52 protein-coding genes (2 of these 52 only partly in view) are annotated in these 55,539 nt (G+C 71.5%); 12 read left to right on the top strand and 40 right to left on the bottom strand.

The annotated features are described in order from the left end of the window. The 6 genes from ACQBJO_RS16820 to ACQBJO_RS16845 form a co-directional block, all read right to left on the bottom strand. On the bottom strand, window positions 1-1,377 hold the 5' portion of the coding sequence (locus tag ACQBJO_RS16820) for a hypothetical protein (RefSeq protein WP_421007639.1). It extends 69 nt beyond the left edge of the window; only the first 1,377 of its 1,446 coding nucleotides appear in the window; it begins with the start codon at window positions 1,375-1,377; its stop codon lies off the left edge, out of view. Beyond that, entirely contained in the window at window positions 1,374-2,483 is a 1,110-nt protein-coding gene (locus ACQBJO_RS16825; protein ID WP_192911153.1) for a TniB family NTP-binding protein, read from the bottom strand. Before ACQBJO_RS16825 ends, ACQBJO_RS16820 begins: the two co-directional genes overlap by 4 nt. Beyond that, window positions 2,480-4,798 carry a hypothetical protein gene (locus ACQBJO_RS16830; RefSeq protein ID WP_421007640.1) on the bottom strand — a complete coding sequence of 773 codons (2,319 nt, stop codon included), beginning with the start codon at window positions 4,796-4,798 and terminating at the stop codon, window positions 2,480-2,482. Before ACQBJO_RS16830 ends, ACQBJO_RS16825 begins: the two co-directional genes overlap by 4 nt. A 2-nt stretch (window positions 4,799-4,800) precedes the next feature. Next, window positions 4,801-5,361 (bottom strand): hypothetical protein, encoded by a 561-nt coding sequence (locus ACQBJO_RS16835; protein WP_430407131.1) that lies wholly within the window; start codon window positions 5,359-5,361, stop codon window positions 4,801-4,803. A gap of 388 nt (window positions 5,362-5,749) precedes the next feature. After that, window positions 5,750-7,141 carry a replicative DNA helicase gene (gene dnaB, locus ACQBJO_RS16840; RefSeq protein WP_421007641.1) on the bottom strand — a complete coding sequence of 464 codons (1,392 nt, stop codon included), beginning with the start codon at window positions 7,139-7,141 and terminating at the stop codon, window positions 5,750-5,752. Window positions 7,142-7,516: 375 nt separating this feature from the next. Further along, complete coding sequence (locus tag ACQBJO_RS16845; protein WP_072625968.1) at window positions 7,517-7,792, bottom strand: DUF2277 domain-containing protein; 276 nt, start codon at window positions 7,790-7,792, stop codon at window positions 7,517-7,519. Between the two features lie 95 nt (window positions 7,793-7,887). On the opposite strand from ACQBJO_RS16845, the gene ACQBJO_RS16850 reads away from it, so the two are divergent. Then, a complete protein-coding gene (locus tag ACQBJO_RS16850; RefSeq protein WP_421007642.1) occupies window positions 7,888-9,336 on the top strand; it encodes a DHA2 family efflux MFS transporter permease subunit in 1,449 nt (482 codons plus the stop codon). A 65-nt stretch (window positions 9,337-9,401) separates the two neighbouring features. Here ACQBJO_RS16850 and ACQBJO_RS16855 read toward each other — a convergent pair whose 3' ends face one another. Together ACQBJO_RS16855 and ACQBJO_RS16860 are read right to left on the bottom strand one after the other, a co-directional pair. Continuing rightward, complete coding sequence (locus ACQBJO_RS16855; RefSeq protein ID WP_421007643.1) at window positions 9,402-10,619, bottom strand: MFS transporter; 1,218 nt, start codon at window positions 10,617-10,619, stop codon at window positions 9,402-9,404. Further along, window positions 10,616-11,278 (bottom strand): lysoplasmalogenase family protein, encoded by a 663-nt coding sequence (locus ACQBJO_RS16860; protein ID WP_421007644.1) that lies wholly within the window; start codon window positions 11,276-11,278, stop codon window positions 10,616-10,618. Before ACQBJO_RS16860 ends, ACQBJO_RS16855 begins: the two co-directional genes overlap by 4 nt. Window positions 11,279-11,334: 56 nt before the next feature. Between ACQBJO_RS16860 and ACQBJO_RS16865 the strand changes: the two genes are divergently transcribed. Both ACQBJO_RS16865 and ACQBJO_RS16870 read left to right on the top strand, forming a co-directional pair. Continuing rightward, complete coding sequence (locus tag ACQBJO_RS16865; RefSeq protein WP_421007645.1) at window positions 11,335-11,823, top strand: glutathione peroxidase; 489 nt, start codon at window positions 11,335-11,337, stop codon at window positions 11,821-11,823. Continuing rightward, window positions 11,824-12,108 carry a sulfurtransferase TusA family protein gene (locus ACQBJO_RS16870; RefSeq protein ID WP_421007646.1) on the top strand — a complete coding sequence of 95 codons (285 nt, stop codon included), beginning with the start codon at window positions 11,824-11,826 and terminating at the stop codon, window positions 12,106-12,108. A 7-nt stretch (window positions 12,109-12,115) separates the two neighbouring features. Here ACQBJO_RS16870 and ACQBJO_RS16875 read toward each other — a convergent pair whose 3' ends face one another. The 6 genes from ACQBJO_RS16875 to ACQBJO_RS16900 form a co-directional block, all read right to left on the bottom strand. Beyond that, entirely contained in the window at window positions 12,116-13,711 is a 1,596-nt protein-coding gene (locus ACQBJO_RS16875; RefSeq protein ID WP_421007647.1) for a GMC oxidoreductase, read from the bottom strand. Between the two features lie 122 nt (window positions 13,712-13,833). Further along, entirely contained in the window at window positions 13,834-15,276 is a 1,443-nt protein-coding gene (locus tag ACQBJO_RS16880) for an alkaline phosphatase PhoX (protein WP_421007648.1), read from the bottom strand. Window positions 15,277-15,387: 111 nt separating this feature from the next. Beyond that, window positions 15,388-15,897, bottom strand: a complete 510-nt coding sequence (locus tag ACQBJO_RS16885; RefSeq protein WP_255184794.1) for an SRPBCC family protein — start codon at window positions 15,895-15,897, stop codon at window positions 15,388-15,390. After that, window positions 15,894-16,238, bottom strand: coding sequence for an ArsR/SmtB family transcription factor (locus ACQBJO_RS16890; RefSeq protein ID WP_421007649.1), 345 nt, complete (start codon window positions 16,236-16,238; stop codon window positions 15,894-15,896). Before ACQBJO_RS16890 ends, ACQBJO_RS16885 begins: the two co-directional genes overlap by 4 nt. A 136-nt stretch (window positions 16,239-16,374) precedes the next feature. Next, window positions 16,375-17,625, bottom strand: coding sequence for an RNA polymerase sigma factor (locus ACQBJO_RS16895; protein ID WP_421007650.1), 1,251 nt, complete (start codon window positions 17,623-17,625; stop codon window positions 16,375-16,377). Further along, window positions 17,622-18,014, bottom strand: a complete 393-nt coding sequence (locus ACQBJO_RS16900; protein ID WP_255184797.1) for a YciI family protein — start codon at window positions 18,012-18,014, stop codon at window positions 17,622-17,624. Before ACQBJO_RS16900 ends, ACQBJO_RS16895 begins: the two co-directional genes overlap by 4 nt. A 132-nt stretch (window positions 18,015-18,146) precedes the next feature. On the opposite strand from ACQBJO_RS16900, the gene ACQBJO_RS16905 reads away from it, so the two are divergent. Further along, entirely contained in the window at window positions 18,147-18,761 is a 615-nt protein-coding gene (locus ACQBJO_RS16905) for a DUF5701 family protein (RefSeq protein WP_255184798.1), read from the top strand. Window positions 18,762-18,867: 106 nt separating this feature from the next. Here the strand turns inward: ACQBJO_RS16905 and ACQBJO_RS16910 are convergent, their stop codons facing one another. Further along, window positions 18,868-19,659: a MerR family transcriptional regulator gene (locus ACQBJO_RS16910; RefSeq protein ID WP_421007651.1), complete on the bottom strand. Its 792-nt coding sequence runs from the start codon at window positions 19,657-19,659 to the stop codon at window positions 18,868-18,870. Between the two features lie 173 nt (window positions 19,660-19,832). Here ACQBJO_RS16910 and ACQBJO_RS16915 point away from each other — a divergent pair, with 173 nt between their 5' ends. Together ACQBJO_RS16915 and ACQBJO_RS16920 are read left to right on the top strand one after the other, a co-directional pair. Further along, entirely contained in the window at window positions 19,833-20,264 is a 432-nt protein-coding gene (locus tag ACQBJO_RS16915; protein WP_421007652.1) for a hypothetical protein, read from the top strand. Further along, window positions 20,261-21,763 (top strand): multicopper oxidase family protein, encoded by a 1,503-nt coding sequence (locus tag ACQBJO_RS16920; protein ID WP_421007653.1) that lies wholly within the window; start codon window positions 20,261-20,263, stop codon window positions 21,761-21,763. Before ACQBJO_RS16915 ends, ACQBJO_RS16920 begins: the two co-directional genes overlap by 4 nt. Before the next feature lie 13 nt (window positions 21,764-21,776). On the opposite strand, the gene ACQBJO_RS16925 is transcribed toward ACQBJO_RS16920, so the two are convergent. The 3 genes from ACQBJO_RS16925 to ACQBJO_RS16935 all read right to left on the bottom strand — a co-directional run bounded on the left by ACQBJO_RS16925 (window position 21,777) and on the right by ACQBJO_RS16935 (window position 26,520). Then, entirely contained in the window at window positions 21,777-23,036 is a 1,260-nt protein-coding gene (locus ACQBJO_RS16925) for a hypothetical protein (RefSeq protein ID WP_421007654.1), read from the bottom strand. A 135-nt stretch (window positions 23,037-23,171) separates the two neighbouring features. Further along, a complete protein-coding gene (locus tag ACQBJO_RS16930; RefSeq protein ID WP_421007655.1) occupies window positions 23,172-24,398 on the bottom strand; it encodes an NAD(P)/FAD-dependent oxidoreductase in 1,227 nt (408 codons plus the stop codon). A gap of 31 nt (window positions 24,399-24,429) precedes the next feature. After that, window positions 24,430-26,520, bottom strand: a complete 2,091-nt coding sequence (locus tag ACQBJO_RS16935; protein WP_430407132.1) for a HelD family protein — start codon at window positions 26,518-26,520, stop codon at window positions 24,430-24,432. 161 nt (window positions 26,521-26,681) lie between these two features. On the opposite strand from ACQBJO_RS16935, the gene ACQBJO_RS16940 reads away from it, so the two are divergent. Beyond that, window positions 26,682-27,488: an alpha/beta hydrolase gene (locus ACQBJO_RS16940; protein WP_421007657.1), complete on the top strand. Its 807-nt coding sequence runs from the start codon at window positions 26,682-26,684 to the stop codon at window positions 27,486-27,488. Between the two features lie 52 nt (window positions 27,489-27,540). Next, window positions 27,541-28,113, top strand: a complete 573-nt coding sequence (locus tag ACQBJO_RS16945; RefSeq protein ID WP_421007658.1) for a hypothetical protein — start codon at window positions 27,541-27,543, stop codon at window positions 28,111-28,113. Window positions 28,114-28,211: 98 nt separating this feature from the next. Here the strand turns inward: ACQBJO_RS16945 and ACQBJO_RS16950 are convergent, their stop codons facing one another. The 8 genes from ACQBJO_RS16950 to ACQBJO_RS16985 form a co-directional block, all read right to left on the bottom strand. Beyond that, complete coding sequence (locus ACQBJO_RS16950) at window positions 28,212-29,720, bottom strand: CoA-acylating methylmalonate-semialdehyde dehydrogenase (RefSeq protein ID WP_421007659.1); 1,509 nt, start codon at window positions 29,718-29,720, stop codon at window positions 28,212-28,214. 92 nt (window positions 29,721-29,812) lie between these two features. Next, window positions 29,813-30,556 (bottom strand): hypothetical protein, encoded by a 744-nt coding sequence (locus ACQBJO_RS16955; protein WP_421007660.1) that lies wholly within the window; start codon window positions 30,554-30,556, stop codon window positions 29,813-29,815. Further along, the gene (locus tag ACQBJO_RS16960; RefSeq protein WP_421007661.1) at window positions 30,553-31,542 is read right to left on the bottom strand and encodes a vWA domain-containing protein; all 990 of its coding nucleotides are present in this window, start codon (window positions 31,540-31,542) and stop codon (window positions 30,553-30,555) included. The genes ACQBJO_RS16955 and ACQBJO_RS16960 overlap by 4 nt, the downstream gene beginning before the upstream one ends. Further along, a complete protein-coding gene (locus tag ACQBJO_RS16965; RefSeq protein ID WP_255184810.1) occupies window positions 31,539-32,522 on the bottom strand; it encodes a VWA domain-containing protein in 984 nt (327 codons plus the stop codon). The genes ACQBJO_RS16960 and ACQBJO_RS16965 overlap by 4 nt, the downstream gene beginning before the upstream one ends. Further along, window positions 32,522-32,995 (bottom strand): hypothetical protein, encoded by a 474-nt coding sequence (locus ACQBJO_RS16970; protein ID WP_255184811.1) that lies wholly within the window; start codon window positions 32,993-32,995, stop codon window positions 32,522-32,524. The genes ACQBJO_RS16965 and ACQBJO_RS16970 overlap by 1 nt, the downstream gene beginning before the upstream one ends. Next, the gene (locus ACQBJO_RS16975; RefSeq protein WP_255184812.1) at window positions 32,985-33,866 is read right to left on the bottom strand and encodes a DUF58 domain-containing protein; all 882 of its coding nucleotides are present in this window, start codon (window positions 33,864-33,866) and stop codon (window positions 32,985-32,987) included. Before ACQBJO_RS16975 ends, ACQBJO_RS16970 begins: the two co-directional genes overlap by 11 nt. A gap of 7 nt (window positions 33,867-33,873) precedes the next feature. Further along, entirely contained in the window at window positions 33,874-34,935 is a 1,062-nt protein-coding gene (locus ACQBJO_RS16980) for an AAA family ATPase (protein ID WP_421007662.1), read from the bottom strand. A 19-nt stretch (window positions 34,936-34,954) separates the two neighbouring features. Continuing rightward, a complete protein-coding gene (locus tag ACQBJO_RS16985; protein WP_421007663.1) occupies window positions 34,955-37,033 on the bottom strand; it encodes a discoidin domain-containing protein in 2,079 nt (692 codons plus the stop codon). An 86-nt stretch (window positions 37,034-37,119) separates the two neighbouring features. Here ACQBJO_RS16985 and ACQBJO_RS16990 point away from each other — a divergent pair, with 86 nt between their 5' ends. Next, window positions 37,120-38,463, top strand: a complete 1,344-nt coding sequence (locus ACQBJO_RS16990; RefSeq protein WP_421007664.1) for an MATE family efflux transporter — start codon at window positions 37,120-37,122, stop codon at window positions 38,461-38,463. A 60-nt stretch (window positions 38,464-38,523) separates the two neighbouring features. On the opposite strand, the gene ACQBJO_RS16995 is transcribed toward ACQBJO_RS16990, so the two are convergent. From ACQBJO_RS16995 to ACQBJO_RS17040, 10 genes are all read right to left on the bottom strand, one after another. Further along, window positions 38,524-39,141: a hypothetical protein gene (locus tag ACQBJO_RS16995; protein ID WP_421007665.1), complete on the bottom strand. Its 618-nt coding sequence runs from the start codon at window positions 39,139-39,141 to the stop codon at window positions 38,524-38,526. 67 nt (window positions 39,142-39,208) lie between these two features. Beyond that, entirely contained in the window at window positions 39,209-40,876 is a 1,668-nt protein-coding gene (locus tag ACQBJO_RS17000) for a DUF3352 domain-containing protein (RefSeq protein ID WP_421007666.1), read from the bottom strand. A gap of 86 nt (window positions 40,877-40,962) precedes the next feature. After that, window positions 40,963-41,544, bottom strand: coding sequence for an OmpA family protein (locus ACQBJO_RS17005; RefSeq protein WP_421007667.1), 582 nt, complete (start codon window positions 41,542-41,544; stop codon window positions 40,963-40,965). Further along, window positions 41,541-42,113, bottom strand: a complete 573-nt coding sequence (locus ACQBJO_RS17010; protein ID WP_421007668.1) for a hypothetical protein — start codon at window positions 42,111-42,113, stop codon at window positions 41,541-41,543. The genes ACQBJO_RS17005 and ACQBJO_RS17010 overlap by 4 nt, the downstream gene beginning before the upstream one ends. A 162-nt stretch (window positions 42,114-42,275) precedes the next feature. Next, complete coding sequence (gene rplI / locus ACQBJO_RS17015; protein ID WP_421007669.1) at window positions 42,276-42,722, bottom strand: 50S ribosomal protein L9; 447 nt, start codon at window positions 42,720-42,722, stop codon at window positions 42,276-42,278. Between the two features lie 29 nt (window positions 42,723-42,751). Next, window positions 42,752-42,988: a 30S ribosomal protein S18 gene (gene rpsR, locus ACQBJO_RS17020; protein WP_007925814.1), complete on the bottom strand. Its 237-nt coding sequence runs from the start codon at window positions 42,986-42,988 to the stop codon at window positions 42,752-42,754. A 94-nt stretch (window positions 42,989-43,082) separates the two neighbouring features. Further along, window positions 43,083-43,700: a single-stranded DNA-binding protein gene (locus ACQBJO_RS17025; RefSeq protein WP_421007670.1), complete on the bottom strand. Its 618-nt coding sequence runs from the start codon at window positions 43,698-43,700 to the stop codon at window positions 43,083-43,085. Between the two features lie 73 nt (window positions 43,701-43,773). Next, on the bottom strand, window positions 43,774-44,061 hold the full coding sequence (gene rpsF, locus ACQBJO_RS17030; protein ID WP_084451046.1) for a 30S ribosomal protein S6: 288 nt from the start codon (window positions 44,059-44,061) through the stop codon (window positions 43,774-43,776). Window positions 44,062-44,233: 172 nt separating this feature from the next. Next, window positions 44,234-45,556: a hypothetical protein gene (locus ACQBJO_RS17035; RefSeq protein ID WP_421007671.1), complete on the bottom strand. Its 1,323-nt coding sequence runs from the start codon at window positions 45,554-45,556 to the stop codon at window positions 44,234-44,236. Beyond that, window positions 45,556-47,952 carry a transglycosylase domain-containing protein gene (locus ACQBJO_RS17040; RefSeq protein ID WP_421007672.1) on the bottom strand — a complete coding sequence of 799 codons (2,397 nt, stop codon included), beginning with the start codon at window positions 47,950-47,952 and terminating at the stop codon, window positions 45,556-45,558. Before ACQBJO_RS17040 ends, ACQBJO_RS17035 begins: the two co-directional genes overlap by 1 nt. 187 nt (window positions 47,953-48,139) lie before the next feature. Between ACQBJO_RS17040 and ACQBJO_RS17045 the strand changes: the two genes are divergently transcribed. Together ACQBJO_RS17045 and ACQBJO_RS17050 are read left to right on the top strand one after the other, a co-directional pair. Beyond that, window positions 48,140-48,748 (top strand): PadR family transcriptional regulator, encoded by a 609-nt coding sequence (locus ACQBJO_RS17045; RefSeq protein ID WP_255184824.1) that lies wholly within the window; start codon window positions 48,140-48,142, stop codon window positions 48,746-48,748. After that, window positions 48,745-49,836, top strand: a complete 1,092-nt coding sequence (locus tag ACQBJO_RS17050; RefSeq protein ID WP_255184825.1) for an inositol-3-phosphate synthase — start codon at window positions 48,745-48,747, stop codon at window positions 49,834-49,836. The genes ACQBJO_RS17045 and ACQBJO_RS17050 overlap by 4 nt, the downstream gene beginning before the upstream one ends. Before the next feature lie 99 nt (window positions 49,837-49,935). Here ACQBJO_RS17050 and ACQBJO_RS17055 read toward each other — a convergent pair whose 3' ends face one another. After that, window positions 49,936-51,138, bottom strand: a complete 1,203-nt coding sequence (locus ACQBJO_RS17055; RefSeq protein WP_421007673.1) for a cytochrome P450 — start codon at window positions 51,136-51,138, stop codon at window positions 49,936-49,938. Between the two features lie 66 nt (window positions 51,139-51,204). Between ACQBJO_RS17055 and ACQBJO_RS17060 the strand changes: the two genes are divergently transcribed. Then, window positions 51,205-51,423, top strand: coding sequence for a biotin/lipoyl-binding carrier protein (locus tag ACQBJO_RS17060; RefSeq protein ID WP_255184827.1), 219 nt, complete (start codon window positions 51,205-51,207; stop codon window positions 51,421-51,423). Between the two features lie 76 nt (window positions 51,424-51,499). Here ACQBJO_RS17060 and ACQBJO_RS17065 read toward each other — a convergent pair whose 3' ends face one another. The 3 genes from ACQBJO_RS17065 to ACQBJO_RS17075 all read right to left on the bottom strand — a co-directional run. After that, window positions 51,500-51,781, bottom strand: coding sequence for a WXG100 family type VII secretion target (locus ACQBJO_RS17065; protein WP_421007674.1), 282 nt, complete (start codon window positions 51,779-51,781; stop codon window positions 51,500-51,502). 68 nt (window positions 51,782-51,849) lie between these two features. Beyond that, window positions 51,850-52,122, bottom strand: a complete 273-nt coding sequence (locus ACQBJO_RS17070; protein WP_421007675.1) for a hypothetical protein — start codon at window positions 52,120-52,122, stop codon at window positions 51,850-51,852. A gap of 182 nt (window positions 52,123-52,304) precedes the next feature. Next, window positions 52,305-55,539 carry the 3' portion of an FtsK/SpoIIIE domain-containing protein gene (locus tag ACQBJO_RS17075; RefSeq protein WP_421007676.1) on the bottom strand. It continues 1,163 nt past the right edge of the window, so the window shows 3,235 of its 4,398 coding nt (coding positions 1,164-4,398); its start codon lies off the right edge, out of view — the gene reads right to left on this strand; it ends in the stop codon at window positions 52,305-52,307.

The following is a 55,539-nucleotide window of genomic DNA, read 5'->3' on the forward strand; positions in this document are numbered from 1 at the left end:
GAGCTGCAGGTGGTGCTGCCACCAGTCGCGCAGGAGCAGTCGGCCTTCGGGGTTCATGTCGTGGTCGAAGGCCAACAGCAGCCGAGGGGCCATCTGGGCGTGTGGTCCACCAGCCGGACGCCCGAGGGTGGCATCCAGCCACACCCAAGCCGCTGCCAGCCTCCCGGCATCGGGCGTGTGTGCCGCAGCGGCCGGCAGTTTCTCGATGACGCCGTGGGGAATCATCTTGACGTTGCGCAGCGCCTCGCGACGCTGCGCCAGCGGCGGCAGCCCTTCTTCGAGGAGGAAGGCCAGGTGGGCCGCCAAGCGGCGGTAGGTGTCCACGTCTTCGGTGATGTGCTCGGCGAGCCGGGCCACCTGAGGGTTGATCGTGGCTGCGTGCAACGTGTGGATGTCGCGGATCGAGAGGTCACTGTTCCGGGCCTGGGCGACGAGTGTGGTCAGGGCGACTGCCTCTGCGGTGCGGATGGTGCGGGCCGCTTCGGGCAGCACGAGGGGGTCGTGGTTGCGGCGCATGGTCGTAGGGATGTGCCCGACGTGGATGCCGTGGTCCAGGATCAGGGAGAGCACGGCCTCGCACCCCGTGTGAGCGTCGGGCCATCGCGGCACCAGGTCCCCGGCGGGCAACCACGGGTCGCCCATGATGGCGATCTGGTCGGCGAGGTCACGGGCCGCGGCCTGTGTGGCGGAAGCGGCCCAGGTCAGCGCCAGGGTCGTCGCGCTGATGTACGGCGGCCTGGCAACGACCCGGCCCGGTTGCAGCCCCCAGCGCAGGAAATCCACCACGGCTTCACGCCAGAGAGTGGACTCTCCGGGTAGGAGTGGGGGCCAGTTGGTCCACAATGCGTGCTCGAGTCCGGCCATCAGAGATTCGAGTCGCGTCAGCCGGTCTCGAGCACGCTGGGACTCACCGGCTGAGCAGAGGGTGGCGAGCATCTCTCGGTGGACCGCCTCGATGTCGGGTCCCGGGTGGCTGGGGTGCGGGAAGTAGGCGTCGTGCAGGAAACAGCCGCAGTTGGGGCACAGCACGACAATGTTCAGCCGCGCGGCGACGGTCGCGATCTGGCACTGGGGGCAAGTGGCGGGTTGACCGGCATACCGTCGGCCGGTGCGGGCTCGCTCCGGCGCCATCCCCGGGTAGGCGCCACGCAGGGTCGCTGGCCTCAGCTCGTCCACGGCGGTCGAGGTGAGTGCCGCGACGCGGTGCAGCAGGTCATCCGGGGGCTCTTCCCAGACCCGCGAGTGGACCTGCAGGCCGGTCAACTCGCGGACGGTGGTGTGGTTCGCGCTGGCGGTGCGTGCCAGAAGGGCCGCGATGTCCTCGCCGGGTCGCAGGTCTGGACGAGCGGGCAGCGGTGGCGGCGCTGGCTCGATCATGCCGAAGCTCCTGACCTTGGGGCAGCGGTAGCGGAAGGGTCACCGACCGGGGCGGTCGCTCGCCGCCGCGTGGCGTGAGCGTCCGCGTTTCGTCGTTCGGCTCGCGCGGCCAGCGTGACGCCGACGAGGTGCTTCTCGGTGATGGCCCAGGTTCCGTCCGCGATGGCGGCGGTCGTGGCGTCGCGCAGCAGCTGGAGCAGGTCGCGGTGGTAGCCGGCGCTGCGTTCGAGCCAGATGTGTGGCAGTTCCTTCCAGATGTGGTCGGGCCGACCGGCCGGAAGGTAGGGCTGGGCGTGCTTCGCACACTCACGCAGGAACTGTTGGAAGGCCAGCCTGTCGGCCTTCGTGGTGCCCGAATAGGGCGCGACGGGGATCTCGTAGGCCCGCCCGGTCACCTGCGGGTCGTCCATGACCGGATGTGTGTGCAGATTCGCGCCCGCGAGGATGACAGTAGCCCCGAGCTCGCCGACAGCGGTGACCACGGCCTTGAGGTGGTCCAGCGCCTCGCGGCCCAGTTTCAGTGAGGTTTTCAGCAGGTGCAGGTCGTCCACGATCAGCAGGCGGACACCGTGTCGTTCGAGGAGGTCGAGGTAGCGCACGCGTTTCTCGACACCGGGCGGGTAGCCCAAGGCCTGGACGATCTGCGCGTTGAACTTCGCCACCGTCGTGCCGGCCGCCAGGGACAGGAAGAGGACGGGCACATGGTCGACCTCGAGGTTCTCGACCCTGCGTCCGGTGATGGTGCGGGCGGTGGTCGCGGGACGGACATCCGGGTCGGTGTGCGGGGCGACCAGGCGTCGGTGCGCCTCGAAGGCGACTTGGTAGAGCATCGTGGACTTGCCCAGAACGTTGTCGCCGGTCACGATCGCCACGTCCTTGGTCCCGGTCAGCGACTGCGCGTTGCCCTCGATCAGGGCAGTCAGGCGCTGCCGGATGCCGCGGTCGCGGTCGGAGTCGAAGTAGCGGCCCGCCAGGAAGCGGCGCACCTCGCTCGCGCGGGCGCGTCGCTGCTGGCCGGACATGCCGTGGGCCTCGCGGGTGGTGATCATCGGCGGTGGCCCCATCGGCGGAGTGAAGGCCAGGGAGTGAAGCAGGTCGGCCTTCATTCCTGCTCCTCCAAGTTCGACCAGTCGGCGGCGTCGGTCTCCCAGGGCGCCCTGGTCGTCTTCGCCGGCGGTGCGGGGCGCGACCGCGGGCGCGGCGCCCCGCCGGTCGATGGGGTGCGGCCGCCGGCGGCGGAGGCGGCCTCGCCGTGGTCGTGCTTGGACTGGCCCGAGCGCATGGCGGCGGCGGTGAGCATGTTGCCGTGCCAGTCCGCCAGGTCCGGGTCCCCCCGCAACCGGTCGTACCCGTCAGCCGTGTTCAGGGTGGTCAGGACCTCTTCCTCGATGCTGTCGCGGGAGAGGTCCCGGTAGGCGCCGCGCTTCTTCATCAGGCCTTTCGCATGCCGCAACGTCACCCCGGTCATCGGTGCCCGCAACTCGTGCTCCCGGCGCCACGGCACCCGGATGATCCGGTCGGTGTCGGGGTGACGCAGCCAGTACGCCGAGACATCCCGAGGGTCGTAGTAGAACGGCGCCGCCTTCGCTCCGGCCCGGGCACGCTGATCACCGGTGTGACCCGTCTGGTCAGGTGAGCGGAAGGTCCAGTCCCGCACGTTGCGGAACTCATCCAGCTCTCGGCAGTCGTAGTACAAGTCGTCGAACTCGACGCCGTTGGCGCCGATCTGGCCCCACCGGATGGGCATCGCGTCGTAGATCAGGTCCGCACGCTGGAGCACGTGGATGCGCCCCTGGGCGGCCATCAGGCTGTCGTAGACGTCCAGTGGGGTCAGCCGCATCCGGGCATCCTCGGCGGTGATGCTCTTGTCGGCCAGCACCAGGCTGGAGTGCGGGCTGCGGTGATACGTCGTGGCGATCCACTCCCGGATGTGCCGCTCCAGTTCCCGCGGCGTCAGCGCCGGGGCACCGCCGTGGAAGACCGGCTGACCGGCCTTGTCCAAGGTGATACGCCCGACCTTCGAGCCCCGCTCGGATACGTTGTGCCCCTTGTACCCAGGCGCTGCCTGGAAACAGGCCTGCAGGGTCTCCCAGAAGCGCTCCATGACCGCGTTGTCGGTCGGGTGCGCACCACGGGAGAGCAGCAAGTTGATCCCGAACTGGCGACACAACGCCCGAAAATGGGTCCCGGTGAAAATGCTGCCCCGATCCGCTCGGATCGCATCCGGCAGTACACCGGGGATGCCGTGCTCACCGACCAACGGCCGGCCCGCGAGCCCATCGATGCGTTCGGCTTCGGCCAGTGCATGCGGGAACAACCCGATGTGCTCCGGGACCCCGGCCCACCGCCAGTCATCCACCCGGGCCGGATCCACCGCCAGGCTGTAGGGCCGCAGGATGTCGACCAGCAGCAGGCCGGCCTCGAACCCGGTCGGGCTGCGGGGGAAGACCCTCGTCCCCACGATCACCCGGCTGGCCAGGTCGATCGCCGTCATCACCTCCACGCTGACCGCGGACCCGGTGAACGGGTCGAAGCAGAAGTTGTCCGCGCGGGTGACATCGATCGCCACCACCTGCCCCACACCGACCGTCGCGAAGGACGAATACGAGGCAGTGGTCCGCAGCTTGTTCGTCTTGTGCGCCCGCGTCGTGCGTCCCAACGGCTTGACCACGTGCGCGATGTACCTGCGCAGCGTGTCCCGAGGCAGCTCCTCCATCACGAAGCCGTCCGCACTGAGCTTGGACAGGACCTGGCGGTAGATGTCCTTCTGCCGCTTTGCGGACTCCGTCCCGTCGAACCGGCCCACGACCCCCTTGCACACGTCCTTGATCTCCTCGTCCAACGAGTCGAACTGCGACCGGCCCTTCCGGCTGCGGCCATCGACCAGCTCGAACAGTCCCCCCGGTTCCCCGAAGTAGTCCCGGTGCCAGTTCCGGATGGCGTTGGCCGTCGGGGACCCGATCCGACCTGGCCGCGTCGAGCGGCCTGCCTCACGGTCACGACGAGCCTGACGATCCTGATCGTCCTCAGCTGCCAGCTGCTCGACCATTGCCGAGAGCTTGCGAGCCAGCGAGATTCCGTCTGCCGGATCGAACGGCCAGAATGGCTCACCCTCGCGCGCCAAGGCACGATGTCCCCGCGCGAAGCCCGTCTCGACGGTCAGGACGATCTCCTCGCGGTCGAGCGCCAACTGGCGCGCGGCCTCGCGGACGCTCTCGAACTTGTGCCGGAAGGGCCCCGCCACGGCGTCAACGCGGCCATCAAGCATCCCCACGGCCACCTCGAGGTCCTCGAACCGAATGTCGAGAACTTCGCCGTGGATGGTCTCGACGCGCACGCTCAGCGGGCGGACACCCACCACCAGCAGCGGGCGGCCATCTTCACCTTGGATGGTCGCGCCGTCGTGCAGCGCGACTCGCACGCTCACGACCGTCCCGCCCAGACCACGGGAGTGTCTTCGCTCCACCGGTCGGCAAGGTCCAACTCGACGTCGCCCCGCCAAGCCAGGTGCCACAGTGTCGACAACAGATAGCCGCCCTCATCGGCTGCGGCGATGTCCCCGAAGGTCACGCCGGCGCCGTGGGTGATTTCGCGTAGGCGTGCCGTCGCGGCTGGCATCCACGGCTGCTGTCTGCGGGCCATCGACAGCCACCGCAGGTTGACCTCCTCCGCGCCAGAGAGTCCGGGAAAGACCCGGTGCCTCCACCCGCGGGTGGTGCACGCCTCAGCAGTCTTCTCGACCTTCCAGTTGAAGTCGATGTCCTGTAACTCGGCCGGGCGCGCATCCCACACCGTCACCGACCCGTCGACGCGCACGCTGAGCAGGTCGGGATAGTGCGACTTCTTCGGTGACCACCGAAGGAGGAACGGTTGGGCCACCAGCCACGAGACGTCCAGGTCGCGGTCGAGCATCATCATCAACTGATGCTCCAGGCCCGACTCCAGTGTCAGATCGTCCCCGATTGTCATCGAGAAGGCATGCACCGGAACATTCCGCGAGTACGTCGAGGAGCGAACCTTGCGGACCGACCCCAGCTGCCGCACATCTGGAGGTCCAGCACCCCAGTCCCAGCCAGAGACGACCTGTCCTTCCACAGCGAAGGACCACTCCGGGTCCGAAGATTGAGTTTCCGGCACCGCAACATCTACAGTGGACACAACGACTCCTCCTGCCACCCAGCCAAGGGATCAGGTAGTTGTTCACGAGGGCGTCCCGGGCCAACGGGACGCCCTCGAACTTTGTCTGCACAGCGACACTACCGAACGCTGGCGCTCCATTACCACGCCGTAGGCGAAACTCCTAACGACACGCCGCAATTGTCCGTAAACAATGTACAGAGCCGTTTGTACAAACTAGGCCCCCTCTCTACAATTAGAACCCGCCCGAGTCCTTCGCGAGGTTCGAGAAGCGGGCGTAGTGCCCCTGGAAGCCGAGGACGATGTCGGCGGTCGGGCCGTTTCGGTGCTTAGCGACGATCACGTCGGCCTCCCCTTCGCGCTCGGACCCGGGGTCGCGGTCGCGGTGGAGCAGGATCACGAGGTCAGCATCCTGCTCGATCGAGCCACTCTCTCTCAGGTCGCTCATCGCCGGGCGCTTGTCGGTGCGCTGCTCTGGACCACGGTTCAGCTGCGAGATCGCGATGACCGGGACCTGCAGCTCCTTCGCCAGGAGCTTGAGCGCACGGGAGAACTCGGAGACCTCCTGCTGGCGGGACTCGACCTTCTTGCCCGAGGTCATCAGCTGCAGGTAGTCGATGACGATGAGCTTGAGGTTGTGCTGCTGCTTCAGGCGCCGCGCCTTGGCGCGGATCTCCATGAGCGCGAGGTTGGGCGAGTCGTCGATGTAGAGCGGACTGTCACTGATCCGGCCCACCACCCGGGAGAGCTTGCGCCAGTCCGGGTCGCTCATCTTGCCGCGGCGCAGGTGCTGCAGCTGGATGCTCGCCTCCGCCGCAAGGACACGCATGGTGATCTCGCTGCGGCTCATCTCGAGGGAGAAGATCGCGGTCGCCATCTGGTGGTGGATCGCCGCCGCGCGGGCGATGTCCACACCCAGCGTAGATTTGCCGATTGCCGGTCTCGCCGCGACGACGATCATCTGCCCCGGGTGCAGGCCGTGCGTCAGCTCGTCGAGGTCGGTGAAGCCCGTCGGCACACCGGTCATCTCGTCGGTGCGGCCGGCGGCGACCTCGATCTCGGTCATCGTCTCGTTGAGCGTGTCCCACAGGGGGGCGTAGTCCTCGCCGCCACGCTTCTCGGCGACGGTGTAGACCTCGGCCTGCGCGGCGTTGACGATCTCCTCGACGTCGCCGCCGCCTTGGGCGTAGCCCATCTGGACGATCTTGGTCCCGGCCTCGACGAGGCGACGCAGCACCGCCCGTTCGGCGACGATCTGCGCGTAGTAGCCGGCATTGGCCGCGGTCGGCACCGACTGGATGAGGTCGTGCAGATAGGCCTGGCCGCCGGCACGCTGCAGGTCGCCGCGCTTGCTCAGCTCGTCGGCGACGGTGATCGCGTCGGCCGGCTCGCCGCGGCTGTAGAGGTCGATGACCGCGTCGAAGATCAGCTCGTGGGCCGGCTTGTAGAAGTCGTGCCCGCGCACCGCCTCACCGACGTCGGCGATCGCATCCTTCGACAGCAGCATGCCGCCGAGGACCGACTGCTCGGCGCCCAGGTCCTGCGGGGGCAGCCGGTCGGCGGGGGGCCCGGACGAGTAGGAGTCGGAGTCGCCGAATGACCTCGTGTCCTGCTCGAACGTCGTCACCCGGGCTACCCTCCGTCTCCTGCACCGGACCCGGCCGAAGGGGGGGTCCGCGCGCCCCCGCGAGGGGACGTCAGAGCACTGTCGCACCCGGTGCCGACAACGCCAAACGGCCCTGTGGACAGAGGTGTGGACCGGGTGTGGACGACGCGCCACTGGTCTGTGCACAGCCCGTGGACAAGTCTGTGGATCTCCGGTCTCGACCAGCACCGACACCGCCTCTGACCTGCGCAAACCCCCAGGAACAGGTGTGGACCCCAAAAAGATCAGCCAGTCCACCATCCACAGACCACGACGTGCTCCGCGACACATCGGGGGCGATCAGGCAAGCCCCGTATCGACGGACGGCCCGCCCGGTCACACGGGTCACGGGAGCGATCAGCCGGCGCGCTCGTAGCGGGCCCGCGCCCGCTCCTTGGCCTTGGCGGCCTCGACCTCGCGGTCCTTCGGCGGCGCATTGGTCACGAGGTGGTCGAGCAGGTGCTGGGTCACCTGCGCGATCTCCTCGACGGCCTCGTCGAAGGCGGCCTGGTTGGCCTGGCTCGGCTTCGTCGAACCGCTCACCTTGCGCACGTACTGGAGGGCGGCGGCGCGCACCTCGTCGGTCGTGGCCGGGGGCTCGAAGTTGTGCAGCTGTCGGATGTTTCGGCACATGCCCCCAGTCTCCTCCTGCGGACCGACAGGGGCACCCCCCTTCGCCGGTCACAAGCATTTGGTCGCTGTCGGTGGGCCGGCGGACCATGGAGGACATGCCCATCACCGCGGCGGCGCCGCACCCCGTGACCACCCCTGCCCAGACCGCGCTCATCCTGCGCGTGCTGACGGTGGCCACCTTCGTCGTGATCCTCAACGAGACGATCATGAACAACGCCATCCCGCGGCTCATGGACGACTTCGGCGTCGTCGAGACCTCCGCGCAGTGGCTGACGACCGCCTTCATGCTGACGATGGCCGTCGTCATCCCGATGACCGGCTGGATCATGCGACGCCTGGCCACGCGGCGCACCTTCGCCCTGGCGATGGGCCTCTTCACGGTCGGCACGACGATCGCCGCGGCCGCCCCGACCTTCGAGGTGCTCGTCGCCGCCCGCGTCGTGCAGGCCGGCGGCACCGCGGTGATGATCCCGCTGCTCATGACCACCCTCATGGACCTCGTGCCCGTCGCCGACCGCGGCCGCACCATGGGCAATGTCTCGCTCGTCATCGCCGTCGCCCCCGCGATGGGCCCGGCCGTCTCCGGGGTCCTGCTCGAGCTCGGCACGTGGCGCCTGATCTTCCTCGCCGTGCTGCCGATCGCCGCGGCCTCCCTCGTCCTCGGCCTGCGCCTCCTCCCCGACACCGGCGAGCGCGAGCACAGCCGCCTCGACCTGCCGAGCGTCGCCCTGGCGGTCGTCGGCTTCGGCGGCATCGTCTACGGGCTCTCGAGCCTCGGCGGTGGCCACGGTGGCGAAAGGGGTCCCGCCCCCGAGCCCGTCGTCGACCCGCTCCTCGCGGCCGGCGTGGCCGCGATCGCCCTCGCCCTCTTCGTGTGGCGGCAGCTGGCCCTCGCCCGCACCGGTGACCCGCTCATGGACCTGCGCGCCTTCCGGCACCGCAGCTTCACCGGCGCCTTCGTCACGATGTGCCTCGGCTTCGCCGCGCTCATCAGCTCGGTGATCCTGCTGCCGATCCACCTGCAGCGCGGGCTGGGCCTGAGCACCCTCGAGACCGGGCTGCTGCTCATCCCCGGCGGCCTGGCCATGGGCCTGCTCGGCCCGTCGATCGGCCGGCTCTACGACCGCATCGGCGCCCGACCGCTCGTCGTCCCCGGTGCGGTCGGCATGACCGTCTCGCTCGGCCTCTTCGCCCTCCTGCTCCCGCACGTCGGCATGTGGACCGTGCTCGTGCTGCACGTGCTCCTCAGCCTCTCGCTCGCGCTGCTCTTCACCCCGCTCTTCACCGCGGGCCTGGGGTCGCTCCCGCACTCCCTGCACGCCCACGGGTCGGCGCTGCTCGGCTCCTCGCAGCAGGTCTTCGGCGCCGCCGGCACCGCGACGAGCATCGCCGTCATGTCCCTCGTCGCCGGGTCCGACCCGAGCACGGCCGAGCGCACCTCGGGCGTCCAAGCCGCCTTCGTCATGCTCGCGGTGGCCGCGGCGGTGAGCGTCGCGACCTGCCTCATGGTCAGCACACCGGTCGAGGACCCGGCCGACGAGTAGCCGCGAGAGTGCGGGGTCCTTGCGAGGACTACGCCCTTGGCACCGCCCCACCCTGCCGGTCCCGGTCAGGGCATCCCGGGCACGAGCGACGGCGTGCGCCGCAGCAGCACCGCCAGCACCACGACGAGCAGCATGAGCACCACGGACAGCGCCACCGAGCCCGGCCAGCCGGCCCGGGTCCACGCGGCGCCGGAGGCGGTGCCGAAGACCGCGGACCCGAGGTAGTACGTGAAGAGGTACAGCGAGGCCGCCTGGCCGGCGCTCGTCCCGCCGAGGTGGGCCCGCAGCGGCACCCAGCCGCTCGCCACCCCGTGCACGGCGAAGAAGCCGATGACGAGCAGGCCCATCCCGGCGACGACGAGCGACAGCACGTCGGGCAGCGTGAGCAGCGCCCCGACGATCGCGACGGCCGCCCCGATCGGGATGACCGTGCGCCGGCCGTGACGGTCGGCAAGGTCGCCGAACCACGTCGAGCTGACCGTCCCCAGCGGGTAGACGAGGAAGACGAGGCTGGCCGCACCGATCCCCAGCGCGAAGGGGGGATCCGCCAGCCGGAAGCCGATGGTGTTGAAGAGCGCGACCATCGCCCCGAGCGAGCAGCCGCCGATGGCGTAGAGGGCGAGCAGCGCCGGGTCCGACAGGGCCCGTCGGGTCATCGCCGCCAGCGCACGCGGGTTGCCCGGCGCCGGCTCGAAGCCCCGCGAGGCCGGCAGTGCCAGCCGCACGAGGACCGCGCAGGCGAGCCCGACGAGCACGGTCGCCGCGATGCCCCAGCGCCACCCGCCGCCGAGCTCAGCGCCGAAACCGGAGACGAGCCGGCCCGACATCCCGCCGAAGGCGGTGCCCCCGACGTAGAGCCCCGCGGCCCGCCCCTGGCTCGAGGGGTGCAGCTCCTCGCGCAGGTAGGCCGTCGCGACCGCGGGCAGCCCGGCGAGCGCGAAGCCGTCGAGGAAGCGCAGCGCGAGCAGCGCCTCCCACGTCGGCGCGAGCGCCGAGGCGAAGCCGATGACGACCGAGGCCCCGAGCGAGAGATGGATCAGGCGGGTGCGGCCGACGACGTCGGAGAGCGGCCCGGCGACGAGCAGGCCCGCACCGATGCCGAACATCGCGAGGGAGACGCTCAGGGTCGACGCCCCCGTCGAGACGCCGAAGTCACGCCGCAGGTCGGGCAGCAGCGCCTGCGTCGAGTACAGCAGGGTGAAGGTCGCCAGACCGGCGGCGAAGAGCGACCAGACGATCCGGCGGTAGCCGCTGCTGCCGGGCAGGTAGCCCTCGTGCGTCATGCCGGGCTCGGCTGCGCCGTCCGGTCGCGATGGGCGATCGCGGCGACGAGCAGGCCCTGCCCGACGACATAGGTGAGCATGACGAGCACGCTGTGCAGCGGCAGCTCGACGTCGGCGAAGGCACGCAGCGCGATGAGCGCGTCGGAGACGAGGAAGACGATCGCGCCGACCGTCGCGACCCGGTCGAGGCCGGTGGCGAGCACGGCCATCGTGACGATCGCCAGCCCGTAGACGACGACCGCGGGCAGCATGGCCCCGGCCCCACCGGCCGTCACCGCGACGAGGACGACGAGCGCGAGGACATAGGGCACGACGAGCGCGGGTCGGGTGCGCACGATGCTGCGCCCGACGAAGGGGGCCAGTGCCGCCGCGTAGGCGATCTGGGCCAGCAGGAAGCAGCCGAGCATGAGCCCGAAGCCCGCGGCGCTGCCCTCGGCCACGAAGCGCGGCAGGGTGTCGCCGAGCCACGACAGCAGCAGCGCGAGCAGCGTCAGACGCACCAGCCGCGAGCGCGGCAGGCGGGCCGTCGTGAGCAGCAGCCACGCGAGCAGGGGCATGAGCAGCACCTGGGTGAGGTCGGCGAGCACCCCTCCCGGCGCGACACCCTGCGCGACCAGGTGGACGACGGTGACGACCACGAGGGCGACGAGCGCAGGCATGCCCCGAGCCTACGGGGGCAAGGCGAAGGGGGAGGTGTGGGCATATCGTCGGACCCATGAGCCTCCTCGACACCCCCATCGCCCGCCTCGACGGCACGCCCGGCACGCTGCGCGACCTCACCGGCGGCCGGCCGGCGCTGCTCGTCAACGTCGCGAGCAAGTGCGGCCTGACGCCGCAGTACACCGCGCTCGAGGCGCTGCAGGAGGAGTACGCCGCGCAGGGGTTCACCGTCGTCGGCCTGCCGTGCAACCAGTTCGGCGGCCAGGAGCCGGGCACGGCCGAGGAGATCGCCGACTTCTGCTCGGCGACCTACGGCGTGACCTTCCCGATGAGCGAGAAGGTCGAGGTCAACGGACCCGGCCGCCACCCGGTCTACGCGGGTCTCGTCGACACCGCCGACGAGGCCGGCGAGAGCGGCGACATCCGGTGGAACTTCGAGAAGTTCGTCATCGACGCCGACGGCACGCCGGTCGCCCGCTTCAGCCCGCAGGTCACGCCGGACGACGACCGGGTGCTGGCCTCCCTTCGCTCCGTCCTCGCCTGAGTGGAGGCGACGGAACAACCCGCGGAGCGCATCGACGGCGGCGACCTGTCCTGCGCGCGGCTGCTCATCCTGCTCCGCGGACGGGTCGCCGACCTGCCCGCCGGCAGCATCGTGCACCTGAGCACGACCGACCCGGTGGCGCCGATCGACCTGCCGGCCTGGTGCCGGATCACCGGCCACGACTACCTCGGCGTCGCCGAGCCCGGCCCGCCCCCGGTCTACGTCGTGCGGGTGGGGGCCAGCCCGGTCGAGACCCGACCAGACCGGCCCTGGCACCCGGCCTGACGCCGCCTCAGGAGAAGCGCCCGCTCGCCAGCAGCCGGTCCATGTTGCGCTCCGCGAGCGCCGTGATCGTGACGAAGGGGTTGACCCCGATCTTGCCGGGGACGAGCGACCCGTCCATGACGAAGAGGCCCGGCGAGCCCTTCAGCTCACCCGACAGGTCGGTCGCCTCGCCGAGGACGGCGCCGCCGAGCGGGTGGTAGCTGAAGTAGTCGGCGAAGGCCTTGCCGTCGTCGAAGAGGTCGTGACGGTAGACCGTGCCGTGCTCCCGGTTGAGGCGGTCCATCACGGCCCTCGCCGCGGCGACGCCCGGAGCGGCCTTGCTCTCGTCCCAGTCGAGGGTGAGCGCGCCGCGGCCGCTGTCCCAGGCGAAGGAGCCGCGGTTGGGGTTGTTGGTCACGGCGAGGTAGTTGGAGGTGAAGGTCTCGACGCCCAGGGGCAGCGGGGCGATCTCGGCGAAGACCGACGCCTCGGTGTCGTCCCACGCGTTGATGCCCATCGCCGGCATGCACGACTGCTGCGACCCGGTCGCGGTGAGCCCGAGGTAGCGGGCGACCATGAGGTTGCCGTTGGGCCCCCACCCGTGGCCGACGGCGCTCGGCAGCCCGTGCAGGCCACCGTGTGCGGCGGCGCGCAGCAGGATCCGGGAGGTGCCGACGCTGCCGGCCGCGAGGACGACCCGGTCGTAGGTGGAGCGGCGGGTCGAGACGACGTCACCGTCGAAGTTGATCGTCCGCAGCTCGAGCTCGTAGGCGCCCTCGGCGGTGCGGGTGAGGGCGGTGACCTCGGTCATGACGATCGGCGTGATCCGCCCGCTGGCCAGCGCGGTCCGCAGATAGGTCTTCGTCAGGTCGCGCTTGCCGTGGTTGTTGCCGAAGAGGATCTCCTGCGCGAGAGCGGACTTCGGTGCGTCGCCGGCGGCCTCGCGGGCCATGTGGTCCCAGTCGTAGACGCTCGGCACGAGCGTGGTGTCGAAGCCCGCGGCGCGCGCCTGGTCACGGGCGACCCGGCTGAACCCGTACCAGGGCGAGTCCAGCATCGTCGCCGTCGGCGGGGCGACGCCCAGCGCGGCATTGGCCCGGGGGAAGTAGGTCCGGTACATCTCCTCGGCGTCGACGTCGGGCAGCACCTGCTCGAAGAAGGACCGGCGCGGGGTCACGGCCATCGCGCCGTTGACGAGGGAGCCGCCGCCGAGACCGCGCCCGACGTAGACCTTCATGTGGTCGAAGCGCTCGATCCCGAGCACGCCGGCACCGCGCTCGGTCGGGATCGAGGTCGGCACGCCGAGGATGGTGGAGAAGGGCAGCTCGACGTGGTCCTGGAACCACGTCGATCGGGCGCTCGGCGCCGTCATCGAGGTGAAGACCTTGCCGTTGACGGGCTCCACCGTGCGCCAGTCCATGCCCATCTCGATGAGATCGGCGCTGTGGCCGGCCGCCGCGAGCCGCTGGGCGGCGACGGCGCCGCCGTAGCCGGAGCCGATGATCGCGATGCGCGGCCCCTCGCCGGTCGTGGTCGCGGCTCGTGCGGTCGGGGCGAGCGCCGGTCCGGCGACGGTGGCCCCACCGACGGCTGCGGCGAGGAGGGTGCGACGGCTGACTGACATGGATCTCCTTGTGCCCGAAGGGAACTCGCCGATCACTACCGGCGAGTAACCACAGGCTGGCACAGGACGTCCGGGGCCGCAGGACGAGCGGCCCCGGACGAAGGGGGACGAGCTGGCCGGCGTCAGCCGCGCGCCTGCTCCCGGGCATTGGACGGACGGCCCCACGGCCCGGTGATGGCGAAGGTGCGCCCCGGGTCGCCCTGGATGTTGGCGAAGAGCGTCGTGCCGGCCGCGTCGAAGGTCGGGCCGGCCCACTCGCTGTCGTCGACGAGGTTGAGCGCGAGGCGATAGGCCGTGCCCTGGTCGGTGACACCGATGAGCTGCGAGGCGCCCTCGCCGTCCTCGGCGAGGACGAGCCCGCCGTGGGGCGAGACGGTGATGTTGTCCGGGCCGTCGACGCCGGCACCGTCCTCGTTGACCGCGAAGATCGTCGTCAGCGTGATCGTCTGCTTCGCCGGGTCGAAGAACCACACCTGGCCGTCGTGCTCGTGGAGCGAGCCGTCGTCGCTGCGGGCATAGCTCGAGACGACGTAGACGCCGCCGTCGCCCCACCACTGCCCCTCGAGCTTGCGCGCGCGGGTCACCTCGTCGTCGGCGAGCTGCTCGCGGATCGGGGTCTCGCGGGCGTCGCGGTCGGGGACCTCGACCCAGCGCACGGTGTAGGTCGTGTTGGTCTTCGTCGCCTTGGACAGGTCGGTGACGTGGGTGCCGTTGCGCTCGAAGGCGACGAGCGCCTCGAGGGTGCCGACCTCGACGGCGCCGTCAGCGGCGAGCGCGTGGAGCGCGCCCTTGCCCTGGCGGTAGCCGGCGGGCGGGGTCCAGCGGTAGAAGAGTCCGTTGGGCTCGTCGGCGTCCTCGGTGAGGTAGATCCGGCCGGTCGCCTCCTCGACGACGGCGGCCTCGTGCTCGAAGCGCCCGAGGAACTTCAGCGGGATGTTGGCCTTGCCGATGTTGGCCGCCTGGCTGGTCGGGTCGACCTCGAAGACGTAGCCGTGGTCCTGCTCGAAGGTGTAAGTGACGCCGTCGTCCTCGTGGGTGCCGGCGCGCTCGTCGGTCTCCTCGCAGGTCAGCCACGTGCCCCACGGCGTGATGCCGCCGGCGCAGTTGTCGACGGTGCCGGCCACGGAGGTGTAGTGCTCGACCACGGTGTTGTCGGCGTCGACGACGAGGGTGGAGGTGCCCCCCTTCGCCCCGCGGTCGTAGACCAGGCCGTCGACGTGCGGGACGGTGTCGTCGTCGGCGCCACCGATCTCGTGGTTGCAGACGATCGTCGAGCCGCCGCCGGCGCGGGCGAAGGCGCCCATCGCGTCCTGGCTGCCGGCCACGGCGTAGCCGCCGACCGTCGTCGTGCCGGACTCGGCGAGGACGGTGTAGCTGAAGCCCTCCGGCAGCGCGAGCAGCTCACCCGCGGGACGCAGCGGGCCGTAGCCGGCGGCCAGGCGGGTGGTCTGCGCGGCGCTGGCGTGCGAGGCGAAGGGGGCGGAGCTGCCGGCGACGAGCAGGCCGAGGGCGCCGGCGGAGCCGCCGAGGAGGGTACGGCGGTCGATCGGGGTGGGGGTGGACATGGGAACTCCTGGGATCGGTCGAGGGGGCGTCCGCAGTCCAGCAAGCAGGAGTTCGCCCGGGCGACCCTGACGGGTCCCCCGGGCGAACGGTGGGTAAAACATGGGCCGCGCTCAGGCGGCGAGCAGCTTGTCGAGCTGGCTGACGGCGGACTTCGAGCCCTCGACGACGCCCATGTCGAGCACCTTCTGCATGTCGTCGGCGGACTCCCACGTCGAGGTGTTGACCATGCGCGCGCCACCGTCGACGGCGACGAACTCGACGACCATCGTCGACGTGGGGGCGGAGTCGACGGGGTTGCCGTCGGCGTCGGCGAAGTAGTCGCGCAGCTCGAGCCGGCGGGGCTCCTCGACGGCGACGACGGTCCAGCCGCCGGGGAACTTCTCCCCTTCGGGGCTGGTCATGTGATAGCTCACGGTGCCGCCGGGGGTGAGGTCGTGCTCGGTCACGGTGGCCGGGTAGCCCTCGGGCCCCCACCACTGCTCGAGCTGGCGCGGGTCGGCCCACACCTGCCAGAGGCGCTCGACGCTGACGGGGAACTCGGTCGTCATGACGAGGGTGCGGGTGTCGAGGTCGGTGGTGACGTCGATGATGGGCATGTCGATCTCCTGGGTGTGGGTCATGCGGTGGGGTTGGTGCTGTCGTTGGCCAGCAGGGCGTCGATCCCCGCGACCCGGCCGCGCCACACGGCCTCGAGCTCGGCGAGCAGGGCACCGACGGCACGCACGGCCTCGACGTCCCCGCTCGCCAGCGACTCTCGTCCGCTGCGGCGCTTGGTGATCAGCCCCGCCCGCTCGAGCACCGCGACGTGCTTCTGAACGGCGGCGAAGCTCATCGGGTAGTCAGCGGCCAGGGCGGACACCGAGTGCTCCCCCGACAGCACGCGACGCAGGATGTCCCGCCTCGTGCTGTCGGAGAGCGCATGGAAGAAGGCGTCTGCCCTCTCCTCGTCCGTCGGTGCCATGGATCTAACGTACAACCAGATGGTTGTACGTTGTCAACCCTCACGCGTCACACGTTTTCCGGGTGACCCGGAAAACTGCCGCTTCGCATGAGTTCTAAACCCTTGCGAAGCGGCAGTTTCTCGGGTCACCCGAGAATCAGCCGACGGTGGCCGCCCGGCGGTTGAGGTAGCGCTGCTCGGGGATGCTCTGGGTGCGGCTGGCCGCGAGCAGGTATGCGGCACAGGCCTCTTCGCGTCGGCCGGCCATCTCGAGCAGGTGGGCGTGGACGGCGTGGACCCGGTGCCCGCGGGCCAGGGTCGGGTCGTCGAGCAGCGGGGCGAGGGCGTCGAGGCCAGCCGCCGCCCCCTGCGCCATGCCGATGGCCGCCGCGAGGTTGAGCGCGACGACCGGCGAGGGCGCGATGCGCAGCAGCATCCGGTAGAGCACGACGATCTGCAGCCAGTCCGTCTCCGCAGCCGTCGCCGCCTCGCCGTGGACCGCCGCGATCGCCGCCTGCAGCTGGAAGGGCCCGACCGCCCCACGCACCAAGGCCTCCTCGACGAGCCGCACGCCTCGGGCGATCGCGTCGTGGTCCCACAGCGCGCGGTTCTGGGCATCGAGCGGGACGAGGTCGCCGGCCGCGTCCACCCGAGCAGCCGCACGAGCGTTGTCGACGAGCAGCAGGGCGAGCAGGCCCGCGGTCTCGGGGTCGCGCGGCAGCGCCCGGTGGAGCCGCTCGGCGAGGCGCAGCGCCTCGCGCTGGAGGTCGACGTCGACGAGCGCGTCACCGGCAGCGGTCGTGTGCCCGGTGGTGAAGACGAGGTAGACGACGTGCCGCACCGCGTGCAGCCGCGCCGTCGCGTCCTCCTGCGTCGGCGGGGCGAAGGGAGCTCCGCTGCCCCTGATCGTCGACTTGGCCCGGCTGATCCGCTGCGCCATCGTCGCCTCGGGCACGAGGAAGCAGGCCGCGATCTGCGCGGTCGTCAGACCGGCGACGGCCCGCAGGGTCAGGGCCACCCGGGAGGCGTCGGACAGGTCGGGGTGAGCGCAGAGCATCGCCATCCGCAGGGTGTCGTCGTCGACCGGCCGCCCCTCGACGACGGCTCCGGGGTCGCCGACCCCGACCCCGCTCCCTTCGAGCAGCGGTGCGGCAGAGCGGGACTCGCCCTCCTCCCGGCGCTCACGGGCGTCCGCGGAGCGCCGGGCGTCGATGAGCCGTCGGGAGGCGACGCGGACGAGCCAGGCCTTCGGGTCGTCGGGCCGACCGTCACGCGGCCACTGCTCCGCCGCGGCGAGCAGCGCCTCCTGGACCGCGTCCTCGCAGGCCCCGAAGTCGCCGCTGCGCCGCAGCAGCGCGGCGAGGACGTCGGCGGTGTGCTCCCGCCAGACGTCCTCGCCGGCGCTCACTGCTCCTCGCCGCCGGGCCACATCGTCGGCCGCACCTCGATCGTCTCGCCGGGGCCGGCGAAGGCCCGACCGAGCTCCTCGGCCCGCTCCCGGTCGGCGACGTCGACGAGGAAGAAGCCCGCAAACTGCTCCTTGGTCTCGGCATAGGGACCGTCGGTCGCGATCGGCTCGCCATCGGCCCAGCGGAAGAGCCGCGACGTCGCCGGGTCACCGAGGGCCTCCGCGGCGAGGAACTCACCCGCCTCCTGCATCTCGGTGAGCAGCTGCTCGAAGTCACGCTCCATCTGCTCGCGCTGCTGGGCCGGCAGCGCCTGGTGCTCGGCGACGAAGTCTCCCGTGGGGTGGCCCCAGGGCTGGGGCGTGGAGTGGACGAGGATGACGAACTTCATGGTGGTGCCTCCTGCCGCCGGGGCGGCCTCGGGATGCGGCCTGCTGGCCATGACACCACGGACGTCGGAGCCGCGGGGCGCTTCTCGACATCGGCGGGAAGGAAATCTCACCCGGGACGCGTTCCCCCACCGATGACTGCCGACGCCGCCGCCCAGACCGCCCGCCTCATCGCCCTCGGGGTCCACGACCTCGCCGGCCTCACCGCCACCGCCTTCGCCGACCTCGTCCCCGACGCCCCGGAGGGCGACGGCGTGCTCGTGGTCTCCCCTTCGCTCGTGCCGGCGGCGGACCTCGCCCCGCTGCTGACGAAGGGGGACCAGCCCGGGTTCGTCGTGACCGACATGACCGACCTGGCCGACTTCGTACCGCTGCCCGACGAGGTCGTGCCCGATGCGCCGCTCTACTGGATCGCCGGCATCGAGCGCGGCGACGAGATGGCCAACTGGTCACCCGACGAGGCGCTGCCGGCGATCCGCGAGCGCCGCCGCCACCCGCTCACGGTCAGCGAGGGCATCAGCTGGCTGCTGCAGGAGCCGGAGCGGCTCGAGCGCAACCGGTGCTTCATGACGATCGCCTCCCGCAAGCCCAAGGCCAAGGGCCTGGACGCCCGCACCCCCGCCATCTGGATCAGCAACGGCACCGGACGCGACGGGCGCGACCGCAAGGGCGCCCCCAAGGTCGGCTGGTGCTGGGCGGGCAACCGGCACACCTGGCTGGGCTTCGCCTCGGCGGCCGCGCGCCACTGACGGCCCCGCGCCGCACTCACGGGCGTGCACAAAGGGTCGTCCTCGTGCATCTCGCGGCACTCATCTGCCCGTTGACGCCTCAGGACGACCTCTTGTGCACACGCCCTCAGTCGGCGTGGCGCGCCGCGTTGGCGACGATCGCGTCGTGCAGCCACTGCGCGGTGCCCGGCTCGATCTGCTCGTAGTGCTCGGTGAAGCGCGGGTCCGAGAGGTACATCTGCGCCAGGCAGACCTGGAACTCGTGCGAGCAGTCGTAGTAGCGCTCGATGCTCGCGCGGTGCCGCTCGGCGAGCACCGCAACGGCGTCGCCGTCGACCGGCGTACCCGCACGCACCGCGGCCCCGAGGTCGGCCTCGAAGGTCTCCATCTCGACCTTGACCTCGGCCCACTGCTCCTTGGTCATCTGCTGCGTCCGGGCTTGCGACTGCGCCCACTTGTCGGTGTCGCCCCAGCGCTGCTGCGCCTCGGCCTGGTACTCCTCGTTGTAGCCGTCGCCGAAGAGCTCCTTGAGGTCCTCGGTCGTCGCGGGCTGGTTGTCCATCTCTGCCTCCAGTCGTCGGTCGATCGCTTCGACCAGGTCGGACATCTGCGCCAACCTGGCCGTGACCTCGTCGCGCTGCCGCCTCAGGTGGTCGATCACCTCGGCACCGTCGGCGTCGAGCAGCTCACCGATCTCCTCGAGGCTGAAGTCCAGCCTCCGGTAGACGACGATCGTGCTCAGCCGCTGCAGGTCCTCGCGGGTGTAGAGCCGGTAACCCGCCGGCGTGCGCTCGCTCGGGTGCAGCAGCCCGACCTCGTCGTAGTGGTGCAGCGTCCGCACCGTCACGCCGAAGGTCTCGGCCACCTGCCCCACCGTGAGCGCCTCCATGAGGCCAGTGTGCTGCGCGATCTCGGTCATGGCGACGACTGTGGTGCCTCACGTCGCGTGAGGGTCAAACCCGCCCTCCTTCGCGGGTCTCGAGGCTCGCAGGCGCGCACCTCGACCACCGTGGAGGGTGGGGCGATCCCCCCGTCGCCTCGGGGTGCCCGGCCCATGGTGGCGGGGCGCGCCGGTCCATAGCGTCGAAGACCATGACGACGCCCGCCCTCGCCCCCTTCGCGCCACCGACGCCACGCCGGTCCGGGCTGCACACCGCGCTGCTCTGGATCACCCGGCTGGTGATGCTGCCGCAGGCGATCGCCTTTGTGCTGCAACCGATCTCGATCGGCTCCTTCCTCCAGGGCACGTGGGCGGCGCTCGACGTGCACCTCGTCACCGGCGGGATCCTCGTGCTCGTCACGTGGGTGACGGGGGCGTGCGGGCTGGCCCTCGGCGTCGTCGGTCGGCACTGGTGGCTCGTCGCCGCTTCTCTCGCGCTCGGGTTCCTCACGACGGCGCAGGTGGCGCTCGGCTCGACCCGCGTCCTCGTCCTGCACGTCCCGCTCGGCGTCGCCCTCGTGGCGCTCGCCCTGTGGCTGGCGGTCTGGCCGTGGACCCGCGCGGCGAAGGGAGCCCCCCGGTGAGCCTGTCCCGTCGCCAGCTCTTCGGCCTCTCCGGCGGCATCGTCTCCGGGGTGGCCCTCGCCGCCTGCGGCCTGAGCCTCACCTCCCCGGGCGGGTCCACCGGGGCCCTCCTCGCGAGCTCGGTGCCGTTGCCGCGCCCATTCGGCACGGACCTGCCGCGGCTGACCCCCCTTCGTCCTGATCGTGACGGCCGGGCGCGAATCACGGTGCGGCGCAAGGCCGTCGAGATCCTGCCCGGGCGCACGACGGAGATCGCCGGCTACGACGGCCTCTTCCCCGGACCCACCATCGAGGCGACGAAGGGGGTCCCGCTGCACCTGACGGTGGCCAGCGATCTCGACGTCCCGGTCGTCAACCATCTGCACGGCGGCGTCGTGCCGCCGGAGCACGACGGCTACCCGACGGACTTCGTCCAGCCGCGCGCGTCTCGCGTCTACGACTACCCGCTCGACCAGCGCGCCGCGATGCTCTGGTACCACGACCACGCGATGGACCTCACGGGGCCGAATGTGTACGCCGGCATGGCCGGGGCCTTCGTGCTGCGCGACCCGGCCGAGGAGGACCTCGGGCTGCCGCGCGGGGAGCGCGAGCTGACCCTCGTCATCACCGACCGCAGCTTCGGCGACGACGCCGAGCTCGTCTATCCCGTGACCGACGGGGTCATAGACGCGCGCTACCACGGCGGCCTGCTCGGCGACGTCATGCTCGTCAACGGCGCCCCGTGGCCGCGGACCGATGTCGACGCCGCCCGCTATCGGTTGCGAATCCTCAACGCCTGCAATGCCCGTCGCCTCGAGCTGGCTCTCGACCCGGGCGGCGACCTCGTCCAGGTCGGCACCGACCTCGGGCTGATGACCCGGCCGCACCGGCGCTCGACCCTCACCCTCGCGCCGGCCGAGCGGGCCGACGTCGTCGTCGACTTCTCGGAGCACGAGGTCGGCTCGCAGGTGACCCTCGTCAACCGGCTCGACGGCGGCGCGATGGGTCAGGTGATGCGCTTCGACGTGGCACGCCGGGCTCGGGACGACTCGCACGTGCCCTCACGGCTGTCGAGCATCGAGCGGCTCGACCCGGCCGATGTCGTCGTGACGCGCGACTTCAAGCTCTCGCTCGGCGCGCGCGGCCAGGGACACGGGTCGCACGGATCGGCGGGCGGGTCCAGCGGCGGGGGTCGCGACGGCGGCGGGGGCGACCTTGCGATGTGGACGGTCAACGACCAGCCCTACCGGCCGGGCGTCGACATCGCCCGGCCACGGCTGGGGACCCTCGAGCGGTGGCGCTTCACGACCGACGTGCACCACCCGGTCCACGCGCACCTCGTCGGCTTCCAAGTCGAGCAGGACGGTGCGCCGGTCTGGAAGGACACGATCGACGTCGGCCCGACCTCGCGCGCCGAGGTGCTCGTGCCGATCGAGGGCTATCGCGGCCGCTACGTCCTGCACTGCCACAACCTCGAGCACGAGGACCGGATGATGATGGCGGACTTCTCGGTCGTGTGAGCGCGGAGCCGGACTACTCGGCGAGCTGTGCCTCGATGCCGTCGCACCTGACGTGCGGGATGCTGCGCTCCATGTCGCGGTCGTAGACCGTCACCATCGCCTCGTCGGCCCCCGGGAAGGCGCACGCGCGCTCCATCGTGGCGCGCAGAGCCGTGTCGGAGGCGTCCACGGCCTCGCCGACGATCTCGAGGTCGGACTGCTCGCCGTCGAAGGCGCGCCCCTGGGTCACGGTGAAGCCGCCCGCGTCCTTGTCCGCCGGGTGCTGCTCGGACCACGTCAGCCAGTCGTGCAGGGCGGCGGGATCGGCAGCGCAGTCGAGCTCGACAAAGCGGTCGTAGCCGAGGACGTCGTCCGAGGTGTAGCCCACCGCGACGACGGTGACCTCCGCTCCCTTCGTCGAGGGAGCGCACTGGATCTCGAGCAGCTCGATCGCCTCCGCGGAGGCCAGGTCGGGGTCGGTGCCGACGAGGTCGACCCGCGACCGCAGGGTCACCTCGGACCGCGTCTTCGCATCCCCCGAGACGAAGAGCGGCGACGCCGGTGCACCGTGCTCCTCCAGGTCCAGGTGCGGGAAGCGCGAGGTCTTCAGCTGCGGCTCGACCTGCGCGGCGAAGTCCTCCTGGGCGGAGGCCTCCGCTCGGGAGTGCATCCAGTCCCGGACCGCGCCCCCACCCCACCACGCGAGCGCGACCACGGCCACGAGGACCACCGCCGTCAGGAGTCCCGTCAGCACGAGGTTGCGCATCCACCACGGCGAGAGGCGGTGCTCCTCCTCCGCCCCGGTGACCGGTCGGGACCTGACCCCGAGCACGGCCGCCAGCTCCTCGAAGGTGTCGTCCGGGAAGAGCGAGTCCGGCAGGGCGACGAAGCGCCGACCCCGCACGTCGGTGATGAACCAGTAGTGCAGCTCCAGCGACTTCCCGACGGTGGGGTAGGCGCTGCCGCGCACGAGATCCCCCACCTCGTCCCGGAGGAGGCGCTGACGAACACCGAAGCGGGTGACGACCAGCTCGTCGCGAGTGAGCCGGACCGTCGACAGTCCGTAGAGGCCGTAGAAGAGCGTGGCGCCGACGAAGACGCCGCCCACCGTCCACGACAGCATCGTGACGGTGCTGCTCCAGTCGTTGTTGCGGTAGTAGTAGCCGCCCCACACGACGATGAGTCCGACCAGGGTCAGCCAGTTGTTGCGGACGTTGGTCCAGCCGAGGCGCAGTCCCGAGGAGCCCGCTCGGCGGGTGAAGGTGGCCGGCTCCGTCTCGGTGGACTGGTCCATGTCTCCCTGGTTCTTCGTGCTGCCGTCGCGCGTCCGGGCGGACGGGCGCCGACCAATCTATGCAGGCGCGAGCACGGACCGGACGGCAGGGTGGTCACTGCCGGTGGGCCCGCGTCACCGCTCGGTGTGCCCGCGTCACCGCAGGGAGCGAAGGGGGGTCCCCGGGTCCGCGAGTGCCGTCGGGTCAGGAGTCGCACCGGTCGCGATGAGCTGCTCGGCGACCCGGATGTCCTTGGCGACGACCGGTCCGCGGCCCAGGGAGGTGGCGGCGACGAGGCGCCCCTGCGCGTCGAGCCCGAAGTGGATCAGCGACCCGTCCTCGCGCTCGCGCACGACTTCGCTGACGGCCGTCGTCGGCAGGCCCGCCGTCTGGAGCATCTGGTCGTACTGGTCGGACCAGAACCACGGGACCGCGACGTGTGGCTCCTGCCCACCGGTCATCGACGCGGCCACGGTGACCGCCTGGTCGTGAGCGCTGCGCCAGGACTCGACGCGGGCCCGGTGACCGCTGCGGGCATCGGGGACGGCGGCGCAGTCCCCCGCCGCCCAGATGTGGGGGTCGCTCGTGCGCAGCTGCTCGTCGACGACGATCCCGTCCTCGACGAGCAGGCCTGCGGCAGAGGCGAGCTCGGTGTGCGGTGCGGCTCCGACACCGGCCACGACGGCGTCGACGTCGAAGCTCTCGCCGGTCGACAGGCCGACCCGCAGGCCGACCGCCACCTCGTCGACCGAGGTCACGGTGGTGCCGGTGCGCACCTGCACGCCGTGGTCGGCGTGCAGGGCGACGACCTCGTCGGCGACGACCGGCGGCACCATCCGCGCGAGCGCCCGGTCGGCCGCCTCGACGACGACGACCTCCATGCCGCGCTGCCGGGCCCCGGCGGCGATCTCGAGACCGATGAACCCGGCCCCGATGACGAGCAGCCGGCCCCCGGCCCGCACGAGGTCGCGCAGCGTCGCCGCCTCGGCGTGGGTGCGCAGGTAGTGCACGTGGTCCAGCCCGAGCCGTCGCGACCCCGCCCCCGTCGTCAGGAGCAGCCGGTCGTAGGGCATCGCCCCCGCGTCGGTGACGACGGTCCGCGCCTCCCGGTCGATCGCCGTGACGTCCACCCCGAGGCGAAGGGAGATCCCCGCCTCCGCGAGCTGCTCCGGCGTCCAGGGGTGGACGAGCTCGGGGTCGTCGTCGGCGAGCGCGGCCTTCGACAGCGGCGGGCGCTCGTAGGCGACGACCTCCTCGCGCCCGAGCAGGGTGATCGACCCGGCGAAGCCGCGCTCCCGCAGGGCCATCGCCGCCCGGGTCCCGCACTCGCCGGCGCCCACCACGACGATGCGCTCGGCGGTGTCCCCGCTGCTCTCGGTCATGCCCCGACCTTCGCACAGGCCCCGCCGGGGGTCACGCGATGACCACCCGGCCGAGCTCCTGGGTGCAGCGGGTGAGGGCGACGTAGAGCCCGTTCCACCCGCGCGGCTCGGCGGCGATGCCGTCGGGGTCGACGAGCAGGGTGGCGTCCCACTCCAGCCCCTTGGCCTGGGTGGCGCTCATGACCGTGACGTCGGGGCCGAGGGCCGCGGCGAGGTCGGCGACCCGGTCGGCGGGGGCGACGACGCCCACCGACCCGCCGTCCCAGCGCTCGGCGAGTGCCGCGTGCTCGGCCGCGGCACTGGCGGCCAGGTCGGCCTCGGGCACGTGGCGCTGCCACGGCTCGACACCGCTGCCGCGCACCGCGCGCGGCGGCTCGTTGGTGCTGCCGGCGGCCTCGAGGACCGGACCGGTGAGGTCCATGACCTCGCGCGGGGTGCGATAGCAGATCGTCAGGTCGGCGCGGCGCCACCGGTCGGTGAGCACCTCTCCGAGCGCGCCCTCCCACGTCGTGTGGGCGTGCGGCGCCTCGGTCTGGTCGATGTCGCCGACCGCGGTGATCGAGGCGGCCGGGCAGCGGCGCAGGACCATCTGCCACTCCATGGCCGACAGCTCCTGCGCCTCGTCGACGACGACGTGGCCGTACACCCAGTCCCGCTGCGCCGCAGCGCGATCGGCGACGAAGTCTCCCTGCGTCACCCGGGGTGCGTCCTCGCCGAGCAGGTCGGACATCGCGTCGAGCAGGGCGATGTCGCTCGGGGCGAAGGGAGTCGGCTCGGCGGCCACGAGGTCGCGCTCGTCGTCGGTGAGGCCGGGCACGGCAGCGAGCGCCGCCCGGTCGCCGAGCAGGGCTCGCAGCTCGTCTGCGGGGTCGCGGTCGGGCCACCAGGCACGGACCCGGGCGGCGAGGCCGGGGTCGTCCTCGATCCGCCGACGCAGCTCCTCGACCTCGTCCTCGCTCAGCTCGCCGTCGACCGAGCCGCTCGAGCCCTGCGTCCGCGCGCCGCGGTCGTCGCTTCGCGCCAGGCTCGCGTCGACCCGGTCGAGGATCTCCTCGAATCCCTCCTCCGCCGAGGCGAGCAGCTCGACGACCCGCTCCGCGACGAGCTCGGTGAGCACGTCGACGAGCTGGCCGGTGAGCACCCGCCGTGCTGAGTGGTAGGACCGGCCCGACAGCGCGCCCCGCTGCAGCCGATCGATCGTCGCGGCCGGCACGAGGTAGTCCTCGCCGTCCCAGTGCAGTGTCAGGTCCGCAGGCGGTGGCACCAGCCCGGCGACACGGTCGGCGAGCGCCTGCTGCCACAGCGCCCGTCCCTTGATCTCCGCGAGGCGACGCTCCTCCCTTCGCCCCGGACGGACCCCGGGCAGGAGGGTCTCGCAGGTCGCCGAGACGACCGCGGTCTCGCCGAGCGCGGGCAGCACGTGGCCGATGTAGTCGAGGAAGCGCTGCGAGGGCCCGAGGACCAGCACGCCCGCCCGGGCGAGCTGCGGCTGCGCGAAGAGGAGGTAGGCGACCCGGTGCAGCGCGACGACGGTCTTGCCCGTGCCGGGGCCGCCCTGGACGACGAGCGCGCCGCGCGGGTCCGCCCGCACGATGTCGTCCTGCTCGCGCTGGAGCGTGGCCACCGCCGTGCCCATCCGGCCGGTGCGGCGCTCGTCGAGCGCCGCGAGCAGCGCGCCCTCGCCGACCAGCTCGCCGTCGGTCGAGCCATCGAGCAGCTCGTCGTCGACCGCGACGACCCGCCGCCCCTCGGTGCGGATGTGCCGGCGGCGCGAGTTCCCCTGCGGCGCAACCGCGGTCGCGGTGTAGAAGGGGCGCGACGCCTCCGCCCGCCAGTCGACGACGAGCGGGTCCGCATCGTCCTCGGCGGCCGGGACGCCGACGCGTCCGATGCGCAGGCTGCTGCCGTCACGGGCATCGAGGCGCCCGAAGACCAGCCCCTGCTCGGCCTGCATCAGCTCAGCGAGGCGCTGCCGGGTGGCCCGCATGGCGGCCGCGGCCACCGAGTCCTCCCGGGCGCTGCCCTGCAGACGCCCCTCCAGCTCGTCGACCACCTCGCCCCGGCGGGCGTGCGCCGCGTCGAGCGCCTGCTGCTCCTCACCGATCGCGTCCTGCGTGGTCATCTGGTCGGTCCTGCCTGCGGTCACGCGGTCCCCTGTCCTCGAGTGCGGCCCTGTCCAACGCACGACGCGGCGAATTGTTCCCACGGACAGGACGGCACCCCCCTTCGCCCCGGGTCCGCTGACAGACTGGAGCCGGACACCGACGTCACCCAGGAGGACCCGTGAGCTCCATCCCGCCCGAGGACATCGAGACCCATGGCCACGCCGGCCTGCTCATCGGCTCCCTGTGGAGCCCGCCCGGCGACCCGACGTGGGTGGCGGTCATCGCCCACGGCTACGGCGAGCACGTCGGGCGCTACCAGTGGGTGGCCGAGCGGCTCACCGCCGACGGCGCCGTCGTCTACGCCCACGACCACATCGGCCACGGGCGCAGCGAGGGCGAGCGGGTGCTCGTCGAGGACTTCGAGGGCGTCGTCGACGACCTCCACCTCCTCGTGCAGCGCGCCCACGAGGAGCACCCCGACCTGCCGCTCGTGCTCATCGGTCACTCGATGGGCGGCATGATCGCCGCGCGCTACACCCAGCGCCACCCGCAGGCGCTCACGGCGACCGTGCTCTCCGGCCCGGTGCTCGGCTCCTGGGAGCCCACGGCACTGGCCGACCTCGACGAGATCCCCCCGACGCCCATCGACATCACGACGCTCAGCCGCGAGCCCGACGTCGGCCGCGCCTACGAGGCCGACGAGCTCGTCTGGCACGGCGACTTCAAGCGCCCGACCCTGCTCGCGCTGCGCGCCACGCTCGAGGCGATCACCCGCGGTGGCCGCCTCACCATCCCGACGATCTGGCTGCACGGCGCCGACGACCAGCTCGTCCCGATCGACCGCAGCGACGAGGGCTGGGCGCACATCGCCCCCGACGGCGCCCCCTCGAAGCGCTACCCCGGCGCCCGCCACGAGATCTTCAACGAGACCAACCGCGAAGAGGTCCTCGACGACGTGATGGCCTTCGTGAATGACCACATCTGAGGCACCCCAGAGCGCGCCAACCCCACAGGACCTGAGCCATCGTTGGGCGGCGGTGGCCGCCGTGCAAGCGGCCTCTGCCGCGGCCTCCGGCCGCGAGGGCGCCTGGTGCCGGGACGGGCTGCGTTTCCTGCATGACTTCGGCGGCAGCTGGTGCGCGCTGGCCATGTTGCCGGAGGACCGGGCCCTGCTCTTCCTGTGGGACCGCGGGGCCGAGTCCGCAGACCTCACCGCGGGCGCCCCGGTGGTCATGGACGGGCGACCTGCCTGGTGGCTCGAGGGGCTGCAGCACCCATCGCTGCCGCAGGAGTGCGATGCCATCGACGCCGCGCAGGCCTGGGCCGATGGTATTTGGACGCACGACGCCTTCGACCCCGACGAGGACGCGCAGTGGGACTTCGTCCCCGTGATGTGCGACGAGGACGCCGTCCTCGAGCTCATGGACTGGGTCGAGGCAGAGGCTGAGGACCACGGCCTGACTCCGCCCGACCGCCCCACCATCGCGGCGATCGTCGCGGCCGGTCCGACCGTCAGCGCCGAGCAGCTGGCCGCCGTGGGCTTCCCGCACTGGGACGTCGAGGAGGGCGTGGCGGCTGCCCGTGCCTTCATCCACGAGCCCACCGGCTGAGCTCCTTCGTCACCTGTGTGAGGATCTGCCCGCCCGTGTGACCCCATACGGTGACACGGGCGCGCACAACCTCACACGGCCACGAGGGCCCCAGCGACTCAGCCGTTCGTGGGGAACCCCAGGTCGAGCCCGCCGTGGCTCGGATCCGGCCAGCGCTGGGTGACCGCCTTGGTCCGGGTGAAGAAGTGCACGCCCTCGATGCCGTGGGCGTGGGTGTCGCCGAAGAGCGAGCTCTTCCACCCGCCGAAGGAGTAGTAGGCCATCGGCGTCGGGATCGGGACGTTGATGCCGACCATGCCGACCTCGACCTCGTGCTGGAAGCGCCGGGCGGCGCCGCCATCGTGGGTGAAGATCGCCGTGCCGTTGCCATAGGGGTTGTCGTTGATCAGCTGCAGCCCCTCGTCGAAGGACGCGACCCGCACGACGGATAGCACCGGGCCGAAGATCTCGTCGGTGTAGATCGACATCCGCGGCGTCACCCGATCGAAGAGCGTCGGCCCGAGGAAGTAGCCCGGCCCGAGCGCCTCGGCGCCTTCACGCCCGTCGACGACGAGCTCGGCCCCGGCCTCGACCCCCGCCTCGACGTAGCCGGTGACCTTGTCGAGGTGCGCGCGGGTGACGAGAGGGCCCAAGTCGACGTCGCCGCTGCCGTCCCCGACGCGCAGGGTGCGGGTGCGCTCGACGATCCGGGCGACGAGCTCGTCGGCGATCGACTCGGTCGCGAGCACGACCGAGATCGCCATGCACCGCTCCCCCGCCGCGCCGTATCCCGCCGACACCGCTGCGTCGGCCGCCAGGTCGAGGTCGGCGTCGGGCAGCACGAGCATGTGGTTCTTGGCCCCGCCGAGCGCCTGCACCCGCTTGCCGGCGGCCACCCCGCGCTCGTAGACGTGGCGCGCCACGGGGGTCGAGCCGACGAAGGAGATCGCCTTGACGTCGGGGTGGTCGAGCAGCGCGTCGACCGCCTCCTTGTCCCCGTGCACGACGTTGACCACCCCGTCGGGCACCCCGGCCCCGCGCCACAGGTCGGCGATGAGGTTGACCGCTGTCGGGTCCTTCTCGCTCGGCTTGATGACGACCGCGTTGCCCGTGGCGACGGCGACCGGCACGAACCACAGGGGCACCATCGCAGGGAAGTTGAAGGGCGAGATGACGCCGACGACTCCGAGCGGCTGGAGGATCGAGAAGGCGTCGACGCCGGTCGAGACCCCTTCGGAGAAGCCGCCCTTGAGCAGCTGCGGGATGCCGCAGGCGAACTCCACGACCTCGAGCCCCCGCCCGATCTCGGCGACGGCGTCGTCATGGGTCTTGCCGTGCTCTGCAGTGATCGCCCGGGCGATCTCGTCGGTGTGCTCGACGAGCAGCTGGCGGAAGGCGAAGAGCGCCCTGACCCGCCGCGCCAGCGACGCCCGGCCCCACTCGCGCGCCGCCTCCCGCGCCACGGCGACGACCTCGCCGACGGTCTCGGCGCTGGCGAGGTCGAGCGTGCCGGTGACCTCGCCCGTCGCCGGGTTGCAGACCTCGCTCGTGCGGCCCGGCTCCCCCTGCCACGCCCGGTGGCCGACGAGGTGGGTGATGCGCGTGGGCGCGGACGGGGTGGCGCTCATGTGCCCTCCTTCGGGCAGACGGATTCGTCACCACATCCAAGCGCACGACAGGGGGAGCGTCACCCCCCTTCGTCCATGGGCTCGCGCAGCTCCTACCAGGGCTTCTCGACGGGGTCGGGCCCGCCGCTGCCCTCGGCCTCCGACTCGCGCTTGTCGTTCTCCGACTCGCGCTGGCCGGTCTGGTTGCGCTCCTCGAGCTGCTTCTGCTTCGGGTCCTTGGGCTCCTCGCCCTCGCCCTCGCCGTCGTCCTTCTTGTCGTCCTTGCCCGGGTCCTGCGGGTCCTCCGGCTGCTTCTTGCCGGTCTGCTCCTCGAGCTTGTCCTTCTGCTCCTGCTGCTTGCGCCCGGCCTCGCCGCCGTTGCCGTCGTCGCTGCCGTTGAGGCAGCCCTCGGGGCCCTCCTCGATGAGCGTGAGGGCCTCCTCGGCGAGCGCCTTCTCCTGGTCGGTGTCGCCGGCCTCCTTCGCCTCGTCGGCCTGCTGCGAGATCGTGATGACGAGGTTGGTGCGCACGGTGCAGTCGTCCTGCGGGTCCTTGGTGCGCTCGAGCGCGGTCTCGAGGTCGGCCCGGCCGCCGGCGAGGTCACCGGAGACCGACTTGCCGGTGCCCTCGACGAAGGGAGCGCGCCACCGCTCGACGAGGTTGAGCGGGTGCAGCCGCTCCGCGGCCTTGACCATGCCGTCGCCGTCGTCGCCGCCGTGGGCGTCCTGCGCCTGGCCCATGAAGAGCGGCAGGGTGAGGAAGCGGATCGCCAGGACGATCATGATGATCGCCGGGATGATCGTCGCGATGATCATCCGGCGGCGCCGGCGCAGCCGGGGCTCCATGGGGGCGGTCACGGGGTGCCTCCTGCCTCGGCCTCGACCCGGCGCAGCCGGCCGATCTCGCGGGTGGTGACGAAGAGGTCGGCGAGCAGCAGGCCGGACATGATGAGCGCGAGCACCCACACGAGCGAGGTGTAGGTCTCGATGCCGGCCCCCTCGCCGTCGACGGCCTCGCCGGGGTCGGCGTCGGTGAGCGCCGGCCCGATGTCGCCGCCCTCGCGGTGGGTGTAGGGCACCCCGAGCTGCTCGGCGATCTCCTCGAGCCGCTTCTCGTCGATCTTGCTGACGCCGGGGTTGCCCTGGCTGTCCTTGATGTCCTCACCGGGCTCGCCGTCGGCATCCGTGGAGGCCATCCGGCCACCCTGCTCGGTGCCGTAGCCGAGGACGGCGCCACCGTCGACGAGGTCGGGCAGGTCGAAGGGGGTCGGGTCCTGCGACGAGGTCTGCTCGCCGTCGCCGAGGTAGAAGACGATCCGCGAGCGCTCGGGCTGGCGCTCCTTGGCCCCCTCGAGGGTGAGCCGCAGCCGCTCCTGGGCCGCGGTGATCGACGAGCCGCCGGAGTAGAGGCTGTTCTCCGCCCGGAGGTTCTCCGCCGCGGTCTTGAGCGCATTGGTGTCCGTCGTCAGGGGCATGACGACGCGGGCGGCGTAGTCGAAGGTGATGATCGAGAAGCGCGCGCCCGGCATCTCCTCCTGGATCTTGGCCATGTCCTCGCGATAGCCCTCGATGCGCGTCCGGTCGCCGTCGTAATCGCGGGCCATCGCCGAGGTCGTTGTGTCGACGACGAAGTAGACGTTGACGTCGCTCGCCGCCTGCCGGGCGATCGCACCGTCGACGGCGGGCCCGAGCAGGGTGAGGACCATGGCGACGGCGGTGGCCAGACGCAGGCCCCAGCGCAGTCGGTGGTGGGTGTCGGCGACGACCCGCCATGCGGTGAAGCCGACGAGCAGCAGGCCGAGCAGGACGACGAGCGGCCAGGGCAGGAGCGGGTGCCAGCTCATCGGCGCCACCGCCACAGCAGCGGGTAGAGCACGAGCAGCCCGAGGAGGCTGAGCACGATCCACACGCGCGGCAGGTCGGTGCGCACGTGCACGGGGGCGACGTCGGGCAGGCGGGCGGACTCGAGCTCGTCGATGTTGTTGGTCACCTCGGTCGTCGCGCCCGGCTGGTCCAGACCCCAGGTCCGCCCGCCCGTCTCCTCGGTGGCCGAGGAGAGCTCGGTGTGCGACGAGCCGAGGGGAAGGGGGTTGAGCGCGTAGACGCGCACGTTGCGGTCCTTGGCCAGCTGGGTCGCCTCGTCGAGGGTGTAGACACCCTCGCCGTGGACGTCGTTGTCGGTGCCGAGGATGATCGCGCGCGGGCGCTCCTGGTCGGCGTGGTCGAAGTTGAGCACGCAGCTCGCCAGGCCGTCGGGCACGAGCGAGCTGGCGAGGATGCGCTCGTTGAAGGTGCCGGAGGTCGGGTCGTACTCGCCGCTGCCGAAGAGCGAGAAGCCCTCCGCATAGCCCTTGAGCTGCTCGGAGACGAGGTCGTAGTCGTCGGTGAGCGGGAAGGCGGTCACCGACTGGTTGTTGAAGAGCACCAGCCCGATCCGCTCGCCGCGGAAGCTCGTGACGATCTCGGAGAAGTTCTCCAGCACGGCCCGGTCGGTCGAGTACATCGAGCCCGAGACGTCGAGGCAGAGCATGATGTCGCGGTTGTTCTTCGACGGGTCGATCGTCTCGGTCGTGCCCGGGCGACCGGCGGCGACCGCGAGCGGCAGCAGCACGACGGCGAGCAGGCCGGCGATGCCGGCGAGGCGCACCCGCTGGCGCGACAGCGCCGCCCGGTAGGCGGGCAGCCGGGTCAGGCGCCGGGAGTTGGCGACGAGGACCGCGTCGCGCGCCGCCTTGTCGCGACCGGCGAACCACCAGCCGAGGCCGGCGACGACGAGCACGGCGAGGACGAGGAGCAGGGTGAGCCACCACCACGCGAGACCCATCACGACCACCCCCCGACGACATCGCGGGCCGCGGACGCCGAGCGGGCGAAGCTCGGCGGGTCGGCCTCGGCCTGGCCGAACTGCCGCGGGTAGTACTGCTCGATGAGGTCGGCGAGGTGCGCCGGCCCGCGCTCCCGCAGGTCGGCCGCCGTCATCGTCTCGGCCTTGAGGCCGCTCGCCTTGCTGACGAAGCCGCGCACGATCTGCGAGAGCTCGTGGTGGCCGCGGCGTGCGGTCGTGGTGCCGGCCCGCACCTCGCGATCGACCGTGTCGATGCGGGCGAGGGCGTCGCGGCGCAGCTTGGCCAGGGCCGACGGCGGGAGCGAGCCGCGCCCGTCCTCGCCCTCCGGCGGTCGGGTGAGCAGCCAGATCCACATGGCCCAGACGACGAGGCCGAAGAGCATGAAGAAGCCCAGGACCGGCCAGACGACGGAGTAGTCCTGCGGGGCGAGGTAGATCGGGTCAGCGTCCACGGCGCCTCTTCTCGAGCATGCGCACGACCATCGGCACGACCTCGTCGGTGTGGCTGACGCGGGCGGAGGAGACGTCGGTGCGCCGGAGCATGGCGTCGAGGTCGTGGCGTCGGGTGCCCTCGGACTGCGCGAAGGCGGCCGCGAGCTCCCGGTCGGACGCGAGCAGGTCGGGCAGCGGGTGGTCGACGGCGACGTCGCGCACCAGCGTCTCGGGGTCGAGGCCGAGCGGGTCGAGGTCGGCGACGTCGACCCACAGCACCTCGTGCCGCAGGCGAAGGGAGCGCAGCGTGTCCTCGACCGCGGCGGGCTCCACGCCGTCGTCGGCAATGACGAGCAGCACCTTGCGACCCTTGACGTTGCGGGTGATGTGCCGCAGCAGGCCCGGCAGGTCGGCGGAGGGCGAGTCCGGCTGGGATCGGGCGAGGCTCTCCTGGAGCAGGTGCTCGAGATGGCCCTCGGAGCTGCGCGCGCGGGTGGCGTGGATGCGGCCGGGGGCACCGCTGATCATCGACACGTCGTCGCCGTGGCGCACGGCGAGCCAGCCGAGGACCCCGGCGGCGAGGACCGCGACATCGCGCTTCGGCTCGCCGCCGGCCGCGGTCGCGGCCATCTCGCGCCCGGCGGGCATGACGACGACGAGCTCGAAGTGCCGCTGGGCGACGTAGCGCTTGATGAGCATCGAGCCGTGGCGGGCCGAGGCCTTCCAGTCGATGTCGCGGATGTCGTCACCGACGGCGTACTCGCGCAGGTCGTCGAAGTCCATCGAGCGGCCCTTGTGGACAGAGGCGTAGCCGCCGTCGAGCAGCGCGACCGACCGACGTCGGACGTGGATCGACAGCTTGCCCTTGACCTTGTGCACCAGCCGCGTCATGGCGGCCCTACGGGGTGCGGACGGCGCGGACGACCGCGTCGATGATCGTCTCGACGCGCACGTCGTCGGCGGTGGCTTCGTAGGTGAGCAGCACGCGGTGGCGCAGCACCCGGTGCGCGAGGTGGCGCACGTCCTCGGGGATGACGTGGTCGCGCCCCTGGAGCAGGGCCGCGGCCCGCGCCGCCTTGGCGAAGGCGATCGAGGCGCGCGGGCTGGCGCCGATCTCGACGTAGCGGGCCAGCTCGGGCGGCATGACCTTGCCCGGGGTGCGGGTGGCCGCGACGAGGAAGGTGATGTAGTCGAGGATCGCCTTGTCGAGGTAGACCGAGCTCGCGAGCCGCTGCAGCTCGCGGGCATCGGCGACGTCGATCATCGCCCGGTCCGGCTGGTCGAAGACGCCGGCGTCGATGCGCCGCACGACCTCGGCCTCCTCCGCGGGGCTCGGGTAGTCGAGCAGGTCCTTGAGCATGAAGCGGTCGAGCTGGGCCTCGGGCAGGACATAGGTGCCCTCCTGCTCGATGGGGTTCTGCGTCGCGAGGACGAGGAAGGGCTCGGGCACCTTGAAGACCTGGCCGCCGATGGAGGTCTGCCGCTCCTGCATCGCCTCGAGCATCGCCGACTGGGTCTTGGCCGAGCTGCGGTTGATCTCGTCGAGCAGGACGAAGTTCGCGTGCACCGGCCCGAGCTGGGTGACGAACTTGCCCTGGCTCGCGTCGTAGACCTGGGTGCCGACGATGTCGCTCGGCAACAGGTCGGGGGTGCACTGGATCCGCTTGAAGGACCCACCGATCGCCGTCGCGAGCGCGTGCGCGGCCGTCGTCTTCGCCAGGCCGGGCACCGACTCGAGCAGCACGTGGCCGCTCGTCAGCAGACCGATGAGGAGGGTCTCCCGCAGCCGCCGCTGGCCGACGACCTTCGACTCGAAGCCCTGGTCGACCGAGGCGACGAGGGCACGGGCCCGCTCCAGCTGGTCCTTGCTGATCCTGCTCGTGGGCGGCACGTCGCTCCCCTTCGCTGTGGTGGTCTGGTGTCCGCCGCCAACTCTACGGATCGGACCACGACCCGGCATTGGGGAGCACTCCCCCGGGTCAGCTGCCGATCTTCACCTCGTGCAGGGAGATGCCGTACTGCGTCGCCCGCTCGTCCGTGACGACCCGCACGTGCCGGGCGGAGGTTGCCGGGATCGTCAGGTGGTCCAGGCCGCCGTCGCTGCCGCGGACCGTCTCGACGGTGCGCCAGGCAGCGCCGTCGAGGCTCACCTGGAGCCGGTAGTCCCTGGCGTGGGCGCGCTCCCAGTCGAGCGTCACGGTCCGCACGAGGCGCGGGGTGCCCAGGTCGACCGACCACCACGCGTCGTCACCCCACCGGCTGGCCCAGCGAGTCGAGCGGTCGTCGTCGATGGCACTGCCCGGGCGCAGCCGGCCGGTGAGCGTCCACTCCGTGCTGCTCGCGGTGGCGACCGCTCCCTTCGTCAGGTCGGCGCCCTGCTGCCAGTCGGCCGTCGCCGACCAGGTGCGCAGATAGGACTCCGGGCCGCGGAGCAAGTCCTCGACGACCTGCTGCCCGGGCTCGCCGTGGTTGCTGCGCATGTCGGCCACCCAGTCGGGGACCATCCCGTAGTGGGCGACCCCGTCGCGGTTGTAGTCCCACGTGCGCTCGCCGGTCACCTGACGCTCGACGGTGCCCCGGCCGGTGAGCGGCACGAAGGGGTAGACGAGCGGGCGCTGGGCCGCATCGGCACGCGGCGGCGGGGTCCCGCCGAAGCCGTTCATGTCCATGCCGAAGCCGTAGCCGACGTCGTACTTCTGCCGCACCGGCCGGTCCGCGGCACCCTCCTCGACGAAGGCGTCGGCGCCGTGGCCGTACTGGGTGATGAAGCCGCCGAGCCGGTAGATCCGCTCGGTGAAGTGCTTGTCCATCCACGAGTGGCTCGAGATGACGCCCGGATAGCCCTCGGACTCGAGGACCTCCATGGTCCGCTGGGCCGCCTTCACGCTCTGGTGGTCGAGCTCGACGAGCAGGCCGCGGTCCATCATCCCGCGCAGGGCGTACTCACCGAGCGCGGTCAGACCCTGCCGGTTGCAGTGCGGCCCCTCCGGGTAGATCGGCAGCACCTGACCGGGGACGAGCTCGGCGACCTTGGGCGGGATGACCCCGCCCTCGACGGTGTTGTCGTGCAGGTCGGTGGGGCAGCGCTCGACCTGCCACCACTGCCCCGTGGACAGGAAGTTGCCGACGTTGACGACGATGCCCTGGGTCCCGGGGTCGAAGCGCACCCCGCACAACGCGTTGTCGAACTTGTGGCACAGGTACATCGAGCGGATCCCCAGGCCCTTGACCTCGTCGAGGCCGGCGTCGATCTTCGCCTTCGTGCAGTGCGAGACGCCGAGCGTCATGCCGCAGCCGAAGGGGGCCGACACCTCCATCCCGAGGATCACCGCCATCTTGCCCTGCTCGATGTACTCCCGGGCCTCGTCGGCCGTGTAGGCGATGCGGAACCAGCCCTTGCCGGGCCCGCCGTGCCGGGCGTCGATGAAGGCCTCGAGCTCCTTGGTCTTCTTCACCTGGCGGCGCACGACGTCCATGTCGTTGCACGAGCTCGTGTTGACCTGCGTCGGCAGCGAGCACAGGACCGAGTTGTTGACCGTGTCGGCGACCATGACCCGCTGCCCGGCCCGCCAGGCGCGCTCGACCCAGCGGTAGTACATCTGCTGGTGGGTGAGCGAGGACCACGTCGGGGCATCGGTGAAGGTCGGGTAGAGATCGGTGTCGTGCGGGTCGAAGGGCCCCTTGCCCTCGAGGTTCGTCACGTTCTCGATCAGGCCGGTCCGCCCGTCGGTGCCGTGGCTGTGGCAGTCGGTCAGGGCGTCCTCGATGCCCAGCTCGCTGAAGGTCTTGCCGCAGACGATGTCGCCGCCGAAGCCCTCGTCGGACATCAGGTGGGTGTGGGCGTCGATGAGGCCACGCACCTCTCCCTTGGGCCCGGTGCCGGTGGCCGGCGCGCCGCTCACGCCCACCTCGGAGTCCTCGGCGAGCGGGTTGCTCTGCTCGTACCACGGGGTCGGGTCGGCCCCGGCTCCCGTGGCGCTCAACCCGAGCAGGGCCACGAGCACGAGCAGGACGAAGGGGGTCACTCGCCCCCGGCGACGGCGCTGCGGTCTGGTCATCATCGACTCCTACCCGTGGGTAACTTGGACGCTGCAGCCACCGTAGCGGCATCGGGCCGTCGGCGCGCGACTCGTAGGGTGCTCGGGTGACCTCCCCCGATCCGGCTCCCACCGTCGGGCCGCGCGAGATCCTCGCGCTGGCCGTGCCGGCCTTCGTGGCCCTCGTCGCCGAGCCGCTCTTCCTCATGGTCGACGCGGCGGTCGTCGGTCGGCTCGGCGTGGTGCCGCTCGCCGGGCTCGGCGCCGCGAGCTCCGTGCTCCTCACGGCCGCAGGCGTCTTCGTCTTCCTCGCCTACGGCACGACGAGCGTCGTCGCCCGCCAGCTCGGCGCCGGCTCCCGGCGCGGAGCCATCGAGGTCGGGGTCGGCGGTGTCTGGCTCGCGGCCGGCCTCGGGCTGCTCGCGGCCCTCGTCGTCGGGCTCGGCGCCCGCCCCCTCGCCGCGGCCTTCGGCTCGTCACCGGCCGCGCTCGACGAGGCGGTGACCTACCTGCGGGTGAGCGCGCTCGGGCTGCCCGCCATGCTGCTCGTGCTCGCGGCCACCGGCATCCTGCGCGGGCTGCAGGACACCCGCACCCCGCTCGCCGTCTCCGCGGTCGGCTTCGGCGCCAATGCCGTGCTCTCGGTCGCCCTCGTCCTCGGCCTCGGCATGGGCATCGCGGGCTCCGCCTGGGGCACCGTCCTCGCCCAGTGGGGCATGGCCCTGGCCCTGCTCGCGGTCGTCCTGCGGCAGGGACGAGGTGCGGCGGCCTCCCTTCGTCCTCATGTGGGGCGGGTCCTCGGCGCCGCCCTCGACGGGGCGCCACTGCTCGTGCGCACCCTCGCGCTGCGCGCGATCATCCTGCTCACCGTCGCGACGGCCGCCGGCTTCGGCGACGTCCCGCTCGCGGCCTACCAGGTGACGACGACGATCTGGTCGCTGCTCGTCTTCGCCCTCGACGCCCTGGCGATCGCCGGGCAGGCCCTCACCGGGGCGCAGCTGGGCAGCGGTGACGCGCGCGGCGCCCGCGAGGCGACCGCCCTCATGGTCCGCTGGGGCGTGTGGGGCGGAGTGCTGCTCGGCGTCGGGCTGCTCGCGCTGCACCGGGTGCTGCCGGCGCTCTTCACCGACGACCCGGCCGTGCGCAGCGCCATCGCCGCCGGCCTCGTCGTCATCGCCCTCGGGCAGCCGCTCGCCGGCTACGTCTTCGTCGTCGACGGGGTCCTCATCGGCGCCGGCGACGGACGCTGGCTGGCGATGTCGATGACCCTCGTGCTGCTCGCCTACGTGCCGATCGTGCTCGTGACCCGCGCGCTGGGAGCCGGCCACGGGCCCGAGGCGGCGGTCGTCGCGCTGTGGCTCGCCTTCACGGCCTTCATGCTCGTGCGGGGCGGGTTCATGGCCTGGCGGGTCCGCGGCGATGCGTGGGCCGTCACCGGGGCGACCCGCTAGCCCGGACCCTGCGTCGGGACGGGCTCGGTCAGGCCGGGCCGCGTCGGAGGCCGGGCTGCGTCAGAGGACCGGCTGGCGGGTGCTGTCGGCGTAGGAGTACCAGCCCTGGGCGGCGAGTGCCTCGGCGAGGCGCCGCCGGCCGGCGGCGCCCTCGGCGACGACGACCGCCAGCTCCGAGGGGCGCAGCGGGCTGATCGACAGGGCGCGCACCGACCCGATCGTCTGCGGGCGGCCGGGCAGCTCGACGCCGAGCAGCAGCCCGAGACGACCGTCGGCGACCCAGTCCGCGGGCGCGTCACCTGCGGAGATCTCGAGCGAGATCAGGTCGTGGTCGGCCAGAGCGGCGGTGACCGCGTCCGGTCCGGCCGCGGCGAGCGCACCGGCGGCCTCCTCGAGCGCGGTGACGAGCCAGCGACCCTCACCCTCGACGCCGTCGACGAGCTCACGGCCCTCGATGTAGACCTCGAGGCCGAGGGAGCTGCCGTCCGCACCGGCAGCGGAGAGACCGTCGGTGGCGGCGATGCCCGAGTGGGGGGTCGTCACGTGGACGTAGCCCGACGAACCGCCAGGCCACAGGCCCGCCTCGTCGGCGTCACCGAGCGGTCCGCGCCGCGCGCCGACCTGCCCGACCTGCCCCCAGAACTCGTCGCGCGTGCTGCTGTCGTCGGTCTGCCCCATGGAAGTCACCCCTGCATCCTGCCTGCTGCCCGGCACCGGGGAAACCCCCGGGTGCCGGGCAGGCGGGTCACTTGGTCGTCAGCCGCAGGGTGAAGTCGGCGTGGTCGTCCTCGCCCCACATCGCGAAACCGAGGGCCGAGAGCGGCTCGATGTTCTCCTTGTCCTCGGCGTCCATGTCACCGCCCCACAGCTCGACGGCCTTGCTGATGTCGACGTAGGCGACCGAGCCGGCCTTGTCGGCGTCGGGCACGGCGTCCTTGAAGGCGTCGCTGTCGCCCAGACCCGAGCCGTTCGCGATCTCGTCGGCGTAGCCCGCTGGCGTCGCGACGACCGTGCGGCCGTCGCCGGCGTCCTTGACCGTCACCGGGGGCGCGTCCCCGGTGCTCGAGGTCATCGAGCCGGTGAGCTTGTCGATCAGGCCCTTGTCGCCGTTGGTGACCAGCGCGACCTTCGGCTCGTCGGCGTTGGGGCCGACGGCGACGGCCGTGTCGGAGCCGACCGCCTTGGCGACGTCCTCGGGCACGGACAGGCCGGTCTCGCTCGTGAAGGAGTCGATGCCGCTCTGCCAGTCATCGCCGAGGGCGGTGCGGGCGTTCTTGTCGATCTCGGGCCAGGCCTTGCGCAGCGCGTCGTCGAGGCCGGTCACGGCCACGGCGCCGAGGGTGTCCGCCGGCAGGTCGCCGACCGAGGTGCCGTCGCCGTTGGGGACGCTGCCCGCGGGCAGACCGTTCATCCGGCCGGCGAGCTCGAGCGTCGGCCCGTCGAAGCGCAGCGCGGTCGCCAGCCGGCCCTGCTGGGTCGTCTGGGCGGAGGCACCGAGCGTGCTCTGGGTGATGTCGCCCGCCTTGGACATGTCCATCCAGCCGGTCACCATGCCGTCCTCACCGAGGTCGTCCATGTCCTGGCTGAAGGTGTCGCTGTCGGCCAGGGCAGCCCCCTTCGCGTCGTTGACCGCCTTGTCGACGACGCTCTGCTCCTCGCCGCAGATGGCGAAGTCGGGCTGGACGGAGCAGTAGCCGCCCTCGCTGCCGGTGACCTTGGACAGGCCCTGCTTGGCGGCGTCCTCGTCGGTGCTCGCGAGCGCGACGACGACACCGGGCTCCTGGGCGCCGTCGGCCGGCGGCAGGATCGCGACGCCGAAGCGCTGGCCGAGCCAGGGCTCGACGTCCTGCGCGTAGTCGACGCCCTCGAGGCCGCCGTCCTCCTTGATCGCGTCGAAGATCTCCTTGCGCAGGTCGCCGTTCTCGTCGACGCCGTCGAGGCTGTCGCGCATGCCGGGGAACTTGCGGGCGAAGCGGAAGGCGTCGACCTTCTGGTCCGCGGAGGGGTCGAGGTCGACCTTCGCGAAGGCGATGGCACTGGCCGGCAGTGCGGCCTCGGGCTGCGCCCCACCGCCACCGATCTTGTTGTAGGCGAGGACCGCACCGCCCGTGACGACACCGAGGGCGACGACGCCGGCAGCGCCGAAGGCGCCCCACTTGAGCGCCTTGTTCGAGCCGCCCTGCTGCTGCTGTGGGGGCGGCTGGTGACCCCACTGGCCGGGCTGCTGCGGCTGACCGCCGGGAGTCTGCTGGAAGGGCTGGCCGTAGGCCGGCTGCCCGCTGGGGGCGCCGTAGCCGGGGTGCTGCTGGCCGTAGCCCGGGGGCGGCGGGGGCTGCTGGCCGTAGCCGGGAGGCGGCGGCTGCTGCCCGTAACCGGGCTGGGGCGGCTGGTGACCGAAGGGCGGCTGCGACATGGTGGGTTCCCCCTGCTCGTGGTGGTTCTTTACCCAGACCTTAAGGTCGGCGACCACCCGAGCGACATGGGGAGCACTACCCAGCCTCAGCCCCGGTAGCGGATCTCCACGCGGCGGTTCTTCTCCCGGCCGTCCGGGTTGTCCTTGCCGCCCGAGCTGTTGGGCTCGACCGGCTGGATCTCGCCCTTGCCGCTGACCCGCAGGCGCAGGTCGCTGCGCTTCTCGCCGAGGACGTCGGCGACCGCCTGGGCACGCTTCTTGGACAGGGCAAGGTTGTCCGAGGTGGACCCGACCGAGTCGGTGTGCCCGACGACGGTGACCTGCTCCCCCTTCGGCACCTTGGTGACCGCGGAGGCGACGGCGGCGGCGGCCTCGTCCGACATCTCGGCGGAGCCGAAGTCGAAGAGGACGTCGGTGTCGAGGGTGACGACCGTGTCTCCGCCCGAGCTGCTGACGTCCGGCGTGAAGGGCAACACCTGCGGGACGTCGATGGCCTCGACCTCGGGGACGTCGATGGGCTCCAGATGAGAGGCAACGATGCTGTCGCTGATGCTCGGGAGGTCGTCGATGCTCAGCGGCTCGTCGGCGGCGGCCGCCCCGACCCCGACGACCAGGACGCACGGGGTGACGGCGGCGGCGATCAGCGCGCGCCGGCTGCGGCCGTTCATTTCGGCATCGGGATGGCCTCGATGGACGGGGAGTCCGAGGTCATCCGCAGGTCCAGCTCACTGACCCCGTCCTTGGGCAGGGGGAAGGCGGTGAAGACGTAGACCGGCTCTCCCAGGGGCGCCTTGGCCTGCACCATGTTGCTCGTCAGCTGGCCCACGTGCTGGTACTTCTCGAGGCGCTTCATGTCGATGAAGGTCGGGTCGAAGCTCGTCATGCCGAGCAGCCGGAAGGCCGACTGGACCTCCGTCCCCCGTCCCGTGCCGGTGAGGCGGAAGGTCGCGAGCATGACGTTGTCGCTCCGGCGCAGCTCGAGCAGCTCCATCTTCGTCTCGTCGATGGAGTTCTGGTTGATCTTGATGGTCGCTTCCGCCATCGGCTTCGGCGGGTTGTCGAGGTCGATGCCGGCCTCCTTGGCGCCGTTGGTGCTCGCATCGCCGTTGACGACGCCCGACGACGTCGACGAGCTCGACGAGCTGGCGTCCGATCCCGTGTCGTCACCTCCGACCAAGGAGCAGCCGCTGAGCGCGAGGGCGGCGGCCGCCCCCAGCGCGAAGACTCGTGTACGCATGATCATGCTTCTCCCCCGTCTCGTCGGCCCCGGCGGCCTGGGGCAACTGTAGGGGGACGCCTGCGCCAGCACCCATGGGGAGGACTCCCCGGGCACGACGAAGGGGGCGACCCACCGGGTGATCGGTGGGTCGCCCCCCTTCGTCAGGGCGTCGTGACGGACTCAGCCGGCGACGACGTCGAGCGCGACCTTGGCCTGGACGTCCGGGTGCAGGCGCACCAGCGCCTCGGCCGGGCCGACCGACTTGATCGGGGTCGGGATCTCGATCGTGCGACGGTCGAGCTCGGGACCACCGCCGGCCTTGACGGCCTCGGCGACCTCGCGGCTGGTCACGGCGCCGAAGAGGCGACCGGACTCACCGGCGTGGGCGCTGATCGTGACCTGCTGGGCCTCGAGGTTGCCCTTGATCGACTGCGCCTCCTCCAGCGACTTCACGGCGCGCGCGGCACGGCCGGAGGCGATCGCCTCGACCTGCTTCTGCGCACCCTTGGTCCACGCGGTGGCCAGGCCACGGCGGTAGAGGAAGTTGCGGGCGTAGCCCGGCTTGACGTCGACGATGTCGCCGGCGGTACCGAGGCCGGAGACCTCGTGGGTGAGGATGACCTTCATCTGTCTGCTCCTTGCTTCGCGGCCGCTGATCAGCGGTTGGACGAGGAGTAGGGCAGCAGGGCCATCTCCCGGGCGTTCTTGACGGCGGTCGCGATGCGACGCTGCTCCTGGACGGAGACGCCGGTGACGCGACGCGCGCGGATCTTCCCGCGGTCGGAGATGAACTTGCGCAGCAGGTTCGCGTCCTTGTAGTCGATGTTCTCGACCTTCGCCGCCTTGAGCGGGTTGGCCTTCTTCTTGGGCTTGCGCACTACGGGCTTGGCCATCGTGGTGCTCTCCTTCGTGTCAATGAGAGCCCGAGGTTGGTCCTCGGGATGGGTGTGGTGTCAGTGCCCGACCGGGTCGGGCGCGAGAGATCGATCAGAAGGGGGGCTCGTCGTAGCTCGGGGCATTGCCCCAGCCGCCGCCGGCCTGGCCGCCACCCTGGGGAGCGCCCTGGGCCGGGGCCTGCTGGCCGCCGCCCCACGAGCCGCCACCCTGCTGGCCTCCACCCTGGCTGCCGCCGGTCGCCCACGGGTCGTCCTGCTGGCCGCCGAAGCCACCACCGGAACCACCCTGCTGGCCACCGCCGCCGCCCCAGGAGCCGCCGCCCTGGCCGCCGCCACCGCCGCGCTGGGTCTTCGTCACCTTGGCGGTGGCGTAGCGCAGCGACGGGCCGACCTCGTCGACCTGCATCTCCATGACGGAGCGCTTCTGCCCGGTCTCCTTGTCCTCCCACGAGCGGGAGACGAGACGACCGGAGACGACGACGCGGGTGCCACGGGTGAGGGACTCCGCCACGTTCTCAGCAGCCTCGCGCCACACGGAGCAGCGCATGAAGAGCGTCTCCGCGTCCTTCCACTCGTTCGTCTGACGGTCGAAGGTGCGGGGGGTCGAGGCCACGGTGAAGTTGGCCACGGCCGCGCCGCTCGGGGTGAACCGGAGCTCCGGGTCAGCCGTGAGGTTGCCGATAACGGTGATGGGGGTCTCGCCTGCCATGGGATTCCTTGTCGATCGGTGATCTCTCAGGTGAGCCTGCCAGTGGGGACCGACAGGCCGGGAGGGACGCCTCTCAGGCGTCGACGCGCATGAGCTTGGTCCGCAGGACCTGCTCGGAGAGACCCAGCTGGCGGTCGAGCTCCTTGCTCGTGGCCGGCGTGCAGGTCAGGTTGGCGACGGCGTAGAGGCCCTCGGCCTTCTTGTTGATCTCGTACGCGAGACGACGACGACCCCAGTGGTCGATCTTGTCCACGCTGCCGCCGTCCTTGGTGACGACGGTGAGGAACTTGTCGAACAGGGGCTGGACGGCCCGCTCGTCGGTCTCGGGGTCGAAGATGACCATGAGCTCGTACTGACGCATGCTGATAACCCGCCTCCTTCGGTCTGTGCGGTCACGGTCTCTCCGTGACAGGAGGGTTGGTGCATCGGTGCCCGGGCACGCCGGTCGGGTGACAGACCTGCTCCGGGGACGCCTCAGGGTATCGGCTGCCCTCCCTTCGCACCAAAGCGTGCCGGACGAAGGGGGGTCCGCATCAGACCGCGACCGGCTCCTGTGGACGGTCGTCCGGCAGGGCACGCGCCTGTGGACGGGGGCCGGGGTTGTCGACCGGCGTGTACCAGACGCTCCACATGAGGAAGCCCCACGCGATGGCCCGTCCGAGCACGGCGACGGCGTACCACTGGGCCGGCAGACCCTTGTCGGGGTCGGCGCCGGCGCCGATGTGCAGCCACAGGGCGGTGGCGTGCACCGCCTCGACGGCGACGAGGCCCAGGTGGGTGCGCCACGAGACGCCCGCGAGGAGGGCCAGCGGCAGCACCCACAGGGCCGCCTGGACCGGCACCGAGGGACTCGTCAGCGCGACGACCGGGACGGCGAAGGCCGCGACCTGCGCCCAGGTCGCGGGACGCCAGGCCCTGCCGACCATGACGACGCAGGCCCACACGGCCACCCCCCAGCCCACGACCGACGCGAGCGGGGCGACGCGAGCGGGCAGCGGGTGCCCGGCGAGCTCGGGGATGAGCAGGACGGAGCCGTAGCCGGGCTTCTCGCCCCACCACGCGCGTAGCGGGCCGGTGACGATGTCGGGCGAGGCGAGCGCGAGGACGACGGCCAGCCCGACGGCGGTGCCGAGCGCGACGAGGACGGTCCGCACGGCAGCCGCCTCGTGCCCGACCCGTCGCGCGGCGACGACGAGCGCGACGGCGACGATGCCCACCCAGGCGTGCCCCAGCAGGGCCAGGCCGAGCAGGACGCCGGCGAGCACAGGACGGCGGCGGGTGTCGGCGAGCATCGCCGCCATGACGAGGGTGACGACGACGAGGTCGGGCGACAGGAGGGCGGCGACGACGTGCACGGGCGACAGGGCCAGCTGGGTCGCCAGGTCGAGCCGCTCGGGGCGGAGCATCCCGACGCACCAGACCGCCGCGACGAGGCAGAGGGTGATGATGATCGTCCACAGCGCCATGTACCAGCGGGAGGCGTCGAGCCAGCCGGCCTCGGGGACGAGGCCTCCGACGGCCGACATGAGCCCCGACAGGAGCGGCATCTGGTCGAGGCGGATCTCACCGGTCAGCCAGCCACCGACGCCCCGGTCGAGCCCGGCGAGCTGGTACTGCGCCGGCAGGTCCGAGAAGCAGCCGCGCCAGAACTGGTCGTTGCCGTTCCAGCCGTTGACGACGCAGTGCCCCTGGCGCAGGAAGGCCGACCCCATCGGCAGGAGGACGAGCAGCACGACGAACGGGAGCAGCCGCGGCAGCGACCGCTCACGCGGCGCGACCCGACGACCGAGCGGCCCCCCGACGAGCGCGCTCGCCTCCGGCGGGAGCAGATCGCCCTCGGTCCACTCGCGGGACACTAGTCGCCCTGCCCGGCCGAGCCGCTGCCGCCGGGGGTGAGGCTCGGCCTCGGGAGGGTCGGGGTCTGACGCGTCGAGGTCGGCGACGGCTCGCTCGTCGAGGTGGGCGACGGCGCCGTCGTCGTCGGGCGGGTCGTCGTCGGGCGGGTCGTCGTCGGGCGGGTCGTCGAAGAGCTGGTCGTCGAGCGGGTCGTCGAGCGGGTCGTCGACGACGTGGTGCTGCTCTTCGTCGTCGAGGAGCTCTTCGTCGTCGAGGTGCTCGAGCGGGTCGAGCTGCTCGACGTCGAGGTCGGCTCCTGGGTTGTCGAGCGCGTCGTCGTCGGCTGCGGCACCGGCGTCTGGGTCGTCGTGATCGGCGCCGGGGCGTCGGTCGGACGGCTCGTCTGCGGGCGGAAGGTGACATTGCCGGCCGGCGGCAGGCTCTCGACCGGCTCGCCCTCGAGCGCGCCGATCATGTAGTCGGTCCAGATCCGCGCCGGGATCGTGCCGCCGGTGACCTCGGCGAATCCGCCGAGGTTCTTCAGCTGGTTCTTCTCGACCAGCCGGCCGTCGCCCTTGTACATGCCGACGGCGGTCGCGAGCTGCCCCGGGGTGAAGCCGTCGAACCACGCCGCGTAGTTGTTGGACGTCGTGCCCGTCTTGCCGCCGACGGGGCGGCCGAGGTCGGCGACCGTCGGGTACCCGGTGCCGCCGGGCTGGTTGACCAGGCTCATCGCCTGGATGGTGTCGCGGGCGACGTCCTGGGGGAAGGCGCGGCGCACGTCCTTCTTCACCGTGTAGTCGAGGTCGTGCTGGTCGCCGGTGCTCTTCACCGAGGAGATGTAGTAGGGCGTGGCCCGGCGACCCTCGGCGGCGATCGTCGCGTAGGCATTGGCCATGTCGAGGACCCGCACGGCGTCGGTACCGAAGACATTGCCCGGGCCCGTCGACAGGGCGGTGCGCTCGTCCCCGTCGTAGGCGACGACACCGGCGTCCTTGGCCGACTCGGCGGTCGACTTCGGCGTCACGGCGAGGTTGAGCTGGCCGTAGTAGGTGTTGATCGACTTCTGGGTCGCGGTGCGCATGTTGACCGGGCCGTAGGAGGTGTTGCCGAAGTTGACGATGCCGCCCTGGCGCTGGATGTCGGTCGCGCTCGCCCCGTCGTAGATGAAGGCACGGTTGAAGTAGGGGCTGGCTCCGCTGTAGGTCGTCGAGAGCGGGATCCCCTTGCGCAGTGCCGCGATCATCGTGAAGGGCTTCATCGTCGAGCCGGCCTGCATCTTGCCGTCGACGGCGGAGTTGAAGTAGCCGTAGCGGCCGGTGCCGAAGCGCGAGCCGCCGTACATCGCCCGGATCGCGCCGTCACCCGGCTCGATCGAGGCCAGCCCGATGTGCAGGTCGGAGGTGCCCTCACCCGTCGGGCGCGACTTCTTCACCGCGGCGGCCGCGGACTCCTGGGCGTCCTTGTCGATCGTCGTGACGATCTTGAAGCCCCCGCGGTCGATGTCGGCATCGGTGAGGTCGAGCCGGCTGCGCAGCTCCTGTCGGACCTCCTCGGTGATGAAGCCGATGTCGTCGGAGGCCGCCTCCGAGCGCTGCTTGGGGGCGATGGTCTTGGGGAACTTCTGCTTCGACCGCTCCGCGGGGGTCATCCACCCCTCGGCGACCATGCCGTCGAGGACATAGGCCCACCGCTCCTTGGCTGCGGCGGTCTGGGTCTCGCCGAGCGCCGGGTCGTAGAGGGAGGGTCCGCGGATGACGCTCGCCAGCAGGGCGCCCTCCGACGGCGTCAGCTTGCTGACGTCCTTGCCGAAGTAGGCCTTGGAGGCGGTCTGGATGCCGTCAGCGCCGCGACCGAAGTAGATGGTGTTGAGGTAGTTGGCGAGGATCTCGTCCTTGCTCAGTTCGCCGTCGATCTTCACCGAGATGAGGATCTCGCGGGCCTTGCGCTCGAGGCTGCGGTCCTGGGTGAGGAAGTAGTTCTTCACGTACTGCTGGGTGATGGTCGAGCCGCCACCCCGGTCCTCGCCGGCGACCGCACCGGAGATCGCCCGGAAGATCCCCTTGGGCGAGATGCCGCGGTTGTCGTAGAAGGTGCGGTCCTCGGCGGCGATGAAGGCGTGCTGCACCCCGTCGGGCACCTGCTTGATCTCCACCGACTCGCGGTTGACCGTCGCGATGCGATCCATCTCGGTCTTGCCGTCGGAGTAGTAGAGGACGGAGGCCTGCGAGACGGCGCGGTCGTTGGGCTTGGGGATGTCGGTGAGCATGTAGGCCACGACGACCCCGACGATGCCGAGCGCGATGAGCGCGACGAGCGCCAGCAGGAGCTTGCGCACGATGCCCCGGCGACCACGACGACGCCGGGTGCTGCGTCGCGAGCGCGCCTCGGCGCGCGTGCGGGGGGACCTGGCCATGGAGCACCTCGTGGGACGGGGGCGGGTACGACTGACTCCAGTATGAACGCACGACGACGCGCGGCCATCTCCTCGCTCGATGTATCTGCTCGATACATCGGGTACCCTGATCCGGCCGCGCCGATCCGTGCCCCACCGGGCCCACCCCCTTCGGCCGGGTCCACCGATTGGAGCGAAGGGAGTTGCCGTGCGTCGTCGCGAGATGCTCGAGTTCGCCGTGCTCGGCCTGCTCCACGAGAGCCCGCTGCACGGCTACGAGCTGCGTCGCCGGCTCAACACCCGGCTCGGTGCCTTCCGGGCGCTCTCCTTCGGCACCCTCTACCCCTGCCTGGCGAGCCTGCAGGGGCAGGACCTGGTCAGCGTCGACCACGACGCGGCCCGCGCGTCCGGCACCCGCCGGCAGCGCATCACCTACACGATCACCGACGCAGGCCGGGAGGCCTTCGCCACGATCGCCGGGCGCACCGACCCGAGCAGCTGGGCGGACGACGCCTTCGACGTCCGGCTGGCCTTCTTCACCCGGACCGAGCGCGAGGTGCGCCTGCGCATCCTCGAGGGTCGCCGTGCCCGGCTCGCCGAGCAGCTGAGCGCCATGCGCGACGGCGAGCGCCTCGAGCGCCTCGACCCGTGGACGGCCGCCCTCCACAGCCACGGGGAGGACGCCATCGAGCGCGCCGTCTCCTGGCTCGACGAGCTCATCGACGCCGAGCGACGCACCCCCCAGGTGCGCCCGGGCTCGCTGAGCGACCCCGCACATCCCGCCTTCAACCCGCCCCCCATCAAGGAGAACCCATGACCGCCATCCGCGTCGCCATCGTCGGCGTCGGCAACTGCGCGAGCTCGCTCGTGCAGGGTGTCGAGTACTACAAGGACGCCGACCCGCAGGGCAGCGTCCCCGGTCTCATGCACGTGACCTTCGGCGACTACCACGTCTCCGACGTCGAGTTCGTCGCTGCCTTCGACGTCGACGACAAGAAGGTCGGCAAGGACCTCGCCGAGGCCATCAACTCCTCGGAGAACAACACCATCAAGATCGCCGAGGTCCCCACGACCGGCGTCACCGTCCAGCGCGGCCACACCCTCGACGGCATCGGCAAGTACTACGCCATGACGATCGACGAGTCCCCGGCCGAGCCGGTCGACGTCGTCCAGGCGCTCAAGGACGCCGAGGTCGACGTGCTCGTCTCCTACCTGCCGGTGGGCTCCGAGGAGGCCGACAAGTTCTACGCGCAGTGCGCGATCGACGCGGGCGTCGCCTTCGTCAACGCCCTGCCCGTCTTCATCGCCTCCGACCCGGAGTGGGCGAAGAAGTTCGAGGACGCCGGTGTCCCGATCATCGGTGACGACATCAAGAGCCAGGTCGGCGCGACGATCACCCACCGCGTCATGGCCAAGCTCTTCGAGCAGCGCGGCGTGGTCCTCGACCGCACCTACCAGCTCAACGTCGGCGGCAACATGGACTTCAAGAACATGCTCGAGCGCGAGCGCCTGGAGTCGAAGAAGATCTCGAAGACGCAGGCCGTCACCTCCAACCTCGAGGGCCCCCTCGCCGGCAAGAAGGACGACCGCAACGTCCACATCGGCCCCTCGGACTACGTGGCCTGGCTCGACGACCGCAAGTGGGCCTACGTGCGCCTCGAGGGTCGCGCCTTCGGCGACGTGCCGCTCAACCTCGAGTACAAGCTCGAGGTCTGGGACTCCCCCAACTCGGCCGGCATCATCATCGACGCCATCCGCGCGGCGAAGATCGCCAAGGACCGCGGCGTCGGCGGCGCCCTGCTCTCCGCGAGCAGCTACCTCATGAAGTCGCCGCCGGAGCAGCGCGAGGACACCGAGGGCCGAGCGAAGCTCGAGGCCTTCATCGCGGGCACCGAGGAGCGCTGACCCACCCCGCGCGCTGACCGACCCCGGGTTTCCGGGGCCCCCGAGACACACCCCCTTCGCACGGGTTTCGACCTCCTGCGACGGGGGTGTTTCTCGTCCTCAGCCGGCGGCGGGCGCCAGGGTGACCGGCAGCTCGGCCAGGCCGCGCAGGACCCAGGTCGGGCGCCGCGGCGCCGGCCCGGCGAGCGCGATGTCGGGGAAGCGCTCGAGCAGACGGCGCAGCGTGATCTCGAGCTCGACGCGAGCCAGCGGGGCGCCGAGGCAGAAGTGGCGGCCCAGTCCGAAGCCCACGTGCGGGTTGGGGTCGCGCGCGACCTCGAAGGCATCGGCGCCGGTCCTCGGGTCGGCCCCGAAGACGGCGGCATCGCGGTTGGCCGAGCCCATGAGGCAGGCGACGGTCTCCCCCTTCGCCACGATGGTGCCGGCGATCTCGACCTCGGCCGTGGCCGTCCGCTCGAAGAGCTGCAGCGGCGCGTCGTAGCGGATGAGCTCCTCGAGGGCCGTCGCCGCGCTCACCTCACCGCCGGTGATCCGCGCGAGCTGGTCGGGGTGGCGCAGCAGTGCGTGCAGGCCGTTGCCGAAGGTGTTGACCGAGGCCTCGTGACCGGCGTTGAGCAGCAGGACGACCGTCGCGACGAGCTCCTCCTCGGTGAAGCCGCCCCCGTCGGCCCGCTCGGCGATGAGGTCGCTGACGAGGTCCTGCCCCGGCCGCGCCCGGCGCATCGCGACGACCTGGCGGACGTAGTCGGCGAAGTCGACGCTCGCCCGCACCGCGGCGGCCCGGGTCGCCTCGTCGACCCCGTGCTCGTACATGTGCACGATGGCCTGCGACCAGTCACGCAGCCGCACGTGGTCCTCGCGGGGCACGCCGAGCAGGTCGGCGATGACGTAGACCGGCATCGGCTCGGCGTAGGCGGCCAGGAGGTCGACGGGCCCGTTCGGGTCGAGCTCGTCGAGCGTCGCGTCGGCGAGGGTCTCGATGCGCGGGCGCATGCGCTCGACGTGCCCCTTGGCGAAGGCCCCGGCGAGCAGGCGCCGCATGCGGGTGTGCTCGGGCGGTTCGTTCTCCATCAGCTGGTGGCGGTGGAGCGCGTTGAAGGGCGCCATCTGCTCGGCCGGCTCCCAGTCCGACCAGATCCGCCCCATGGCCCGGTGCCGCAGGGTCGCGCCGACCGCGGCGTGCGTCGTCGCCACCCAGCGTCCGTCGGTGGCCCGCAGCATCGGTCCGGCATCCCGCCAGGTCCCGAGCAGCGGGTAGGGGTCGTCGACGAGTCGGGTGTCGGTGAGGTCCACGTCGGGCATGGGCCCATCCTGCTCCGGCGCACCCGGTGGTGTGCCGCCGGCCCGGGCACCACTAACCTCAGTGGCATGGGTCACAGAGTCGAGTCAGAGCTGGTCGCCAATGTCATCTCCGTGCAGGTCGCGGCCGACCAGCAGGTCGCGATCGGGGACGAGCTCGTGCTCCTCGAGTCGATGAAGATGGAGATCCCCGTGCTCGCCGACCGCTCCGGCCGGGTCCTCGAGGTCAAGGTCACCGCCGGCGACGTGGTCCAGGAGGGCGAGGTCCTCGTCGTCATCGACGACTGACCTCACCCCCGCCGCACATGACGAAGGGCGGATCCGACCAGTGGTCGGATCCGCCCTTCGTGGGGTCCAGCGAGGGTCAGTTGCCCTTCTGCGTGGACTTGCCCTCCTGCTGCTGAGCCTGCTGCTCGGCCTTCTGGGCGTAGCCCTCGAGCGCGGAGGTCGCGGCCTGGAGCTGCTTCTGGGCCGTCTGCCACTCGGTGGCGAAGGCCTCGGAGTCGGGGCCGAGCCAGTTCTCCGCCAGGGCGCTGACCTGCGAAGTGCCGTTCTGCTCGACCTCGCCGATCTTGCCGGCCTCCGTCTTGAGCTGACCCGCGATCTCGCGGATCCGCTCGACGTCCATTCCGTCGGTAAGTGCCATCTTCGTTCTCCTTCTAAAAGTCTCTGTGCGTCAGGTGGTCTGGGGTGTCCGTCGCGGCGTGAGCCGGATCAGCTGCCGGAGGCCTCGGCCTGCTGCTGGACGTCGCCCTGGAGCTGCCCCTGCAGGTTCTCGATGAGGCCCTTGATCTTCTCGAGCGCCGGGCGGTGCTGACCCTCCCACTCAGAGATGAAGTCGTCCGAGTCCTTACCGTTCCAGGCCTCGTTGGCCTGCTGCACCTGGGTGTTGACCGTGGTGATGATGGTGTTGATGTCCTCGGCGAGCTGCTGCCACTTCGGGATCTCACCCTTGACGGTCTCGAGGTTCATTCCGAGCCAAGCCATCTTGTCCTCCTGCGAGTTGGTGTTGGTACTGCTGTTGGTCTGTCCTGCGGGCGATTCCCCTGCCCGTCTGAGGACAACACTAGGGAGTGAAGTCCTGCGAGGTACATGGGGAGAACTCCCCATCCCTCTCCCCCTCTGAGGGGACGTCGAATTTCGTTGTCGCGCAACGGAGTGCGCCATCATCAGCGGGCGTCCGGGAGGGTGATCTGGACGATCTCCGCACGGCCCCGGCGCACCAGGACCCCCCGACCCTCGGGCATGACGACCCGGGCGAGGGGCGGGAAGGCGGACTTGAAGATCATCTGCGACTCCGACCCGTCGGGCGCCAGAGCCATGCCCGAGCGCGAGGCCTTGACCAGACCCGGCAGGCCCATGCTCGAGTTCATCGCGGAGGCGTCCGCCTCGCCGACGACGAAGTGGTCGTTGTCGATGAGCGGCTTGATCGCGTCCTGCATCGGCGACTGGAAGGGCGGCGCGTTGAGGTCGTCGAGCTTTTCGACGATGAGCACCTGCGGCAGGGCCATCTCGTCGAGGGCGCGCTCCTTGAGCTCGGCGCACAGCTCCTTGACGTCCTCCTCGCGGCTCGCGGTGCGGTCGACCTCCGGCATGGTGAGCAGCTCGGAGTTGCGCCGCAGCGAGATGACGCTGATCTGGGTCTGCGGGCGCCAGGCCCGGATCGCCCGGATCATCGTCACGAGGGTCGTCGTGCGCCCGCTGCCGGGCGGCCCGGTGACGACAAAGCCACCGCGCGGGTCGAAGGAGACCGGCGCGAGGTCGTCGGAGTTCATCCCGATGACCGGCAGCCCGTCCAGCTGCGCAGGCAGGGATGACATCGGGACGACCTCGGGCAGCGAGGCCACCGGCCGGGCCGGAGCGGCACCGCTCTTGGCCATCGTCTCGGCGAAGCCGCGCACCATCCGCGACTGCTCCGACGCATCGCTCGTGCCACCGAGGACCGCCACCTGGACCTCGCGCTTCTTGAAGATCCCTCGGCCGGGAGGCGACTCCGGGGTGAGCACGTCTCGGGCCGTCCCGAGGAAGGCGTAGTCGTCCTCGGTCGCCATGCGCAGCACGAAGCGCGACTGGACCGAGGAGCCCATCGACACCGGCAGACCACCGCGGGAGTCGACCGAGAGCACGAAGTGCACGCCGACGGGACGCCCGTCGGCGAGCAGCGAGGTGAAGGCGTCGAGCCAGCGCATGAGGGCGCCCGCCGATTCGTAGGCCTGCCGGAAGGCGGTGAGGCCGTCGACGAGCACGAAGATCCGCGGCTCGTCGGTGTGCCCGGTGAGGCGCCGGTACTGCGTGATCGTCGTGGCATTGGCCTTGGAGTAGCGCACCGCCCGCTCGTCGACGATCTCGCGGAGCATCGTCAGCAGCCGCTTGACCCGCTCCTCGTCCTGCCCGGAGATGATGCTGCCGACGTGCGGCAGGTCCTCGAGCATCGACAGGCCGCGGTTGCCGAAGTCGAGCCCGTAGACGTGGCACGGCCCGCCGCGCACGGTGAAGCCGGCGGCGACCGCGATCGTGCGCAGGAAGGAGCTCTTGCCCGCGCCCGATGCCCCGAAGACCGCGAGGTTGCCCTCGGAGTCGGGGCGGAAGCTGATCGTCGGCTGGGCCTGCAGGTCCGGGTCGTCGGCGACACCGATGACCAGCTCGTCGTCGCGCCGGTCGGTGGGCAGCTTCGCCAGGTCGTAGACCTCGGCGAGCTCCGGTAGCCAGGGCTTGCGCGGGATGGCGATCTGCGCCTCGACCCGCGCCCGCTCGACGGTCTCGACGACCCGCTGGATGTCGGTGGGGCCGAGGTCGGCGTCCTCGTCCCCCTTCGGCTTGGCGGGCAGCTCCCACGCGACCGACGCACCGAAGGCGAGGGTCGACACGAGCATGTCCGGCGGTGGCGGGGTGTCGCTCGTCCAGCCACCGGCGTAGCCGGTCTGGAAGGGCACGAGGCGGCCGGGACCTGACTTGGCCATCGCACGACCCGGCAGGGCCGGGTCGAAGTAGGCGGCGTCCTTGGTGCCGAGCACGTCGCTCGAGTCGTCCTCGTCGGCCATGCGCAGCGCCATGCGCAGGTTGGTGTTGGCGCGCAGGTTGTCCTTGATGACACCCGCCGGGCGCTGCGTCGCGAGGATGAGGTGGATGCCGAGCGAGCGGCCGCGCTGGGCGATGTTGACGACGCCGTCGACGAAGTCGGGCACCTCCTGCACGAGGGCGGCGAACTCGTCGACGATGATGATCAGGCTCGGCGGGGCCTCGACCTCGCCGCGGCGCTCCAGCTCGACGAGGTCCTTGGCCTTGAAGCGGGCGAGCAGGTGCTCGCGGTAGTGCAGCTCGGCCGACAGCGAGGCGAGCGCCCGGCGGACGAGGTGCGGCGAGAGGTCGGTGACCATGCCGACCGTGTGCGGCAGCTGCACGCAGTCGCGGAAGGCCGAGCCACCCTTGTAGTCGACGAGCAGGAAGGTCACCCGCTGCGGGCTGTTGGCCGTCGCCATGCCGAGGATCCACGCCTGGAGCAGCTCGGACTTGCCGGCGCCGGTCGTGCCACCGACGAGGGCGTGCGGTCCGTCGGTGCGCAGGTCGACGCTGTGCGTCCCGAGCGCGCTCTGCCCGATGACGGCGCGAAGGGAGCCCGGCTTGCGGTTGGGGGTGGGCGGCGCGTGGCGCCCGGTGAGGATCGAGCGGTTCTCGTTCCACCGCTCGATGACGGCCAGCTCGGAGGTGGCGATCTCGGTGCCGACGAGGGCGAGGTAGGACACCGAGCGCGGGATGTCGGAGTCGTCCTGGACGACAGCGCTGGCGTCGGTGATCGGGGCGAGGCCCCGGGCGACGTCCATGGCCTCCTGCTCGGAGACCCCGTCGGTCGCCACCCGGGTGGCGACCTGGGCGGGGCCGACCCAGCCGACCTGGCAGTATCCGTCCTCGCCGACCTCGACGAAGGTGCGGCAGGCGGCCGGCAGCTGCTCGGTGACCGGCGCGACCCAGATGACGATGATGCGGTGCTTCCACCCGTGCTCGGCGAGCTGGACGAGGCGGGCCTGCTCGACGGGTGCATCGCTCTCGACGAGGACGACGACCGCCGGGCCCACGCGTCCCTTGTCGGACGCGACGCCGGCGGCGACGAGGGACTCGAGCTGCTCCATGACGGCCGAGCAGCCCGGTCCGGAGCTCGCGGTGTGCTGCACCTCGACCGGGCTCTGCGGGGAGCTCGTGTGCGGCGCCCACTTGAGCCAGTCCCAGTCGCGGGCCGACGACGTCGAGGTCAGGGCGCAGACGACGACCTCGGCGGGCGAGTGGGCGGCGAGGGTCTGCACGACGAGGGAGCGGGCCAGGCCCAGCGAGTGGTCACGCGGACCTGAGACGCCGATGGCGCCGTCGAGCAGCGGGTGCGCGGTCACGGGCACGTCGGCGACGACGCCC

Source organism: Janibacter zhangyanbonis (genome assembly GCF_050507325.1).
Classification (GTDB): domain Bacteria; phylum Actinomycetota; class Actinomycetes; order Actinomycetales; family Dermatophilaceae; genus Janibacter.

Bases quoted from the DNA above. Each gene is read 5' to 3' on its own strand.
- ACQBJO_RS16885 (WP_255184794.1), bottom strand. From the start codon at position 15,897: ATGACCCACACCCAGGAGATCGACATGCCCATCATCGACGTCACCACC.
- ACQBJO_RS16985 (WP_421007663.1), bottom strand. From the start codon at position 37,033: ATGACCAGACCGCAGCGCCGTCGCCGGGGGCGAGTGACCCCCTTCGTC.
- ACQBJO_RS17040 (WP_421007672.1), bottom strand. From the start codon at position 47,952: ATGGCCAGGTCCCCCCGCACGCGCGCCGAGGCGCGCTCGCGACGCAGC.
- rpsR (WP_007925814.1), bottom strand. From the start codon at position 42,988: ATGGCCAAGCCCGTAGTGCGCAAGCCCAAGAAGAAGGCCAACCCGCTC.
- ACQBJO_RS16925 (WP_421007654.1), bottom strand. From the start codon at position 23,036: ATGGACCAGTCCACCGAGACGGAGCCGGCCACCTTCACCCGCCGAGCG.
- ACQBJO_RS16855 (WP_421007643.1), bottom strand. From the start codon at position 10,619: ATGACGCACGAGGGCTACCTGCCCGGCAGCAGCGGCTACCGCCGGATC.
- ACQBJO_RS17060 (WP_255184827.1), top strand. From the start codon at position 51,205: ATGGGTCACAGAGTCGAGTCAGAGCTGGTCGCCAATGTCATCTCCGTG.
- ACQBJO_RS16880 (WP_421007648.1), bottom strand. From the start codon at position 15,276: ATGTCCACCCCCACCCCGATCGACCGCCGTACCCTCCTCGGCGGCTCC.
- ACQBJO_RS16975 (WP_255184812.1), bottom strand. From the start codon at position 33,866: ATGACGCGGCTGGTGCACAAGGTCAAGGGCAAGCTGTCGATCCACGTC.
- ACQBJO_RS16935 (WP_430407132.1), bottom strand. From the start codon at position 26,520: ATGACCACGCAGGACGCGATCGGTGAGGAGCAGCAGGCGCTCGACGCG.
- ACQBJO_RS16865 (WP_421007645.1), top strand. From the start codon at position 11,335: ATGAGCCTCCTCGACACCCCCATCGCCCGCCTCGACGGCACGCCCGGC.
- ACQBJO_RS17055 (WP_421007673.1), bottom strand. From the start codon at position 51,138: ATGCCCGACGTGGACCTCACCGACACCCGACTCGTCGACGACCCCTAC.
- ACQBJO_RS16915 (WP_421007652.1), top strand. From the start codon at position 19,833: ATGACGACGCCCGCCCTCGCCCCCTTCGCGCCACCGACGCCACGCCGG.
- ACQBJO_RS16905 (WP_255184798.1), top strand. From the start codon at position 18,147: ATGACTGCCGACGCCGCCGCCCAGACCGCCCGCCTCATCGCCCTCGGG.
- ACQBJO_RS16875 (WP_421007647.1), bottom strand. From the start codon at position 13,711: ATGTCAGTCAGCCGTCGCACCCTCCTCGCCGCAGCCGTCGGTGGGGCC.
- ACQBJO_RS16930 (WP_421007655.1), bottom strand. From the start codon at position 24,398: ATGACCGAGAGCAGCGGGGACACCGCCGAGCGCATCGTCGTGGTGGGC.
- ACQBJO_RS17010 (WP_421007668.1), bottom strand. From the start codon at position 42,113: ATGCGTACACGAGTCTTCGCGCTGGGGGCGGCCGCCGCCCTCGCGCTC.
- ACQBJO_RS17005 (WP_421007667.1), bottom strand. From the start codon at position 41,544: ATGAACGGCCGCAGCCGGCGCGCGCTGATCGCCGCCGCCGTCACCCCG.
- ACQBJO_RS16965 (WP_255184810.1), bottom strand. From the start codon at position 32,522: ATGGGTCTCGCGTGGTGGTGGCTCACCCTGCTCCTCGTCCTCGCCGTG.
- ACQBJO_RS17025 (WP_421007670.1), bottom strand. From the start codon at position 43,700: ATGGCAGGCGAGACCCCCATCACCGTTATCGGCAACCTCACGGCTGAC.
- ACQBJO_RS16845 (WP_072625968.1), bottom strand. From the start codon at position 7,792: ATGTGCCGAAACATCCGACAGCTGCACAACTTCGAGCCCCCGGCCACG.
- ACQBJO_RS16825 (WP_192911153.1), bottom strand. From the start codon at position 2,483: ATGAAGGCCGACCTGCTTCACTCCCTGGCCTTCACTCCGCCGATGGGG.
- rplI (WP_421007669.1), bottom strand. From the start codon at position 42,722: ATGAAGGTCATCCTCACCCACGAGGTCTCCGGCCTCGGTACCGCCGGC.
- ACQBJO_RS16910 (WP_421007651.1), bottom strand. From the start codon at position 19,659: ATGACCGAGATCGCGCAGCACACTGGCCTCATGGAGGCGCTCACGGTG.
- ACQBJO_RS16900 (WP_255184797.1), bottom strand. From the start codon at position 18,014: ATGAAGTTCGTCATCCTCGTCCACTCCACGCCCCAGCCCTGGGGCCAC.
- ACQBJO_RS16995 (WP_421007665.1), bottom strand. From the start codon at position 39,141: ATGGGGCAGACCGACGACAGCAGCACGCGCGACGAGTTCTGGGGGCAG.
- ACQBJO_RS16950 (WP_421007659.1), bottom strand. From the start codon at position 29,720: ATGAGCGCCACCCCGTCCGCGCCCACGCGCATCACCCACCTCGTCGGC.
- ACQBJO_RS17070 (WP_421007675.1), bottom strand. From the start codon at position 52,122: ATGGCTTGGCTCGGAATGAACCTCGAGACCGTCAAGGGTGAGATCCCG.
- ACQBJO_RS16960 (WP_421007661.1), bottom strand. From the start codon at position 31,542: ATGAGCTGGCACCCGCTCCTGCCCTGGCCGCTCGTCGTCCTGCTCGGC.
- ACQBJO_RS16850 (WP_421007642.1), top strand. From the start codon at position 7,888: ATGCCCATCACCGCGGCGGCGCCGCACCCCGTGACCACCCCTGCCCAG.
- ACQBJO_RS17000 (WP_421007666.1), bottom strand. From the start codon at position 40,876: ATGTCGCAGCCGCCCTTCGGTCACCAGCCGCCCCAGCCCGGTTACGGG.
- rpsF (WP_084451046.1), bottom strand. From the start codon at position 44,061: ATGCGTCAGTACGAGCTCATGGTCATCTTCGACCCCGAGACCGACGAG.
- ACQBJO_RS17050 (WP_255184825.1), top strand. From the start codon at position 48,745: ATGACCGCCATCCGCGTCGCCATCGTCGGCGTCGGCAACTGCGCGAGC.
- ACQBJO_RS16890 (WP_421007649.1), bottom strand. From the start codon at position 16,238: ATGGCACCGACGGACGAGGAGAGGGCAGACGCCTTCTTCCATGCGCTC.
- ACQBJO_RS16860 (WP_421007644.1), bottom strand. From the start codon at position 11,278: ATGCCTGCGCTCGTCGCCCTCGTGGTCGTCACCGTCGTCCACCTGGTC.
- ACQBJO_RS16980 (WP_421007662.1), bottom strand. From the start codon at position 34,935: ATGCCGGGTCGTGGTCCGATCCGTAGAGTTGGCGGCGGACACCAGACC.
- ACQBJO_RS17065 (WP_421007674.1), bottom strand. From the start codon at position 51,781: ATGGCACTTACCGACGGAATGGACGTCGAGCGGATCCGCGAGATCGCG.